This is a genomic window from Rosettibacter sp. KY25, assembly GCF_057554405.1.
This window is the reverse complement of record NZ_BAAJAO010000020.1, coordinates 1-53,512: the sequence shown is the minus strand read 5'-3', so window position 1 is coordinate 53,512 and position 53,512 is coordinate 1. Positions and strand designations below refer to the sequence as shown.

General features: G+C 33.7%; 59 protein-coding genes and 3 tRNA genes. 10 read left to right on the top strand and 52 right to left on the bottom strand.

Features of this window, described 5'->3' with window-relative positions; translation table 11 throughout:
• From AC27L2_RS11450 to AC27L2_RS11425, 6 genes are all read right to left on the bottom strand, one after another.
• On the bottom strand, positions 1-1,553 hold a 1,553-nt coding region (locus AC27L2_RS11450; RefSeq protein ID WP_487211889.1), incomplete at its 3' end, for an endo-1,4-beta-xylanase.
• A 54-nt stretch (positions 1,554-1,607) separates the two neighbouring features.
• Entirely contained in the window at positions 1,608-2,426 is an 819-nt protein-coding gene (locus tag AC27L2_RS11445) for a polysaccharide deacetylase family protein (RefSeq protein WP_487211888.1), read from the bottom strand.
• 149 nt (positions 2,427-2,575) lie between these two features.
• Positions 2,576-6,427, bottom strand: coding sequence for a T9SS type A sorting domain-containing protein (locus AC27L2_RS11440; RefSeq protein ID WP_487211887.1), 3,852 nt, complete (start codon positions 6,425-6,427; stop codon positions 2,576-2,578).
• A 70-nt stretch (positions 6,428-6,497) separates the two neighbouring features.
• A complete protein-coding gene (locus AC27L2_RS11435; protein WP_487211886.1) occupies positions 6,498-8,306 on the bottom strand; it encodes a T9SS type A sorting domain-containing protein in 1,809 nt (602 codons plus the stop codon).
• 42 nt (positions 8,307-8,348) lie between these two features.
• The gene (locus tag AC27L2_RS11430) at positions 8,349-11,423 is read right to left on the bottom strand and encodes a TonB-dependent receptor (RefSeq protein WP_487211885.1); all 3,075 of its coding nucleotides are present in this window, start codon (positions 11,421-11,423) and stop codon (positions 8,349-8,351) included.
• Between the two features lie 401 nt (positions 11,424-11,824).
• A complete protein-coding gene (locus AC27L2_RS11425; RefSeq protein ID WP_487211884.1) occupies positions 11,825-14,134 on the bottom strand; it encodes a glycoside hydrolase family 3 N-terminal domain-containing protein in 2,310 nt (769 codons plus the stop codon).
• Positions 14,135-14,474: 340 nt separating this feature from the next.
• Between AC27L2_RS11425 and yihA the strand changes: the two genes are divergently transcribed.
• The 10 genes from yihA (at position 14,475) to fumC (ending at position 22,667) form a co-directional block, all read left to right on the top strand.
• Positions 14,475-15,062 (top strand): ribosome biogenesis GTP-binding protein YihA/YsxC, encoded by a 588-nt coding sequence (gene yihA / locus AC27L2_RS11420; protein WP_487211883.1) that lies wholly within the window; start codon positions 14,475-14,477, stop codon positions 15,060-15,062.
• 68 nt (positions 15,063-15,130) lie between these two features.
• On the top strand, positions 15,131-16,993 hold the full coding sequence (locus tag AC27L2_RS11415) for a sensor domain-containing diguanylate cyclase (RefSeq protein ID WP_487211882.1): 1,863 nt from the start codon (positions 15,131-15,133) through the stop codon (positions 16,991-16,993).
• An 8-nt stretch (positions 16,994-17,001) separates the two neighbouring features.
• The gene (locus AC27L2_RS11410; protein WP_487211881.1) at positions 17,002-18,165 is read left to right on the top strand and encodes a phosphopentomutase; all 1,164 of its coding nucleotides are present in this window, start codon (positions 17,002-17,004) and stop codon (positions 18,163-18,165) included.
• On the top strand, positions 18,158-18,454 hold the full coding sequence (locus AC27L2_RS11405; protein WP_487211880.1) for a hypothetical protein: 297 nt from the start codon (positions 18,158-18,160) through the stop codon (positions 18,452-18,454). The genes AC27L2_RS11410 and AC27L2_RS11405 overlap by 8 nt, the downstream gene beginning before the upstream one ends.
• Complete coding sequence (locus AC27L2_RS11400; protein ID WP_487211879.1) at positions 18,444-18,842, top strand: type II toxin-antitoxin system VapC family toxin; 399 nt, start codon at positions 18,444-18,446, stop codon at positions 18,840-18,842. The genes AC27L2_RS11405 and AC27L2_RS11400 overlap by 11 nt, the downstream gene beginning before the upstream one ends.
• Positions 18,839-19,114, top strand: a complete 276-nt coding sequence (locus tag AC27L2_RS11395; RefSeq protein WP_353677629.1) for a EutN/CcmL family microcompartment protein — start codon at positions 18,839-18,841, stop codon at positions 19,112-19,114. The genes AC27L2_RS11400 and AC27L2_RS11395 overlap by 4 nt, the downstream gene beginning before the upstream one ends.
• 5 nt (positions 19,115-19,119) lie before the next feature.
• Positions 19,120-19,392 carry a EutN/CcmL family microcompartment protein gene (locus AC27L2_RS11390; RefSeq protein WP_487211878.1) on the top strand — a complete coding sequence of 91 codons (273 nt, stop codon included), beginning with the start codon at positions 19,120-19,122 and terminating at the stop codon, positions 19,390-19,392.
• A gap of 10 nt (positions 19,393-19,402) precedes the next feature.
• Positions 19,403-20,257: a sigma-70 family RNA polymerase sigma factor gene (locus AC27L2_RS11385; RefSeq protein ID WP_353677631.1), complete on the top strand. Its 855-nt coding sequence runs from the start codon at positions 19,403-19,405 to the stop codon at positions 20,255-20,257.
• An 11-nt stretch (positions 20,258-20,268) separates the two neighbouring features.
• On the top strand, positions 20,269-20,973 hold the full coding sequence (locus tag AC27L2_RS11380) for a C40 family peptidase (protein WP_487211877.1): 705 nt from the start codon (positions 20,269-20,271) through the stop codon (positions 20,971-20,973).
• A gap of 302 nt (positions 20,974-21,275) precedes the next feature.
• Positions 21,276-22,667, top strand: coding sequence for a class II fumarate hydratase (gene fumC / locus AC27L2_RS11375; protein WP_487211876.1), 1,392 nt, complete (start codon positions 21,276-21,278; stop codon positions 22,665-22,667).
• 61 nt (positions 22,668-22,728) lie between these two features.
• Here fumC and rplQ read toward each other — a convergent pair whose 3' ends face one another.
• The 46 genes from rplQ to AC27L2_RS11145 all read right to left on the bottom strand — a co-directional run bounded on the left by rplQ (position 22,729) and on the right by AC27L2_RS11145 (position 53,409).
• Complete coding sequence (gene rplQ / locus AC27L2_RS11370) at positions 22,729-23,184, bottom strand: 50S ribosomal protein L17 (protein WP_487211875.1); 456 nt, start codon at positions 23,182-23,184, stop codon at positions 22,729-22,731.
• Positions 23,185-23,193: 9 nt separating this feature from the next.
• Entirely contained in the window at positions 23,194-24,192 is a 999-nt protein-coding gene (locus tag AC27L2_RS11365; RefSeq protein ID WP_487211874.1) for a DNA-directed RNA polymerase subunit alpha, read from the bottom strand.
• Between the two features lie 31 nt (positions 24,193-24,223).
• Positions 24,224-24,850 carry a 30S ribosomal protein S4 gene (gene rpsD, locus AC27L2_RS11360; protein ID WP_487211873.1) on the bottom strand — a complete coding sequence of 209 codons (627 nt, stop codon included), beginning with the start codon at positions 24,848-24,850 and terminating at the stop codon, positions 24,224-24,226.
• A gap of 15 nt (positions 24,851-24,865) precedes the next feature.
• On the bottom strand, positions 24,866-25,252 hold the full coding sequence (gene rpsK, locus AC27L2_RS11355; protein WP_487211872.1) for a 30S ribosomal protein S11: 387 nt from the start codon (positions 25,250-25,252) through the stop codon (positions 24,866-24,868).
• A 20-nt stretch (positions 25,253-25,272) separates the two neighbouring features.
• Positions 25,273-25,656, bottom strand: a complete 384-nt coding sequence (rpsM, locus tag AC27L2_RS11350) for a 30S ribosomal protein S13 (protein WP_487211871.1) — start codon at positions 25,654-25,656, stop codon at positions 25,273-25,275.
• A gap of 17 nt (positions 25,657-25,673) precedes the next feature.
• Positions 25,674-25,787, bottom strand: a complete 114-nt coding sequence (gene rpmJ / locus AC27L2_RS11345) for a 50S ribosomal protein L36 (RefSeq protein WP_353677639.1) — start codon at positions 25,785-25,787, stop codon at positions 25,674-25,676.
• A gap of 10 nt (positions 25,788-25,797) precedes the next feature.
• Complete coding sequence (gene infA / locus AC27L2_RS11340; RefSeq protein ID WP_353677640.1) at positions 25,798-26,016, bottom strand: translation initiation factor IF-1; 219 nt, start codon at positions 26,014-26,016, stop codon at positions 25,798-25,800.
• A 10-nt stretch (positions 26,017-26,026) separates the two neighbouring features.
• Positions 26,027-26,788, bottom strand: coding sequence for a type I methionyl aminopeptidase (gene map, locus AC27L2_RS11335; protein WP_487211870.1), 762 nt, complete (start codon positions 26,786-26,788; stop codon positions 26,027-26,029).
• A 20-nt stretch (positions 26,789-26,808) separates the two neighbouring features.
• A complete protein-coding gene (gene secY, locus AC27L2_RS11330; RefSeq protein WP_487211869.1) occupies positions 26,809-28,146 on the bottom strand; it encodes a preprotein translocase subunit SecY in 1,338 nt (445 codons plus the stop codon).
• The gene (rplO, locus tag AC27L2_RS11325; protein WP_487211868.1) at positions 28,146-28,610 is read right to left on the bottom strand and encodes a 50S ribosomal protein L15; all 465 of its coding nucleotides are present in this window, start codon (positions 28,608-28,610) and stop codon (positions 28,146-28,148) included. Before rplO ends, secY begins: the two co-directional genes overlap by 1 nt.
• An 8-nt stretch (positions 28,611-28,618) precedes the next feature.
• Positions 28,619-28,807, bottom strand: a complete 189-nt coding sequence (gene rpmD / locus AC27L2_RS11320) for a 50S ribosomal protein L30 (RefSeq protein WP_353677644.1) — start codon at positions 28,805-28,807, stop codon at positions 28,619-28,621.
• A gap of 13 nt (positions 28,808-28,820) precedes the next feature.
• Complete coding sequence (gene rpsE / locus AC27L2_RS11315) at positions 28,821-29,333, bottom strand: 30S ribosomal protein S5 (RefSeq protein WP_487211867.1); 513 nt, start codon at positions 29,331-29,333, stop codon at positions 28,821-28,823.
• A 43-nt stretch (positions 29,334-29,376) separates the two neighbouring features.
• Positions 29,377-29,447, bottom strand: a tRNA-Gln gene (locus AC27L2_RS11310).
• A gap of 28 nt (positions 29,448-29,475) precedes the next feature.
• Positions 29,476-29,841: a 50S ribosomal protein L18 gene (gene rplR, locus AC27L2_RS11305; RefSeq protein ID WP_487211866.1), complete on the bottom strand. Its 366-nt coding sequence runs from the start codon at positions 29,839-29,841 to the stop codon at positions 29,476-29,478.
• Between the two features lie 21 nt (positions 29,842-29,862).
• A complete protein-coding gene (gene rplF / locus AC27L2_RS11300) occupies positions 29,863-30,399 on the bottom strand; it encodes a 50S ribosomal protein L6 (RefSeq protein ID WP_487211865.1) in 537 nt (178 codons plus the stop codon).
• Positions 30,400-30,417: 18 nt separating this feature from the next.
• On the bottom strand, positions 30,418-30,813 hold the full coding sequence (gene rpsH, locus AC27L2_RS11295) for a 30S ribosomal protein S8 (RefSeq protein WP_487211864.1): 396 nt from the start codon (positions 30,811-30,813) through the stop codon (positions 30,418-30,420).
• A 17-nt stretch (positions 30,814-30,830) separates the two neighbouring features.
• The gene (rpsN, locus tag AC27L2_RS11290; RefSeq protein WP_353677649.1) at positions 30,831-31,100 is read right to left on the bottom strand and encodes a 30S ribosomal protein S14; all 270 of its coding nucleotides are present in this window, start codon (positions 31,098-31,100) and stop codon (positions 30,831-30,833) included.
• A gap of 9 nt (positions 31,101-31,109) precedes the next feature.
• The gene (rplE, locus tag AC27L2_RS11285) at positions 31,110-31,751 is read right to left on the bottom strand and encodes a 50S ribosomal protein L5 (RefSeq protein WP_487211863.1); all 642 of its coding nucleotides are present in this window, start codon (positions 31,749-31,751) and stop codon (positions 31,110-31,112) included.
• Positions 31,752-31,772: 21 nt separating this feature from the next.
• Positions 31,773-32,099: a 50S ribosomal protein L24 gene (gene rplX, locus AC27L2_RS11280; protein ID WP_487211862.1), complete on the bottom strand. Its 327-nt coding sequence runs from the start codon at positions 32,097-32,099 to the stop codon at positions 31,773-31,775.
• A 12-nt stretch (positions 32,100-32,111) separates the two neighbouring features.
• The gene (gene rplN / locus AC27L2_RS11275) at positions 32,112-32,480 is read right to left on the bottom strand and encodes a 50S ribosomal protein L14 (RefSeq protein WP_487211861.1); all 369 of its coding nucleotides are present in this window, start codon (positions 32,478-32,480) and stop codon (positions 32,112-32,114) included.
• Positions 32,481-32,505: 25 nt separating this feature from the next.
• On the bottom strand, positions 32,506-32,763 hold the full coding sequence (rpsQ, locus tag AC27L2_RS11270) for a 30S ribosomal protein S17 (protein ID WP_487211860.1): 258 nt from the start codon (positions 32,761-32,763) through the stop codon (positions 32,506-32,508).
• A gap of 17 nt (positions 32,764-32,780) precedes the next feature.
• Complete coding sequence (gene rpmC, locus AC27L2_RS11265) at positions 32,781-32,999, bottom strand: 50S ribosomal protein L29 (protein ID WP_487211859.1); 219 nt, start codon at positions 32,997-32,999, stop codon at positions 32,781-32,783.
• Positions 33,000-33,013: 14 nt separating this feature from the next.
• A complete protein-coding gene (gene rplP, locus AC27L2_RS11260) occupies positions 33,014-33,433 on the bottom strand; it encodes a 50S ribosomal protein L16 (protein ID WP_487211858.1) in 420 nt (139 codons plus the stop codon).
• An 18-nt stretch (positions 33,434-33,451) separates the two neighbouring features.
• Entirely contained in the window at positions 33,452-34,093 is a 642-nt protein-coding gene (gene rpsC, locus AC27L2_RS11255) for a 30S ribosomal protein S3 (protein WP_487211857.1), read from the bottom strand.
• 12 nt (positions 34,094-34,105) lie between these two features.
• A complete protein-coding gene (gene rplV / locus AC27L2_RS11250) occupies positions 34,106-34,450 on the bottom strand; it encodes a 50S ribosomal protein L22 (protein ID WP_487211856.1) in 345 nt (114 codons plus the stop codon).
• A gap of 22 nt (positions 34,451-34,472) precedes the next feature.
• Entirely contained in the window at positions 34,473-34,760 is a 288-nt protein-coding gene (rpsS, locus tag AC27L2_RS11245) for a 30S ribosomal protein S19 (protein WP_353677658.1), read from the bottom strand.
• 12 nt (positions 34,761-34,772) lie between these two features.
• Positions 34,773-35,597 carry a 50S ribosomal protein L2 gene (gene rplB, locus AC27L2_RS11240; RefSeq protein ID WP_487211855.1) on the bottom strand — a complete coding sequence of 275 codons (825 nt, stop codon included), beginning with the start codon at positions 35,595-35,597 and terminating at the stop codon, positions 34,773-34,775.
• A 21-nt stretch (positions 35,598-35,618) separates the two neighbouring features.
• A complete protein-coding gene (gene rplW / locus AC27L2_RS11235; RefSeq protein WP_487211854.1) occupies positions 35,619-35,915 on the bottom strand; it encodes a 50S ribosomal protein L23 in 297 nt (98 codons plus the stop codon).
• A gap of 12 nt (positions 35,916-35,927) precedes the next feature.
• Positions 35,928-36,554, bottom strand: a complete 627-nt coding sequence (gene rplD / locus AC27L2_RS11230) for a 50S ribosomal protein L4 (RefSeq protein WP_487211853.1) — start codon at positions 36,552-36,554, stop codon at positions 35,928-35,930.
• 13 nt (positions 36,555-36,567) lie between these two features.
• Complete coding sequence (gene rplC / locus AC27L2_RS11225) at positions 36,568-37,188, bottom strand: 50S ribosomal protein L3 (protein WP_487211852.1); 621 nt, start codon at positions 37,186-37,188, stop codon at positions 36,568-36,570.
• A gap of 10 nt (positions 37,189-37,198) precedes the next feature.
• Positions 37,199-37,507 carry a 30S ribosomal protein S10 gene (gene rpsJ, locus AC27L2_RS11220; protein ID WP_014854898.1) on the bottom strand — a complete coding sequence of 103 codons (309 nt, stop codon included), beginning with the start codon at positions 37,505-37,507 and terminating at the stop codon, positions 37,199-37,201.
• A gap of 66 nt (positions 37,508-37,573) precedes the next feature.
• A complete protein-coding gene (gene tuf / locus AC27L2_RS11215) occupies positions 37,574-38,779 on the bottom strand; it encodes an elongation factor Tu (RefSeq protein WP_487211851.1) in 1,206 nt (401 codons plus the stop codon).
• A 49-nt stretch (positions 38,780-38,828) separates the two neighbouring features.
• Entirely contained in the window at positions 38,829-40,931 is a 2,103-nt protein-coding gene (gene fusA / locus AC27L2_RS11210) for an elongation factor G (protein ID WP_487211850.1), read from the bottom strand.
• 23 nt (positions 40,932-40,954) lie between these two features.
• Positions 40,955-41,422: a 30S ribosomal protein S7 gene (rpsG, locus tag AC27L2_RS11205; protein WP_487211849.1), complete on the bottom strand. Its 468-nt coding sequence runs from the start codon at positions 41,420-41,422 to the stop codon at positions 40,955-40,957.
• A gap of 3 nt (positions 41,423-41,425) precedes the next feature.
• Positions 41,426-41,803, bottom strand: coding sequence for a 30S ribosomal protein S12 (gene rpsL / locus AC27L2_RS11200; RefSeq protein ID WP_353677666.1), 378 nt, complete (start codon positions 41,801-41,803; stop codon positions 41,426-41,428).
• 102 nt (positions 41,804-41,905) lie between these two features.
• Entirely contained in the window at positions 41,906-46,150 is a 4,245-nt protein-coding gene (gene rpoC, locus AC27L2_RS11195; protein WP_487211848.1) for a DNA-directed RNA polymerase subunit beta', read from the bottom strand.
• A gap of 45 nt (positions 46,151-46,195) precedes the next feature.
• The gene (gene rpoB, locus AC27L2_RS11190; protein WP_487211891.1) at positions 46,196-49,912 is read right to left on the bottom strand and encodes a DNA-directed RNA polymerase subunit beta; all 3,717 of its coding nucleotides are present in this window, start codon (positions 49,910-49,912) and stop codon (positions 46,196-46,198) included.
• 179 nt (positions 49,913-50,091) lie between these two features.
• Positions 50,092-50,472 (bottom strand): 50S ribosomal protein L7/L12, encoded by a 381-nt coding sequence (rplL, locus tag AC27L2_RS11185; RefSeq protein WP_487211847.1) that lies wholly within the window; start codon positions 50,470-50,472, stop codon positions 50,092-50,094.
• A 37-nt stretch (positions 50,473-50,509) separates the two neighbouring features.
• Entirely contained in the window at positions 50,510-51,031 is a 522-nt protein-coding gene (rplJ, locus tag AC27L2_RS11180) for a 50S ribosomal protein L10 (protein WP_487211846.1), read from the bottom strand.
• 128 nt (positions 51,032-51,159) lie between these two features.
• Complete coding sequence (rplA, locus tag AC27L2_RS11175) at positions 51,160-51,861, bottom strand: 50S ribosomal protein L1 (RefSeq protein ID WP_487211890.1); 702 nt, start codon at positions 51,859-51,861, stop codon at positions 51,160-51,162.
• 16 nt (positions 51,862-51,877) lie between these two features.
• Positions 51,878-52,303: a 50S ribosomal protein L11 gene (rplK, locus tag AC27L2_RS11170; protein WP_487211845.1), complete on the bottom strand. Its 426-nt coding sequence runs from the start codon at positions 52,301-52,303 to the stop codon at positions 51,878-51,880.
• A 17-nt stretch (positions 52,304-52,320) separates the two neighbouring features.
• Positions 52,321-52,866, bottom strand: coding sequence for a transcription termination/antitermination protein NusG (gene nusG, locus AC27L2_RS11165; RefSeq protein WP_487211844.1), 546 nt, complete (start codon positions 52,864-52,866; stop codon positions 52,321-52,323).
• Positions 52,867-53,049 (bottom strand): preprotein translocase subunit SecE, encoded by a 183-nt coding sequence (gene secE, locus AC27L2_RS11160; RefSeq protein WP_487211843.1) that lies wholly within the window; start codon positions 53,047-53,049, stop codon positions 52,867-52,869.
• A 20-nt stretch (positions 53,050-53,069) separates the two neighbouring features.
• Positions 53,070-53,142, bottom strand: a tRNA-Trp gene (locus AC27L2_RS11155).
• A gap of 2 nt (positions 53,143-53,144) precedes the next feature.
• Entirely contained in the window at positions 53,145-53,312 is a 168-nt protein-coding gene (gene rpmG / locus AC27L2_RS11150; RefSeq protein ID WP_353677674.1) for a 50S ribosomal protein L33, read from the bottom strand.
• A gap of 21 nt (positions 53,313-53,333) precedes the next feature.
• Positions 53,334-53,409 (bottom strand) — tRNA-Gly (locus AC27L2_RS11145).
• Positions 53,410-53,512: the final 103 nt, after the last annotated feature.

Here is a 53,512-nt window from a genome sequence, read left to right as displayed (position 1 = left end):
TTTCCAAGCATATCAAATACTTTTATTGTTACAAAATTTCTCTCTGGCAATTGATAGCTTATTACTGTTGTTGGATTAAATGGATTGGGATAATTCTGATTTAATGAAAAATCTTTTTGAAGATTTTTTTCGAACTTAACATCAGTAGAGATTTTTACAAGATTTTGAATTGCATACTCTAAATTAGTTCTTGCTTTTTGAAGAGTATCTGCTGCTGAAGTAGTATAAGAATAATTTTGTTTCATTGCATTTTTAGCATAATTAAGCGCAGAACTAAAATTAAGCCATGAATCTGGAGTATATTCATTTTCTTTTAATGAATCAGAATAAGTAATTAAAGAATCTAATTTATTGTAATTAATTCCTACAGAAACAACTGAATAAAATGCAGGCTTACATTGATTATTGATATCCCACAACGAAGAAGATTGATTTGTTTTGAAAGTATACTGGTCATTCAATCCATCTTTCGAAACACTGATAATTTTACCTCTCCCAGAAAAATAACTTCTTTCAACAAAACACTTAAACAATTGTGCATATTGGTTTGCCTGCTGCTGCAATATAAAAGAAGAAGGATTTGCACTTCCAGCAGTTACATCAAGTTCTGTAACAGCCATTTCATTACAAATCGGATAAAATTTATTATAAGATGCAATCCATTGAGATGCGGTTGGAGAAGTTAATGCATCGTGTTCCTGCATACCAATTCCATCTAAATATCCAGCTTCAAATATTGGTTTGCATATTCTTACAATTCCATCTGCTTTTGAAGGGAGATGAGTATTATAATCATTATAATAAAGTTTAATTTGAGTTTCTCCATATTCAACTGTGTATTTGCGAGTAAATTCAAATGCTTTCATTATGTAACTATTATCACCAAATGTTAAATACCATTCGCTGTCTGTTGTTCTATCAGTGCCGTTATCATTTACAGCTTCGTTGACAACATCAATTGCAGATAGTAACCCTGGCCAACCTTCATGAATTAATCTTATAACTTCTTTAATATAATTTTCCATTCGTTGAGTCATCTTTTCTTTACTTAAGCGAGGTCCATTTGCAGTATAACCTGAGCGAAAAAACTCTACTGGAGTTTGACTATGCCAAACTAATGTATGCCCTCGAAATGTAAAGCCTTGTCTTTTTGCCCAATTAAGTTGTGCAATTAAATCGGCATTAAATCTTACAACTGGATGAGTATCTGCATAATCTTTGTCAGACGCATTATTGTAAGCAGATGCACTTGCAGCAATATCCACAGTATATTGAGGTTTCATATTGTTCCCGGGCGACATACTGTTCATATGATATTTAATTAAATATCCCCCATTTTTAGAAACTACACTTGATTGACCGGGAACTACAGGGTCAGTAGGTAAACCTATATGTCTGTAAGAAAGCAAACAACCAATGTAAAAATCTTTGGCAAATACATCCTTCAATGCTGGAACATTTGTTTGAATTGTATCTGACTGTGCAAAATCTTTTTTACTAAAAATCATTACGATGATAAAAATAGTTGAGATAATTTTTTTGAAATAATTCATTTCATCACTCCCTTAGATGTAAAATTTTTTAATTAATACTGAAGAGAGAATATCTTAATGAGTTTTGCTTTGGTGTTGTTTTATAAACTCGGCAACATTTTTTAATGTAGCTACCCAGATGCCTTTTTCATTTTCTTTTAAAAATTTTAGTAATTGTCTATGAGCTTCAGAAGAAATGTTGATAGAATGTTCTCCTCCAACTCCATGGAAAAGAAAAACAATTAATGCATTCTCAGCAATTGCTTTTTTAACTAAGTCAATTAAATCTGAACCTGATTGATTATTTACAACAAAACAACCGATGTTGAATAAATCAATCTCATCAATTTTTTGATATAAAAAGTTGACACCTCTTGCAGCGATAAATTCGTTTTTAATAAAATCAACATAAGAAGAATCACCAGCTTTCATATCACCACACGGATATGCAAAAGTTCTGACTTTTTGCCCATCAACAGCTTCAAGTAAAACATTGTTCATCAGAATTTCATCTTCAATTCTTTTCAAAGAATATGTATTCAAATCATATTCTGGTTGAACCCATTCACGGCTTTTCATATTTCCAATACATGGATGGAATAAAGTATGATTGCCAAGTTCGTGGCCCTTACTTGCTGCAACTGCCCAATCTTTTAAGCGTTCTCTAAATCCAGAAGCTAAACCAAAAACATAAAATGTTCCTTTGAAATTCAGAGAGTCAAGCAATGGGATAACATTATCAAGATGAGTATTTAATGCATCATCATAGGTTAAAACAACTGCACACTTTTTGTTATTCCATACATTGTCTTGAGCATTCAAATTATCAATACTCAAGAAGGGAAAAATTATCAAGTAAAGAAAAAATATTTTAAAAAATTTTTCTGTCTTCATAATTAGTCTTCTAATTTTATTTTGATGAAAAAATAAGAAGCTTTATTAGGGATTAAAGAAACAGCAACACCTCAATAAGATATTTTCAATAAAACAACAGCCTGCCCATTAAGTAATGGACAGGCTGTTTTTACTTAAGCACAATAATTTTACTTCATTAGGACTAACTTCTTAACGCTTACGAAATCACCAGCCTTCAGTGAGTAGAAGTAAACACCTGAAGAAAGATTTGAAGCGTCGAAGTTAACCTTATAATATCCAGCCTGAAGATTATCATTTACTAATTCAGCAACAACTCTGCCCAGCACATCATAAACAGTGAGTTTTACATTTTCACTCTTTGGCAGACCAAATTCAATTGTTGTTGTTGGGTTAAATGGATTGGGGTAATTCTGATTGAGAACATAATCTGTTGGAATTTCTCCAGCAGCTAATTCTCTTACAGATACAATTGAATCTGGTACAACAATCGGTGAACCCATATCAACTTGAACATCATAAAGATTAAGTTTTACTGCATTTGCAAGATTGCTGAGTGCAAAATTAATGCTGTTGATTTTCTTAACGCTGTTCTTACTATCGTAAACAATTCCACCAAAATTATATGAACCACCTTCTTTCCTAATCAAGAAACGAACTTCAGTTTTACCAGATTCTTTGGGTTGAATTGAAAATGCGAAATCATACATTCCTGCTGTAGCAACAGCATTCTTTGGTTTTTGACGAATATCAGAAATTACATAATTATCTGCACCAAGAGTTTCGAGCCATGTATTATTGACAACCACTCCAACTGTACCAGAGCTGTTTCCATCGCCCCAGTAAGTTAACTGATTATTACCACTGTGCGGAATGAAAAGATAACCAGTATTACCTGATTCTGAACCGCTCCATTCATAGCCATTTTCTGTTTGATTTAGTCTACCAGGATTTGGATTGTAAGTTAATCCAATTCTTAATGAAGACCATCCTTCGAAGCCTCCACCAACTAATTCCATTTTACCAGTAACAATCAAAGCTTTCTTGGTTGTTAAGTCTATAGGATCAAAGAATCCGCCTCTAATTGCAGACCATCCAAATGATTTTCTATTACCAGAAATTGTAGCGTTACCAATAACATCGCCAGGGGTTAATTTCCAGCCGCCCGTTTTTGCACCTATGAATCCCCAGCTTTCAACATAATACGCCTGCCATGGAGCCTCTGGAATTACAATTGGATCTCCCATATCAACCATAACATCTTCAAGATACATTCCTGTTATTGGATTACTTGAGTTCAATGAGAAGCAAACACCATTAAATGTTGGAGCTATTGTTGTTGTATCTATTAATGTTCCACCCCACCAGTAGCTATTATCTTCTTTAATCATATAAAATCTTAATTCTTTTGTGCCATCGGCTTTTGGTTGAACAGAAATTGCAAAATTATATGTACCTTTACTGAATGTTGCACCTGATGGTTTTTGATATACAGGTCCTAATGATAAATTATTTCCAAAGGTACTAATCCAGTTACCATTTCTAACAACACCAACATGGCCAGCACCACCTGCGGCCCAGCTTGGAAGTTCATTAGCATTGCTTTGAGGTGTCAACAAATATCCTCTTGCATAATTTTCTCTGCCAGTCCATGCAGCATCTGGTGTTCCTTTATTTGAAAGTGTTTTAGCACTATCATGGTAAAAGATACCATATCTCAAAGCGCTCCAAGTACTTGGGTCTGCTCCTTCAAATCTAATTTTTCCTGTTACTATAACTGCTTTTTTAAGGGTAGCTGTAACTGGTTCAGGAAATCCACCACGAATAGTAGACCAAACACCGCCTGTAGTGATGCCTGAACTACCTGCTTTTGCTTTTATTCCTGCATTACCTACAACATCACCTGGAACAAATTCAGCTGAGGAACTAAATCTTACTAATTTACCCCAATCTTCTACATAAAAAGCTTGCCATGGTGCTTCTGGAACTTCAATAGGAGCACCAAGATCAACCATTACGTCTTCCAGATACATTCCTTTCAAAGGATTATTTTCTGCGCCATTGCCACCATTTAATCCAAAGCATACACCATTAAATGTTGCTGGTATCCAAGTTGTGTCGATAAAAGTTCCACCCCACCAATAGCTGTTATCTTCTTTAATTACATAGAATCTTAATTCCTTTGTGCCATTGGCTTTTGGTTGAACAGAAATTGCAAAATTATAAGTACCAGCCCCAAAAATAGCACCAGTTGGTTTTTGATAAACCACACCTAATGAGAGGTTGTTGCCAAAAGTACTAATCCAATTACCATTTCTTACTACTCCAACCATACCAGCACCACCTGCAGCCCAGCTTGGTAATTCATTTGCCCCACTATGCGGGATTAATAAGTATCCTTTTGCATAATTTTCTTTTCCAGACCATGCAGCATTAGGAGAATTTGCATCATTTAATACACCTGCACTATCATGCTGGAATAAACCCATTCTTAGACCACTCCATGTACTTGGACCAGCACCTTCAAATCTAATTTTCCCTTTAACGATAATTGCTTTTGAAACTGTTGCAGTTACTGGTTCTTTAAATGCACCTCTAATTACTGTCCATCCTTGATTGCTTGGAATTTGACCACCATCTTTTCCTTTAACACCTGCATTACCAACAACATCACCAGGCACAAATTCAGCGGTTGGACTAAATCTTACAAGTTTACCCCAATCCTCTACATAATAAGCCTGCCATGGAGCTTCTGGAACTTCAATTGGACTACCAAGATCAACTCTTACATTATAAAGCATAAATGCTTTCATCTTTGTTGTTATACCATCTCCTACACCAAAGCAAATCCCATTAAATTTAGTTGTAACTTGTTGAGTGTCGATAACAGTTCCACCAAACCAGTATTTTTTATCTACATGATACATATACCAACGAATTTCATTTGTGCCATTAGGCAATGGCTGAACAGAGATTGCAAAATCATACTTACCTGCAGCAATTTCTGCTAAAGCTGGTTTTTGTGTTATGATTGCAATAGGTCCGCCATTGTTACTCCATGTGCTATTCCAACCTCCACCACCATTGATTGTCCATATTGTTCCTGCACCACCAGCACCATTTGCTATATCAGTTCCTGCTGAACGAGGGGTAAATTCATAACCATAGTGAACACCGGTTCCAGTCCATCTTGCTGAATCAGTATATTGTTTAATTAATTGACCTTCATCAGTCCAATAAGTTAATGCATAACGAAGAGGTACATAACTTGCACCTGGACCATCTCCAACATATTCAAATTGACCAGTTACAACAATTGCTTTTTCAGTTGTAGCTTCGATTGTTTTTCCGAATCCACCGCGAATTGTAGCCCATTTTGGGGGTGGTCCATCAGCACCCATACCAGCAGTTCCAGGAGGAGTATCTTGTCTATTGAGAATTGGCCAGCCGTCACCTCTTGAAGGGGTTGAACCCCACAATGTTACGTATGTTGGATCTGGCATTCTTGTAACTATAATTTTATCAATCCAGATTGTTGTGTTATCATTATAAGCACTACCAAAATGCAATTTTACTTGATTATCTGGGACATTAATTGTAGCTGTCATAGAATAAGTAAATGTCTGAGGAGTAGTTGTTACATCGGCAGTGTCATTGAGATATTTTGTATATGGAGAGCCTTTAATTTCAAAAAGTGCATTAATTTTTGCATTTTTGCTTGCAACTGCCATAAATGATAAAGTATACTTATAACCTGCAACGAGAGGTAAATCTGCAACGCGTTGAACTCTCCACATTTCAACGCCGCCTTTTGTAATGGTAAGTTTGTAGGAATTGGTTCCAGAAAGTTTTCCTGTATTGTCAATTGCAACAGTAACACTGGTAGTAGCATTATCAATCCAGCCAGTGTTCCACTTACCATCTCCATTGTCGAATTCATCAGAAAGAACTACTTCCTGTGCAAGTAGTCCTGATGAAATCCAGAAAGTTGCTAAGATTAATAGTTTTAGTTTTTTTAACATATTTTTTCTCCTCCTGATTTTTTAGAGAAATTTTATTTTATTAAATGAAGAACAACTACTTGTATCATCATTATTTTATCAATACAAGTTTCTTTGTAATAGATACATTTTCAGTTTCTAATCTATACATGTAAACACCGCTCGATAAATTAGAAGCATCGAATGTAGCTAAATAATTTCCTGCATTTTGATTGCCTTCAAAAATTGTAGCAACTTCCTGTCCTAAAAGATTATATACTTTTAATGTAACATAACCAGCTTTTGGAATTGAATATTTTATATTAGTAACAGGGTTAAATGGATTTGGATAATTTTGTTCGAGAACATAATTATTTGGTAACACGCCTGGTAATTCTTTTACACTGCTTGGATTTGGAGAACCATACTTTAACCAGTTATTTATTGTTTCCCATTCTTTAGCACGCTGATTTGCTTTCCATTGTTCATATTTTTCTGGGAACCAATTCAAATCACCAAGTGGATAACCTCCCATTGCAGCTGTTAATAATTCTGGGTCTGTATATGCTAAATTTTCTGGCAAGGGCCAAATTTGTTTAAATCCAGCTTCAGGTTCATAAGACCAATCTATATCTGCATTATTCCACCATTTATACATGATGAATTGTTTTGCAGCATCTAAATTTGTTGCTGGCACAATAAATTTGGGGTCTTTACTATAAATAGTGTTCCAGTCGACGTTAATTGTTTTGAAAACTTTATTTCCATTAGCATCAACTGAATCAATAAATCTAATTTCATTTCTCCCAAGCATCGGGGCAGGATTAAATAATAACAACTGTTCTCGGTTACGGATTCTTTCTTTGCTCCAGTCACTGCTTTTGTACCAATCGAGCATCCAATCTTGATATGCATAATTAATATTGCCTATAAATATTTTTCTGTCGAAATCAGTAAAATCAACCTTGAAGCCAAATGAATCAACAGGAGTAATACCGTTAATCAAACCACCTCCTGGGGAATTACATTTACCTGCAAGGAAATCATTATATGTCATATTATTTGGACATACATCATAAGCACGATATCCATACATATATGGATTTATAAATAGTGAATTTGTTATTACTGCATTTCGAATCCATCCTGCTGACTGGAATACCCATTCAATGGTATTTAATACAGTGCAGTGATTAATGTAAACATTGTCACTATATTCATTACCTTCTTGCATTACAAGACGGCTTAAGTTTGTGAAAGTACAATTCTCAAAGAATAAAGTATCATAATGCCATCCTGAGCTTTGATATGGGAAAGAAACTGCTCTTCCATAATATCTGAAATGGTTATCGGAATTATTTCTCCAATAGCAATTTGTAAATTTACCAACAAAGTGATTAGCCTTTACACAAATTGCTCCTGCAGCTTCTGCTCCAATTCCTGCATAATCAAATAAACAGCCATCAAATTCACCTCTTTCAGGGTCTTGGTCATCAGTCTGATTTTCAAAAGTAATTGAGGTCATTACTTTATTGCCTAAAAAATCTGCATGGCGGAACCATATATTTTTTGCTTTAATATCACCATAACTCTGAATTATATACTGTCTATCAATTTGTTCTTCAGTCCAAACAATTTGGGGTGGTGCAGTTTCTTGTGTTTTGCCTGGTTTAGGTGCATATAATTCAAGATTCTGTCCATGGTCAAGGTAAATACTTCGGCTCAATACATATACTTCGTAAGGTTTTAATTTGAATACTGTATTATTAATCTTGCCCTTTGCTATCGCTTCCTGAATTGCATCGTTGAGAGTTCCATATTTACCTGTTTCATAAAATCCAGGAACTACTACAGTATCCTTTTGAGCTAATAGTAAATTGCTCAAAAATACTACTAACAAAATCATTATTAATTTTTTCATACTTCACTCCTTTTTTAATGGATGATTTAATTTATGATTTATTTAATATCTTAATCTAATTCCAAGATTTGCAACTAAGCCATAATTTTGAATATTTCTAAATCCTCCTGTCGATTTTTGAACTGATTGAGTGTTAGCATTATTCAAATTGCTAAAGTCCATATACAGCTCTGTATTGTAGAATGGAAGCTTTTGTCGTACTGAAAGGTCAACTCTAAAATAATCTTTTGCATAAGAATCATTTTCTGGGTATCTGCCGCCATTAACCGTAGCAATTTCATCATTATATACAAATGACAATCTAATAGCGAATCCTTTATAATCAAATCCAATAAATGAATTAAGAACATGATTGGGTTGGTCAATTAATCTGCCTACAGCTGAGCTGTCAATTAAAACTGGGATTCTGTCGCGTCCAACAATTTTTACTTTTACATCATAGAATGGATATCTTGTTTGAGAATAAATTCTTGAATAATTAATTCCAAATACAAGACCACTAAATGGATATGGCAAATACCAGAATGTATGCTGGAAGTCAAGTTCAATCCCCTTTACAATGGCTTTATAAGGATTGTTTAATGGACGATATACAGTTGCGTTAGACTTCTTGGTAGTAGGATTTATTACAGGAGTAACAACAAGAGAACCATTTCGAATAATTTGATATCTTCTTAATGAATCAATGCCTGCACCTTCTGCAGCGTCTAACTGGTAAGTAGCATTATAAACAAAATCTGTAATTGTTTTATAAAAACCACCAATAGTTAAAAGTCCAATTTCATTGCTATGAAATGTAAAGTTAAGGTCATGATTATAAGCTCTTGCTGGTTTTAACTCGGGATTTCCGGTATAAATTTGATTATTCTGTGTAATCGTGAACTTAGGGCTTATCAAATGGTAATCAGGTCTTGAAAGTGATTGAGTATAAGCATAACGAACATCGAGCCATTTTAATGGAGAATATTTCATCTGTCCCATTGGAAGGAAATATTCATTGCCGCCATAAGCAGTAGTATCATACATAATTTGTGCTTGAGCATTTCTCATATCTCTTGCATTGTAAGCAAAATATTCTGTCTTTAGTTTTTCATATCGAACACCTGCAATAATCATAAAGTCAAGGAAATTAATTTTTGACATGATATAAGAAGCATAATATTTTTCTTTATAATTATAATCATTTGTCAATTTCTGATAAGGTCCATTATACCATCCGCCTTTATCACCAGAACTATATTCTTTATTTGAAGCATCAAATTCTGGTTTGCCCATAATGTAATCAAGTATATTTTTTAGAACTCCTAAATCTGCTGCATAATAAATTGAACCGTATTTATTATCCAAGAATGGATCAAAGAGTTTGGTATCTGAACTAATAAATGAACTACCAACTAATTCACCTCTTGTATTTGTAGAAATTCCAAATTGATTTTTAATAGTTCTCATTAAATTTGTTTGAATATCATTATCAGTTGAATTAGCATTACCGTTAAATCCTAAGTATGGAGATTCTTGGTCGGTGCTGTTTGTTTGATTATAAATATAACCACCGAGTTTAAAGGAGCCCGTTACAATATTGTAGAAATTAAATGGGAATTCAAAATCTCCCTTGTAAGAATATTTTTTCTCTTTATAGTAATTGCTAAAAAGATTACCACTTCTTAAAACAACTTCGCTTGCACCTTTATAACTTGTAAGAAGATAAGTTAAGTCTTCTGGTTTTTTATTATCTCTTTTAACCCCGGCTTGCAAAGCATCTGTTTGATTGAATGAAAAAACTGGGGATTTATCTAAGTTATTTGCTGCAGATGTATAGCTTGCAGATAAATCAATTGTAACAAAATCTAAATCATAATCTAATTTGATTGAGTTCATCTGCTGATTGATAATATTTTCTCCTGACCTTAACTGCCATTCCATTCTGCCGTTATCATAGTTAATTGTTTGTCTGTGTTCAGTAAAATCGGACCTTAATTGGGCAAACATATTAACAAGTTTAATTGAACCATGTGGTATATCATAATCAAGAATTAAATTGCCACCATAACGTTGTCTTGTTTCAAGATGCCTATTGAATGAGACTGAAGATACTTTAACTGGTCGATATCCTGTCAACGGGTCAATTTGAGCCTCTTCGGCAGCAATGCTATAACCAGCATCCATGTTGTCAGAATTTCTGTCATAAGATTCAAGGTTAATTAATGCATATACCCCTAATTTATCATTCAAAAATCTTGTACTGGCAGATGCTACACCTCTGTAATTTCCATAATACTTGCTCTTTGCAGTATAACCCTGCTGCCATAATAAATTCCAGTGAAAACCTGATGGAGCTTCTCTTAATTCCATATTAACAGTTCCACCAATTGAATTAGCATTCATATCTGGAGTTAAAGATTTATAAACTGCAATCATTCTAATCATGTAAGGGGAAATCATGCTGAGGTCTACGCTTCTGTCATTATTCAATCCACCGGTAGCAACATAGGGGTCAGAAGTAAGTCCAATTGATGAGCTTCCTGTTGCTGAAAGTTTAACTCCTTCTACTTCAACTGAATTATACTTTGGTGATAAACCACGAATAACAATTTTATTGTCTTCGCCTGAACTTTTAGTTGTAGAAATTCCGGGCAAACGGCTTAATGCAGCTGCAGCATTAAAATCTGGAAGTTCTTGTATTCTTGCTTCAGAAACAACATTTGCAATTTTATCAGAAGTTAACTGTTGATTAATTGCTGCTAATTGTCCCTGCGCCTGTGCTGTGATTATAATATCCTGCCCTTCAATTGTCGTGAGTTTCAAATAAAAATTTTGTAACAGTGTTTTATTTGCCTGTATTTCTACATCTATAGTTTGAGATTCATAACCTATATATGAAACAGTAATAGTGTGTTTTCCAACAGGAATATTTCGAATGATGTATTCTCCATCTAAATTACATGCTGCACCAAGTGATGTTCCTTTGATTAAGACATTAGCTCCTGGCAGTGGTTCTTTTGTATCCTTATCATAAACAAATCCTCTAATTGAACCACGGTTTTGTGCAATTATCGATTGACCAAATATTAATAATATCATCATGCATATTTTTAAAAAAGTATACTTACGAAGCATATAGCCTCCTTCTTAAATTATGTTTTTTTATTTGATATTGATTTAACTCAGAATCAGTTTGCAGCAAATAAAGTTGTAGTAGTAAAAGGAAATAATTTGGGGATGTGTTGAAATAATAAAGACTTTTAGAAAAATATTGGAAAGTTAAATACTTACACAGAACATCCTTTTGCAATAATATGTAGCGATTTGAAATAACTTTTAATAAGTTGCTAAGTAATAAGAAGTCGCTAAGGAGTTTTAATCTAACAACTTGATTAAAAGCTATACACTTATTCTTGCAGCCAAATAAGTGCTTATTATATGTTATAAATTTTTTCATGCTAAGGTCCTTATTTTTATCCTTACCCATAATTGGGAAGGTATCAAGGACTATTAATAATTTATATTATTTTTTTTCTTTATTCCACAGTTAAAATTGTCCTTAGCAAGTCTTCATCTCTTGATGAATTACCAACCATTATTTCAAAATCACCTGGTTCAACTGTGTATTGCATATCAATATTTGTAAATGATAGCATTTCTGGTGTTATGTCAAATATTACAGTTCTTGATTCACCTGGCTGCAGCTTAATTTTTTTGAATCCTTTTAATTCTTTTACAGGTCTTGTTACAGAACTAAATAAATCTCTTATATAAAGTTGAACAACTTCTTCACCAGTCACATCTCCAACATTCTGAACAACAACAGATAATTGAGTAGTTTCACCAAGTTTAATTTTTTCCTTAGCAAGTCTTTGATTAATAAATTTGAATTTAGTATAGCTTAATCCAAAGCCAAACGGGAATAAAGGAGTTACATCGTCAAATAAATATCCCCTTCTGGCTGATGGCTTATAATTATAGTAACATGGAATATGTCCTGCAGACCTTGGAATTGAAATTGGGAGTTTACCGCTTGGATTATAATCGCCGAATAAAACATCTGCAACTGCCTTGCCTGTTTCCTGTCCCAGATACCAGCATTCAAGAATTGCATGAGCATTTTCTTTAATAAAATTAATTGAATTTGGTCTTCCATTAAATAAAAGTACAATTACAGGTTTCCCCAATTTCAACATTTCTTCTACTAATTTATTTTGTCTTCCAACAAGGTCAATATTGGGTCTATCACCAAGGTGTGTTTTGCTCCATGCTTCGCGTGATGTTTGTTCATTTCCTCCAATAGCAAGAACAATTACCTCTGATTTCTTTGCTACTTCTACTGCTTCTTTAATTAGCAATTCATCATCTTCAGGGGTAGGCAATACCACTTCATCTTCATTCCAAGAACCGCCTATTGTAATTTTACAGCCTTCGCTATATAAAACTTCAATTTTATTATTTGCTTTTTCTTTTATTCCTTGATAAACAGATGTATAAAATCTTGGAGTTCCATGATATCCACCGAGTAAAACTCTATCTGCATTTGGTCCAATAACAGCAATGCTTTTAACATTTTTTAATGGAAGAATATTATTTTCATTTTTTAGTAAAACAATTGTTTCTCTTGCAGCCTGTAAAGCTAATTCTCTATCTTTGATTAATTTTTCTTCGAATTGATTACTGCCTGTCTGTATATATGGATTATCAAATAAACCAAGCTGGAATTTATATCTTAGCATTGGTTCAATTAATTCATCAATATCAGATTCCTGAATAATTCCATTTTGAACTAAATCAATAAGATTCAAATAACAATCTGGATTTGGGAATTCAATGTTAACTCCTGCTTCAACTGCTAATTTGGCCGCTTCTGCTTTATCTTTTGCTACTGAATGACTTAATGCTTCTTCTCTAACATTTAATTCTTTTATAGCATAGTAATCTGAAACAACATAGCCTTTAAAATTCCATTCATCTCTCAAAACTTTTCTTAATAACCATTTATTTGCATGAGAAGGAACCCCATCAATTTCATTATATGAAGCCATTACACTAACTGCATTAGCTTTTTTAATTACTTCTTTGAATGGATATAAAAATACATCACGCAAAAGTCTTTCAGAAAAATTTGCTGGTGCACAATTAATGCCTGATTCAGGTTGACCGTGTGCAGCAAAATGTTTTAACGTTGCAATAACTTTATTTTGTTCATTAAATTTTCCATCACCTTGTAAACCTTTAACAGCAGCAATCCCCATTTGTGCAACTAGATATGGGTCTTCACCAAAAGTTTCTTCAACACGTCCCCATCTTGGGTCTCTTGCAACATCTAAAACTGGCGTTAATGCTTGATGAACACCTCTTGTTCTTGCATCTTCAGCAATTGCTGAAAATATTTTTTCTACCAATTTTGTATTGAAAGTCGAAGCTAAACCAATTGGCACAGGATAACTTGTAGCTTCTTTTGCAGCAAGTCCATGAAGACATTCTTCATGAAAAATAACAGGAATACCTAATCGAGTTTCTTCTACAAAAAATTTTTGAAGCGTATTTGCCATTTCCACCATTTCAGTTGGAGTTAAACCACCATTGGTATCACTCAATCTTGCTATTTGTCCAATTCCATTGCTAAGATGTTTTCTTATTTTTTCTATACTAAAATTTCCATTCTCATCATAAAAAATCGTTTTTTTATCTTCCCAAATGCATAACATCTGAGCAATTTTTTCTTCCAGGGTCATTCTTTTAATTAAATCGGCAGTTCTTTTTTCTGGCGAAAGCTTTGGGTTCTTATAATCAACCAATACTTCTGATTCTGTTTGTTCATTTTTCGGAATTTGTTCCATTATAATACCCCTTTATTTACATATATTATTTTCAAGAATTGATAAGCAACAAAACAACTAAATGTTAAAAAAGGCTTGTCAAACAAATCTGCAAGTAATTATTCTATAAATTATGAATAATTCTATTAACAGTTCAAAATTAATTTTACCGTTTCAATAATACAAGAAATAATTTTTTGTGTCAATAATATTTTATGCTGAATTTTAGAAATCCAGAGCAGAAATTAAATTTTGAATTCATTAAAAGGCTCAATTGCACTGAAATTCTTTTCATAACAGGGCAAAATTTTACGATGACTTTATTATTTTTTCATTCACATTAAATTGAATTTCCCAAATTATGTTGAGAAAAATTGAATTCATAAAATCCGTATATAAACTTGATGATTTACCAAAAAGAGAACTTCCCACAGTAATTTTATGCGGGAGGTCGAATGTTGGCAAATCTTCATTTATTAACTCAATTTTTTCCCCTTTAAAAGTTGCAAAAACAAGTTCTACACCTGGGAAGACAAGATCATTAAATTATTATCTTGTTGAAGATAAATTTTACATTGTTGATTTACCGGGTTTTGGATATGCAAAAGTTTCTCGACATGAAAGAATAGAATGGCAGAGAATAATTGAATCATACATCGAGATGAATAAAAACATAATGCTTGCTTTTCATTTTATTGACAGCCGATACGAGCCTATGCCTCTTGACTTTATGTTAAATGAATATTTGAGAAGCAGAAATATTCCTTACTATGTTATATTCAATAAAATTGATAAGCTAAAACAGTCAGAAATTTCTCTTCTGAAAAAAAATATTAACCAATTCTTTCCTGAATTAATTTTAGGCACAAATGCATTTTTATACTCATCATTAAAGAATACAGGCAAGAAAGAAATCATAAAACTGCTTTCAAAATTGATGCTTTCATGAAAAATTCACAAAACTTTATTATTATTGAATAAAATTTTGAATTAATTATTTGAATTAAATGGTGAAAGATGGGATTATCTGATAAATATAGAAAAAGGTTGTTAATTTTTATTTTCATTCCCATCTTAATAATCATTCCATTCTTAACTGATGATTCTCTTCTAAAAATTATTTCTGGTGTCATTCTTTTAATTTATGTTGGCTTTATAATTTTTCTTCGAGATACAAAACCAGAAACTACAGAATATGAAAAACACGATGAAGGCACTTCAGGGATTAATGAATCAAAAATTTCTTATGAACCTGATGAAGGAGAAGAGTTTAAGATTATTTCACCTGTAAAGAACATCGAAGTTATTACAGCTGAAAATTTTACTCCATCTTTAACAAGAACAAGCAAAGATTTTTTCAAACCGCCGGATTTTAAGGAAAACTTCGATAAAATTGTTCGTGAAGAACTTCCAAAAGATGTAAGTCAAGATGAACAATTTGGCTTTGTGCTCGAAAAAATATTGAGTGTTGTAAAAGATGCATTCATGGCACACACAGCTGCTTTCTTCTGGTATAACAAAAATAGAAAAAGACTTACACTCGAAAGATACATTTCAAGTTCATCTCAAATAACAAAACAAAAATTTGATTTAGAAGATGATATACTTGGCAAAATTGTTCAAAAAGAAGAACCAGAAATTTTAACCGATATTTCTCCAAATGCCGAAGCTGATGTAATTCGATATTACAGCACTCCGCAGGGAATAAAAAGTTTTGTTGGGGTTCCTTTATTTTATGGAAAAAATTTAACAGGCATTTTAGTTCTTGATTCAAAAGTAAATGATGCTTTTGGAATAGAACAAATTTATTCTCTTGGGAAAATTGTCAGAATTATTTCTGTAATCATAAGTTTATTTGAAGAAAAATTCTCCGAAACTCAAGCAGAACAAAGACTCAAAGCATTAATTGGAATTCTCAGCACCGATAAAAAATTCGATAATGAAACTGATATTTATGCAGCACTTGATAATTCAATGAGAGATTTACTGGATTGGGATGTTTTTACATTTGTAGCTTATAATCCTGTTGAACAAAAATTCAAGATAGCAAAAATCATTAATAAAACTTCTCTTAAATATGCCGGTGAAAATCTTGAAGTGGAATTAAACGGAACACTTGTAGGAAAAGCAATTTTAAGTTTTACTCCAGTAAAAATTGATGACACATCAAGCATAGAAATTCCTCGCTTTTCGAAAAATGAAGATGTCAGTTTTGATGGTTCTTTCCTTGCAATTCCACTTGTTTATGATGAGCAAAATTATGGAGTTCTTTGCTTCGAAAGCCTTAAAAAAAATATCTACACAAACAACGAAGTAACATTCATCAAAAATGCTACAAAATTTTTTGCATTCATTCTTCATTCTTATTCTACAATAAATATTCTGAAAAATCTTTTGACATATGACATAGAAACAAAAGCATTGAATTATGATGCATTTATTGAACGATTAACAATTGACCTTGTAAGAAGCAAAGAATTAAATTTACCAGGTGGTTTAGCTTTAATCAAAATTGATGACTTTCTTGAACAGGAATCATTATTTGATGGCAATCCTTTCCCGAAAGTCTTGAAAGCAATCTCGCAGATGATAAAAGATGAAATGACCCCAATGAACATTTGGGGCAGATTGGACGAAAGAATTTTTGCTGTTTATTTTTTCAATACAACACCAAAAGATGTTTTCCTGTGGGCAGAAAAATTAAGAATAAAAATTGCACGGAAGCCAATAGCTGTTGTTTCTCGTCAAACTACTTTTACAGTTTCAATTGGAGTTGCAGCAACTACCAATAAAACTGATGTTAAAGAAATTCTTTATAATGCAGAACTAGCACTTAAAAAAGCTCTCGAAAAGGGAGGCAATACAGTAAAAAGCATTTAAGAGATTGCGTGAATAATTTTATTGTAATCATACTTGATGGACTTGGCATCGGGGAATTACCTGATGCTTCTAAATACAACGACGAAGGGAGCAATACTTTATCAAATATGGCAGAGTTTGTTGGTGGACTAAATCTGCCTAATCTCGAAAAACTTGGTCTTGGCAACATCGAGCCCATTAAAGGAATTTCACCACAATTAAATCCTCTTGCATCATTTGGAAAAATGGCAGAAGTCTCTGCTGGCAAAGATTCAACTACAGGACATTGGGAAATTGCAGGATTAAAAATTGAAAAATCTTTCCCACTTTATCCAAATGGATTTCCAGAAGAAATTATTGATAAATTTCTGAAAGAAACAAAATTACAAGGAATTCTTGGAAATATTCCTGCTTCAGGCACAGAAATCATAATGAAGCTTGGAGATGAACATGTTAAAACAAAATTCCCAATAGTTTACACTTCTGCAGATTCTGTTTTTCAAATTGCAGCTCACGAAGAAGTAATTCCACTTAACAAATTATACGAAATTTGTGAAATTGCAAGAACAAAAGTTTTAACAGGTGATAATGCAGTTGCAAGAGTAATTGCAAGACCATTTGTTGGCACATCAAATAATTATCAAAGAACTACAAACAGAAAAGATTTTTCATTAGACCCTTTTGACAAGACAATCTTAGATTATCTTTACAATGAAGGAATTCAAACAATAGCAATTGGCAAAATCAATGACCTTTTTAATTACCGCGGAATAAAAGTTCAGATTAAAACAAAATCAAATTCTGAAGGAATTCAGAACATTATTTTAACTTCTGCTTCAGTATCGAATTCATTCATATTTACAAATCTTGTAGACTTTGACGTTTATTATGGACATAGAAACGACCCTTATGGTTTTGCAAATGCATTAGCAGAATTTGATAATCGTCTCCCTGAAATATTGAACAATTTAGATGAAACTGATGCATTAATAATTACTGCAGACCATGGCAACGACCCAACTACTCCAAGCACAGACCACAGCCGTGAATATGTTCCAGTTCTATTTTATAGAAAAAATAAAAAAGGAAAAAACTTAGGAATAAGAAAAACATTTTCTGATGTTGCTCAAACAGTTGCACATTTCTTCAAAGTAAATAATTGTCTTTATGGAAGGAGTTTTTTGAATGAATGAAGAAAATTTATCAAAGCTGCTTTCATTTGAAACGAAAATTAAAAGTGATGGTTCTGTAGATTTGCCAGCAGAAGAATTAAAAAATCTATTCAACAATGGATTCCGTGAAGTTAAAATTGATATTTATGGAGAAACAATTAAAGCAGTTGAAAATTCTGGATTAGACATTAATTTATTTAACCAAATAAAATTTACACAGAAATTACCAGACAATGTTGTTTTGAACTTTCTGAAATCAAAAGGAAGTTTAGTTAATTCGAACATTCAATCAAGAATAAATGAAAAGTGAAAAACATTTTTTAATTGAAACAGACGTTCTGCTCGAACATTTGCAGCATAATGATAAAAATACTTTATCAGACCTTGAAATTGCAATGACAAGTGGAATTTGCTTTACAACTGTTATTAATTCTGCAGAATTATATTTTGCTGCAGCAAACAATGATGAAAAAGAAGCAGTTGATAATTTGATGAAAGCATTAAAAGTTCTTGGATTAAATGCCAGATACAGTTTGAACATTTCAGAATTTTTTAATAAAGTTGCAACCGTTCGTGACGCTTTATTCTGTACAATTGCTAAAATTAATGATATGATAATTCTTACCAATAATATAGAGAGATATAAAAAAATTAATTTAAAAATTATTCAACCAAAAAATTTAAGAGGGAGTAATTGATACTTGGCAAAGTGATTGGTACAGTTTGGTCAACTAAAAAAGATGAAAATCTTGTTGGAGCTAAATTTCTAATTGTCCGTCAATTAAATCTTGATTATACACCAAAAGAATCTACTGTAATAGCTGTCGATTCAGTGGGGGCAGGTGTTGGAGAAGTTGTACTCGTTGCACAGGGCAGTTCGGCTCGTCAAACTACTTTTACAAAAAATAAACCTGTTGATGCTGTAATTATGGCAATTGTTGACAAATTAGATATTGCAATTAAAGAGTAATCAAAATGTATCTCGGAAAAGTTATCGGAACAATTTGGGCAACACGCAAATATGAATCCGTCACAGGCTACAAAATGCAATTGGTACAACCGCTTAATGGTGAACTTCAAAAAGTTTCTTCTCCAATCATCGCATTAGATACAATTGGTGCAGGACCTGGAGAAACAGTTTACTATGTAACAGCAAGCGAAGCTGTTATTCCCCTTGATGTAGACATGGCTCCAGTCGATGCATCAATTGTTGGAATAGTAGATTCAATTCATGTAGAAAAAATATAGGAGAATTGCCGTGAAGATAACAAAACAATTTACTAATCGTGAAAGTCTATCTTTAGACAAATATCTTCAAGAAATTGGCAAAGTTGACCTCTTAACTCCCGATGATGAAATTGAACTTGCAATAAGAATAAAACAGGGAGACGAAAAAGCTCTCGAAAAACTTGTAAAAGCCAATCTGCGTTTTGTAGTTTCAGTAGCAAAACAATATCAAAATCAGGGATTATCGCTTGGTGATTTAATTAATGAAGGAAATCTTGGTTTAATTAAAGCTGCAAAAAGATTTGATGAAACTCGCGGTTTTAAATTTATTTCCTATGCCGTCTGGTGGATTAGACAATCAATACTTCAAGCTCTTGCAGAACAATCAAGAATTGTTCGGCTTCCATTAAATAGAGTTGGTGCACTAAATAAAATTGGTAAAGCCTACAGCAATCTCGAACAAGAATTTGAACGCGAACCAAGTGCACAGGAATTAGCTCAAGAACTTGATATGGATGTAAGTGAAATTAATGATGCTCTCAGAGTTTCGGGCAGACATGTTTCAATGGACGCACCTTTTGCTCAAGGAGAAGATAACCGTCTTCTTGATGTTCTGTCGAACGAAGAAGTGCCTTCTCCAGATTATAGATTAATGAATGAATCTCTCAAAAAGGAAATTGAAAGAGCTCTTTCTACTTTAACCGACAGAGAAGCCGAAGTAATTAAACTTTATTTTGGATTAAATGGAGAACATTCGCTTACACTCGAAGAGATTGGAGAAAAATTTAATCTTACAAGGGAAAGAGTTCGACAGATAAAAGAAAAAGCAATTAGAAGATTGCGTCATACATCAAGAAGCAAAAATTTAAGAGCTTATCTGGGATAATTATTTTTATCATGTTCATTAGATTAATTAAATCATTTTTAATCGGGATACTATTTTTAATTTTATTTGAAGGATGTGCACCTTCATCAAGCGCACAAAGATATAATCAATCAAAGTATAAAAAAGAACAACAAAAAAAATCTGTTCGATTCGCATCTAAGGATACACTAAAAAAACAAATTGAAAAACCAAAAATTTCTTCAGCTAATAATCAGGATTATTCTGATTCAACTCAAGATGAATTTGATGAAATGCCTGTAGAAGAAAATCCAATAGATAAAGAAAAATTTGTGGCTAATTATAAAAATTATATTAATCCCGATGTCCCCTTAACATTTAGAGAAAGAATATTACTTGAAGTAATAAAATATCTTGATGCTCCATATAAATACGGCGGCAACTCAAATGATGGTATTGATTGCTCGGGTTTTACAAGACAAATATTTTTGAATTCATTTTCCATAGAACTTCCTCGTTCTGCAAGAGAACAGTTTGAAGTAGGAGAAAAAGTTGATAAAGATGATTTAGAATTTGGTGACTTAGTTTTTTTCAATACAAGCAGAAGGTCAAAGCCAGGTCATGTCGGAATTTATATTGGTGATAATCAATTTGTCCACTCAAGTCGTAAGCTTGGAGTTACAATTTCTTCCTTAAATGAAAAATATTATGCAAAAAGATATTACGGGGCAAGAAGAATAGAAATACCTTCAGAGTAATTCATCACAAAATTGCAAGATTGCAAGATTAAAAGATTGCAGAATTACAAGATTGAAAGTTTGCCCTCTAAAATTAGGCAGCCATTTATTAATTATGAGTTGATTCAATAAAAAATTATTTGTCACCTTTAGAATGAAGCAACAAAAATCTTATTCATTTCGATTTAGATAAAAAAATTTATTGCTGATTTATAATTCACTTCTTCCATTTTCATATCAAATGTCATCATCAATTTCATAATTGAAAATCAAAGTTCAATAACATAATTTGACTTTGAAAATAATAATAACTTGGAGTTAAAATGGAATACAGAATTGAAACAGATAGTATGGGTGAAGTTAAAGTACCCGCCGATAAGTATTATGGTGCTCAAACTGCACGTTCACTTATGAATTTCAAAATTGGAGGTGAACGTTTTCCATTTGAATTGATAAGAGCACTTGCAATTGTTAAAAAAGCAGCAGCAATTACAAACAACGAACTTGGTTTATTACCTGATGAAAAAAGAGAATTAATTGTCAAGGCAGCAGAAGAAGTAATTGAAGGAAAACTTAATGAACATTTCCCGCTTGTAGTATGGCAAACAGGAAGCGGCACACAAACAAACATGAATGTTAACGAAGTTATTTCAAATCGTGCAATTGAAATGGCAGGCGGTGTGCTTGGAAGCAAAAAACCAATTCATCCTAATGATGATGTAAACAAAGCTCAATCAACAAATGATGCTTTCCCAACTGCAATTCATATTGCAGCTGTTGAAGAAATTCATCGCAGATTAATTCCAATGGTTACAAGACTTCGCGATGCACTTGAAGCTAAATCTCAAGAATTCAAAGATATTATTAAAATTGGCAGAACACATTTAATGGATGCAACGCCATTAACATTAGGTCAGGAATTTTCCGGTTATGCTCAGCAATTAACAAATGGTTTAGCAAGAATTAACGATGCATTAAAAAGACTTTATGAAATTCCACTTGGCGGAACTGCTGTGGGAACAGGATTAAATACACATCCAGATTACGCCGTTAAAGTTGCAGAAAAAATTTCTGAAATTACAGGTAAACCATTTAAAACAGCTCCCAACAAATTTGAAGCTATGGCAGGCAAAGATGCATTAGTTGAAATGAGCGGAGTATTAAAAACCTTAGCAGCTTCTCTTATGAAAATTGCAAATGATATTCGTTGGCTTGGCTCTGGACCAAGATGCGGAATTGGAGAAATTTCACTCCCTGAAAATGAACCAGGCAGTTCAATTATGCCAGGCAAAGTTAATCCAACACAGTCAGAAGCTATGACAATGGTTTGTGCTCAAGTTTTTGGAAACGATGTTACAATTAATATTGCAGGTGCAAGTGGAAATTTTGAATTGAATGTTTTTATGCCTGTCATTGCCTATAATATTCTGCAATCCATTAGATTGCTTGCAGATGCATGCGAAAGCTTTACAGATAATTGTGTTGTTGGAATTGTTCCAAATGAGAATAATATTAAAAAACATCTGGAAAATTCCTTAATGCTTGTTACTGCTTTAAATCCTGTAATCGGCTATGACAATGCAGCTAAAGTAGCTAAGAAAGCTCATAAAGAAAATAAAACATTGAAAGAAGCTGCAATTGAACTTGGACTATTAACAGCAGAACAATTCGATGAAGTTGTAAGACCTGAAAAAATGATTGGACCAAAGAAGTAAATTTAAAAAAGTAGAGACTTGCAAATGCAAGTCTCTACATAAAATAATTAGTTAAATTTCATTAAGCAGTTTTTTCTTCAGCAACTTCTTTCTTTTCTTCAGCTGCTGGAGTTTCTTTTTCAGCTTTTTCTTTCTTTTCTGGTTTTGGTTTTACCAATCCACTATAATCAACCAGTTCAATTATAGCTAACTCTGCACCATCGCCTTTTCTTTGACCTAACTTAACAATTCTTGTATAACCACCCGGTCTATCGCCAATCTTTGGAATAATTTCTGTGAAAAGTTCTTTGACAACACTTTTGTCTTTAATCTCAGCTGCAACATATCTTCTTGAAGCAACCGAATCAACTTTTGCCTTTGTGATCAAAGGTTCAACAAAAGTGCGAAGTTCTTTTGCTTTTGCAACTGTTGTTTTAATCTTTTTATGTTTCAATAAAGAAGTTGCAAGATTTCTGAGTGTTGCAAGTCTATGCTCAGAAGTTCTTTTTAATTTTCTTCCTTTAACTCTGTGTCTCATTATTCAACCTTAGCTGTTTTTTTCTGGTTTATCTACAAGGTATTTATCGACATCCATTCCAAAGTGGAGTCCAAAACTTTCTACAATTTCTTTAAGTTCTGCTAAAGATTTTCTGCCAAAGTTTCTGAACTTGAGCATTTCATTCTCATCTCTTCTAACTAAATCTGCAATAGTTTTAATGTTTGCAGATTTTAAGCAGTTATGTGAGCGAACACTTAATTCAAGGTCTTCAACATTTGTTAAAAGAATCTTTCTGATTCTTTCAGTTTCGGCATCAACTTTAGTTTCAATTTTTTCTTCTTCTGGTTCAACATCAAAGTTGATGAATAACTGAATATGGTCTCTTAATATTTTTCCAGAAGTTGATAAAGCTTCTTCTGGTGTAATAGAACCATCGGTGGTAATTTCTAAAGTTAATTTTTCATAATCATTTCTTTCACCGATACGAACATTTTCAACATCATATCGAACATTAACAATTGGAGTGTAGATGGAATCAATTGGAATAGTTCCAATTGTCATGTCAGGTGTTTTTTGTTCTTCAGCAGGAACATAACCTTTACCAACACCAAAACGAAGTTCCATGTTTAACTTAGCATCTGCATTAAGTTTTGCTATATGAAGGTCAGGATTAAGAATCTGCACATCAGGGCAAGCATTCTGAATATCTGCAGCTTTAAAATCTGCTGCTCCTGTAATAGAGACCTGACATGATGTTGTCTTTTTATCGAGAAGTTTGAGTCTTACTTTTTTGAGATTAAGAATTATTTCTGTAACATCTTCCAGAACACCTGGAATAGTAGAGAATTCATGAAGGACACCTTCAATTTTGACTGCAGTTATAGCTGCGCCAGGAAGAGAGGATAGTAATACCCTTCTTAACGAATTACCTAATGTTACTCCAAATCCTCGTTCTAATGGTTGAATAATAAATCTTCCAAATGTAGCACTTTTTGAGGATTCGTCTTGAACAACGCCATCGGGCATTTTAATAAACGGATAGCTCATGTAAATTATCCTCTATATTAAATTTATAAAATTACTTGGAATACAATTCTACAATCAATTGTTCATTAGCATTAAGCGGAATTTCTTCTCTTTCAGGAATATTCATAAATGTTCCTGATAGAGTTGCTTTGTCTATAGACAACCAACTGTAGAGATTATCTTTGGTTCTTCTTAAAGAATTATGAATTACATCGAGTTTCTTACTCTTTTCTCTTACTGCAACAACATCACCAGGTGAAAGCAAGTATGATGGAATATTTACAATTTTGTTGTTGACAGTAAAATGTCTGTGCAAAATTAATTGACGAGCAGCTTTTCTTGATGGAGCAAAACCGAGACGATAAACAACATTATCAAGTCTTCTTTCAAGCAATTTAATTAAGTTAGCACCAGTAACGCCTTTTTGTCTCATTGCTCTATCGAAGTAAATGCGGAATTGAGCTTCCTGTAATCCATAAATTCTTTTTACTTTTTGTTTTTCTCTTAACTGAACACCGTATTCAGAGAATTTTGCACGGCGTGTTAAACCGTGTTGTCCTGGTGCATAATTTCTTTTTTCAAGAGGACACTTTTCGGTGTAACACTTAGTACCTTTTAAGAATAATTTTTGTCTTTCTCTTCTGCATAATTTGCAACTTGGGCCAGTATATCTTGCCATCTAAATTTTCTCCTGTTATACTCTTCTACGTTTTGGTGGTCTACAACCATTATGTGGAATTGGAGTATTATCTTTAATTGATAATATTTCCAATCCAGCTGTATTTAATGCTCTGATAGCTGCTTCTCTGCCTGCGCCTGGACCTTTGATAATAACATCAACTTTTCTTAGTCCAAGGTCGTAAGCTTCTTTAGCAGCTGCTTCAGCAGTAACCTGAGCTGCAAATGGTGTATTTTTTCTTGAGCCTTTAAAGCCATTTTTGCCTGCTGAAGACCATGATATTGTATTTCCATAAATATCCGTAATAGTAACAATCACGTTGTTGAATGATGCTTTAATATGAGCAACTCCAACTGCATCAACGTGAACTTTTTTCTTTGCTTTTTTAACTGCCTTAGCCAATTTAACTCCTCAATTATTTATTACTTCTTAGCTGGCGCTTTCTTCTTTCCAGCTACAGTTTTACGTTTACCTTTTCTTGTTCTTGCATTAGTTCTTGTTCTTTGACCTCTTACAGGTAATCCCCTTCTATGACGCAAGCCGCGGTAACATCCTATATCCATAAGTCTCTTAATATTCTGCTGAACCTCACTTCTTAATGCACCTTCAACTTTATATTCAGCAGTCATTATGGAACGGATTCTTGCAATTTCTTCTTCTGTAAGTTCTCCAATTCTTTTATCAGGATTAACCTCGGCTTTTTGGAGAATGTCCATTGCACTCTTTCTACCAATGCCGTAGATATAGGTTAATCCTATAAATGCTTTTTTTTGTTTTGGTAAGTCAATACCTGCTATACGAGCCAATCTTTATCCTCCTAATTTTAACCTTGTCTTTGTTTATGTTTTGGATTTTTGCAAATAACTCTTACAACTCCTTTGCGTTTTATAATCTTACAATGTTCACACATTTTTTTTACAGATGCTCTTACTTTCATAAATTCCTCATTATTTATATCTATATGTGATTCTTCCTTTATTCAAATCGTATGGCGAAAGCTCAACTGCTACTTTATCTCCAACTAATATTTTTATGAAATGCATTCTCATCTTTCCAGAAATATGAGCAAGGATTTCATGCCCATTTTCAAGTCGAACTTTAAAATGAGCATTTGGTAATGTTTCTGTAACAATTCCATCAACTTTTATTGGTCCTTGCTTTGCCATACTTTATTATTTAACATATTGTTAAAATTTCTGGTTTACCATCAATTACTGCAATTGTATGTTCAAAATGAGCAGATGGCAAACCATCCATTGTTTTTACAGTCCAGCCATCTTCATCTACAAAAACTTTATAAGAACCCATATTAATCATAGGCTCAATTGCTAAGGTCATTCCATTTTTAATTAAAGCTCCAGTTCCTCTTTTCCCATAATTTGGGATTTGAGGGTCTTCGTGTAAATGTTTTCCAACTCCGTGTCCACATAAATCTCTTACCACAGAGAATCCAAAAGATTCAACATAAGTTTGTATTGCATTACCAATGTCACCTATTCTATTTCCTACAACAGCCTGTTCAATTCCAAGATAAAGAGATTTTTCTGTTACTTCCATCAGTTTTTGTTTTTCATCAGAAATTTTACCTATTGCAATACTAATTGCTGCATCTCCAAAGTAATTATTTTTTTCTACTCCAACATCAACTGACAGAAGTTCACCTTCTTTTAGAACACGGTTGCCTGGAATTCCATGGACAACCTCATCATCAATTGAAGAACAAATTGAGCCCGGGTAATCAAAAGAGCCTGCTTGTGAATATCCTTTGAAAGCTGCTCTTGCATTATTGCTAAGAATATAATCTTCTGCAATTTTATCGAGCTCAAGTGTCGTTATACCAGGTTTGGCATAACGCTTCATTAATTGTAAAACTTCTGTAACAATTCGACAGCTTTCTCTAATGTAATCAATTTCTTTTTTTGTCTTTATGAATATCACAATAAGCTGTCGTTAACTAATTAAAATCTTCTGCCTCTAATTTTACCGGATTTCATAAATCCGTCGTAATGACGCATAAGTAAATGAGATTCAATTTGCTGTAAAGTATCAAGAGCAACACCAACAACAATCAATAAACTTGTTCCGCCAAAAAATGAAGCAAAACTTCCCGATACACCAATCTTTGAAACAAATGCTGGCAGTATAGCAATAATTGCCAAGAATATTGAACCCGGTAAAGTAATTTTTGTCAATATATTATCTATAAATTCAGCGGTTTGTTTTCCTGGTCTTATTCCAGGTATGAAACCGCCTTGTTTTTTCATTGTCTCTGCAACATCCTGAGGATTAAATGCAATTGCAGTATAGAAGTATGTAAAGAAAATTATCATCAATGCATAAATGAAAGAATATGTAAAAGATTGATAAGTAAAATAACCTGCAATTGATGCAATAAATTCATTGTTCGGGAAAAATGAGAACAATGTACTCGGAATAAACATAATCGATTGAGCAAAAATTATTGGCATTACTCCAGCAGTATTAACTCTTAGCGGAATATATTGAGTAACGCCGCCATAAACTTTTCTTCCAACAACTCTTTTAGCATATTGAACTGGAATTCTTCTTGTGCCTTGAGTAACAAGAACAACCCCAGCAATAACGAGAACCATAAATGCTAAGATTACAACTTCAATTACTAAATTTCTTTGTCCTGCTGCAAGTAATCGATATTCATCAAGTACAGCAAATGGGAAACGGTCAATAATTCCAATAAAAATTATAAGTGAAATTCCATTACCAATTCCTTTTTCTGTAATTTGTTCTCCCATCCACATTATAAATATTGTACCTGCAACAAGAAAAACAATTGTTGAAAGAGACCAGCCAATACCTCTAATTTCTTCAGGAACTATTGGTGCATTGTTATAACGAATATTTAACAGGTGTATTGTAACACCCCATGCTTGAAAAGCAGATATTATAACAGTGCCATAACGAGTCCATTGGGTAATCTTCTTTCTTCCTTCTTCGCCTTCTCTTTGCAGCTTTTGGATGTAAGGGATTACAGCACCTGCTAATTGTAATATAATGGAAGCGGAAATATAAGGCATAATCCCAAGAGCAAATAAAGCTGCATTTCTAAAAGCACCTCCAACGAATAAATCATACAAACCAAAAAGATTATTAGATGTAGAATTGGTCATTGCCGAATTAAGAAGATGTGAATCTATTCCCGGCAATGTAACATGTGCACCAATTCTCACAATTATGAGCAAGGCAAGTGTATAAAGAATTCTTTGCCTCAGCTCGTGAATTTTAAATATGTTCCGAAAAGTTTCTTGAAAAGTTGCCATTAAGCTTTAATCTCTTTAATAGTTCCACCAAGTGATACAATTTTTTCTTTTGCAGAAGCACTAAATGCATGTGCTTCGATATTTATTTTTGATTTTAATTCTCCATTGCCAAGAATTTTATAAGGTGCAGCTGCTTTCGAAATCAAACCATTTTTGTAAAGCGTAACTGCATTAATAACATCATTTTCAATTTTTTTGTTATCAATTAATTTTTGAATACTCCCAATATTTACAACTTGATATTCAATTTTAAATGGATTACGAAAACCTCTCTTTGGCAATCTTCTTTGAAGTGGCATTTGACCGCCTTCAAACCAGATTTTGAATTTAGCACCTGAACGAGAACGCTGACCATTCATACCGCGAGTTGCAGTTCCACCATGTCCGCTGCCTTCGCCACGACCAATTCTTTTTTCTCTTTTGTGTGAACCTTTTGCCGGTTTCAAGTTACTTAGAATATCCATTTAATCACCTATTCTTCTATTTCTTCTACTTTTACTAAATGAGATACTTTTCTTATCATTCCTCTAATTTGAGGAGTATCGTTATGAATTACTTGATAATTAGGTCTTCCTAAACCAAGAGCTTTAATTGTAAGTTTTTGTGGTTTAGGACGGTCAATTATACTTTTTGTTTGTATTATTTTTAATTTCTTAGCCATTATTAAAACCTCATTATGAACTGAATAACTCGCTAATTTTCATTCCGCGCTTATAAGCCATTGTTCTTGCATCAATTAAATTAAGCAGAGCTTTCAAAGTTGCTTTAACTTGATTATGCGGATTTGAAGAGCCAAGTGATTTTGTAAGAACATCCTGAACACCAGCTGCTTCCAGCACAGCACGAACGCCACCGCCTGCAATTAAACCTGTACCAGGAGATGCAGGTTTTAATAACACTTTACCTGCTCCGAACTTTCCAATGATTTCATGTGGTATAGTTCCATTAATTACAGGAACTTTGTAAACATTTTTCTTTGCATCGTCGATTCCTTTAGCAATAGCATCTGTAACTTCATTAGCTTTTCCAAGTCCAACTCCAACATGTCCATTGCCATCGCCAACAACAACAATAGCATTAAAGCTGAATCGACGACCACCTTTAACAACTTTTGCAACTCTGTTAATATGGACTATTTTTTCTTTTAAGTTTTCTAAACCAGTAACTTTTTTGTGCTTGAAATTCACTTTAACTCCTATGTTTCATCAATTTCAAAATTTTTCTTTAGAGCTGCCGGAGGAGGATTCGAACCTCCACATACGGCTCCAAAGGCCGCTGTCCTGCCATTAGACGATCCGGCAAGAAACTAATTTCTTGCAATTGGCAGGATTAAAACTTCAACCCGCCTTCTCGTGCTCCTTCTGCAATTGCTTTTACTTTACCATGATATGGATAACCACTTCTATCAAATACAACTGTGGTTATTCCTTTTTCTAATGCTTTTTGAGCTAATAATTTTCCAACTAATCTTGCTTTTGGAATTTTACCACTTAAATTTTTTACTTCGTCTGCAATTTCTTTTGAAAGTGTCGATGCAAATGCAAGTGTATGACCTTTATCATCATCAATCAATTGAGCATAAATATGCTTCAAGCTTTTGTAAACACAGAGTCTTGGCTTTAATGCAGTGCCATGAATTTTTTTTCTAATCCTGATTTTTTTTCTTAATCTTCTTTTATAGTCTTTCAAAAACATTGTCACATTCTCCTAAGTGGATTATTTACCAGCTGTCTTACCAGCTTTTCTGATAATTACTTCATTAGTGTATCTAATACCTTTACCTTTGTAAGGTTCAGGTTTTCTGAATGACCTAATTTTTGCAGCAACCAACCCAACCAATTCTTTATCAATTCCGAAAATTTTAATTTGGTTAGGTGCAGGAACTTCAATTTTAATTCCTTCTGGTGGAATAAAATAAATTGGGTGAGAATAACCAATTGTAATTAAAATATTGTTCCCTTTTAATTCTGCTTTGTAACCAACACCGACAATATCAAGTGTTTTCGTATAACCTTCGGTTACACCTTTGACCATGTTGTTAATTAAAGCTCTTGTTAATCCATGAAGAGCTCTGTTTTCTTTTGAATCGTCTGGTCTTTTTACAATAATTTCATCTTTTGTTACTTCAACGGTGATATTGGGATGTATTTTCATTTCCAATTCACCGAGTTTACCTTTAACCTTAATAGTATTATCGGTTTTGGTTACAGTTACATCTTTAATTGGTATTGGTTTTCTTCCTATACGTGACACTTTTTAACCTCTCAATTTTTACCAAACATGGCAGATAACTTCTCCGCCGATAGATTCTTTTCTTGCTTGTTTATCAGTTAATAAACCTTTAGAAGTAGAAATAATTGCAATTCCAAGTCCATTTAGAACACGAGGAATATGGTCTTTATCAACATACAAATGCAAACCTGGTGTACTAATTCTTTTCAATCCAGTTATTGACGAAACACCATTAACATACTTAAGATGAATTCTCAGTATATTCTGCTTATTGTCTTCAATTACATTGTAATCTTTAATAAACTTATTATTTTTTAATATTTCAGCAATTGCTACCTTCATTTTTGATGAAGGTACATCAACATATTTTTTCCTTGCTTTTACAGCATTTCTAATTCTTGTTAAAAAATCTGCAATCGGGTCTGTTACTGGCATTTAATATTCTCCTTCTATTACCAACTTGATTTTTTTAAGCCCGGGATTTCTCCGCGTAAAGCCATTTCTCTAAGCACCAATCTCGAAACTCCAAATTTTCTATAATAACCTCTCGGTCTTCCAGTAATCATACATCTATTATGAAGCCGAGTTGGTGATGAATTACGGGGCAAAAGCTGTAATGCTTCATAATCCCCTTTTTCTTTCAATTCTTTTCTTTTAGCAGCATATTTTTCGTATAACTTTGCTCTTTTGATTTCCCGAGCTATTAAACTTTTTCTTGCCATAATTACCCTTTAATTAGTTTCTTTTTTTCTGAATGGCATTCCAAATGCACTTAGTAATTCATAAGCTTCTTTGTCAGTTTTAGCAGTAGTAACAAATGTAATATCCATACCAAGGATTTTATTTACTTTATCAACATTAATTTCTGGAAATATAATTTGTTCTTTTATTCCAAGAGTATAATTTCCTCTTCCATCAAATGATTTATCGGGTACTCCTCTAAAGTCGCGAACTCTTGGAAGTGCTATAGTAATTAATCTATCAAGGAACTCATACATTCTTTCTCTTCTTAATGTAACTTTAGCACCAATTTTCATTCCTTCGCGCAGCTTAAAGTTCGATATAGATTTTTTAGCAGTTCTGATAGATGGTTTTTGTCCAGTTATAGTTTCCAAATCTTTAACAGCTTCTTCGAGAATTTTTGGGTCTTGAACTGCTTGACCTACACCCATATTTATAACAATTTTTTCTAATCTTGGCACCTGCATTACATTTTTATAACCAAATTGTTCCTTAAGTTTTGGAACAATTTCTTTGAAATATTTTACTTTCAGTCTTGCAGGTACTTTTTCTTCAACTGTTGTAACAGTTGTTTCTTCTGCTGCTTTAGTTTTCTTTTCTTTTTGTTGAACTTGTTCTTTTTGTTTTCCCATTGCTATTATAAACCCTTAATTTTATACGAGCATTTCGCCGCTTACTTTACTAATTCTAACGCTTTTCTTTTTACCTGTTTTTTCATCTATTATAATTTTAGAACCTATACGAGTAGGTTCATTAGTTTTTGGATCAAGAATCATAACATTAGAAACATGAATCGGAGCTTCTTTTTCAATTATTCCGCCTTGTGGATTTTTCTGATTCGGCTTTGTATGACGTTTACGAATATTAACGCCTTCAACAATAATTCTATTTTTATCAGGAAATACTTTTAAAACTTTTCCTGTTTTACCTTTATAGTTGCCGGCTATTACAATTACTGTATCGTTCTTCTTAATTTTCATTTTATCTATTCCTTATAAAACTTCTGGAGCTAAAGAAATAATTTTCATAAATTTTTTATCACGCAGTTCTCTTGCAACTGGGCCGAATATACGAGTACCTCTTGGTTCGCCTTGATTATTAAGAAGTACAGCTGCATTCTCATCAAATCTGATATAAGAACCGTCGCTTCTTCGAACTTCTTTTTTTGTTCTAACAACAACTGCTCTTGTTACTTCACCTTTTTTAACAGAGCCGCCAGGTATAGCAGATTTAACACTGACAACAATAACGTCGCCTACAGTAGCATATCGTCTATTACTTCCACCAAGGACACGAATGCAACGAACTTTTTTGGCTCCCGAATTATCTGCTACAACTAAATTAGTTTCTTCTTGTATCATGATTATCAGCTCCTCATCAAACTTTTTATTTAACTTTTTCGATTATTTCAACTAAACGCCATCTTTTTCTTTTGCTCAAAGGACGTGTTTCCATAATTTTTACAACATCACCAATGCTGCATTCATTATTTTCATCATGTGCCATTAACTTAGTTGTTCTTTTATAATATTTCTTATAAAGCGGATGAGCTACACGTCTTTCAATGGCAACAACAATGCTTTTATTCATTTTATTACTGATTACAGTTCCAATCCTTACTTTTCTTCTGTTTCTTGTCTGCATGGAAGAACAATTGCTCCTTATTTATTTTCCTTTGAGTTTTTTGCTTGTTGCATTTCCCGTTCTTTTAGAACGGTTTTCATTCTTGCAATATCTTTTTTAGTAAGACGCAATTTAGCTGTATTGGTCAAATTTTTTAGTTCATGTTGAAATCTTAAGTCCACAAGATTTTTTTGTTCTTCAAGAATTCTCTTTTTAATTTCTTCAGTGGACATTTCTCTTATTTGATAAATCTTCATAGCGTCTAATCCTTTTAAGCTTCTAAATCAATTCTTTGAACAATTTTTGTTTTAATTGGCAATTTATGAGCAGCAAGAGTAAGAGCTTCGTGAGCAGTAGCTTTATCAATTCCACCGACTTCAAAAAGGATTCTTCCTGGTTTTACAACAGCAACCCAAAATTCTGGAGCACCTTTTCCTTTACCCATTCTTGTTTCAAGAGGTTTTTTAGAAACTGGTTTATCAGGAAAAATTCTAATCCAAACTTTGCCATCTCTTTTCATTTTACGAGAAAGAGCTACACGGCATGCTTCTATTTGTCTGCTTGTAATCCAAGCAGGTTCAAGAGCTTTCAATCCAAAGTCACCAAAATTTACAATATGACCTCGAGTTGCTTTTCCTTTTCTTCTTCCTCTTTGTGCTTTACGATATTTTACTCTTTTTGGCATTAACATGAGAAAAACTCCTGAAGATTATTCCGTTGAACGTTTACCTAAAATTTCTCCACGGCATATCCAAACTTTTACACCGATGGAACCATAAATTGTTTGAGCAGTAGCTTGTGCATAATCAATATCTGCTCTGATTGTATGAAGTGGTATTCTTCCTTCTTTATATTGTTCAGTTCTTGCCATTTCAGCACCGCCTAATCTGCCAGAGCACATTACTCTAATTCCTTCTGCACCCATTCTCATAGCTGCTGTGATTGCACTTTTCATTGCTCTTCTAAAAGAAATTCTTCCTTCAATTTGCTTTGCAATATTTTCTGCAACCAGGTAAGCATCGAGTTCCGGTCTTTTAATTTCAGTTATCTGAACTTTTACATCTTTGTTTGTAATCTTTTTCAATTCTTCTTCAATTTGAGCAATTTCTTTCCCGCTTTTACCAATAACAACACCTGGGCGGGAAGTATGAATTGTCACAATTACATTTTTAGAAGTTCTGTCAATTTTAATTGCAGATACACCTGCATTCTGTAATCTTTTTCTGATATAAAGCCTAAGCTTATAATCCTCAATTAATTTTGGCGCATAGCTTTTATTTTCGAACCAGTTCGATTCCCAGCCTCTTATAATTCCAACTCTGAAACCAATTGGATTTGTCTTTTGACCCAAAACTTCCTCCGATTACTTTTTAGTTGCTACTACAATTGTTAAATGATTAGAACGTTTTCTTATTCTATATGCTCTCCCCATTGGAGCGGGAGTAATTCTTTTTAATGTAGGTCCTTGATTTACATAAACTTCTTTAACATATAAATCCGAAATTTCATGTTTAACATTTTCATCTTTGTTCATCAAATTTGCAACAGCTGATCTTAAAACTTTTTCTGCTGACTTAGAAGCATGCTTAGGCGAAAAGTGAAGAATTTCAATTGCCTGATCTACAGATTTACCACGAATCATATCAATAACCAAGCGCATTTTTCTTGGCGATGAACCGATATATTTATGTGTCGCTTTTGCTTCCATTATTGTCTACCTCAATTTTCCATTATTTAACTTTAGATGCTTTTTCAGCTTTTGTTCCTGGATGACCTCTAAAAATTCTTGTCGGTGCAAATTCACCAAGTTTATGTCCAACCATATTTTCTGTTATATAAACTGGTATCATCTTATTCCCATTATGAACAGCTATTGTATGTCCAACAAATTCAGGTGAAATAGTACTTGCACGAGACCATGTTTTGATTATTTTTTTCTGATTTGTCTCGTTAAGTTTACGAATTTTTCTTAGCAACTTAACATCAATGTAAGGACCTTTTTTAACTGATCTTGGCATAAGCTACTCTAATTATTTTCTTCTTTTAATAATGTATTTATTAGAAGGTTTATTTTTCTTTCTTGTTTTTAATCCTTTAGATTTTTGACCCCACGGAGAAACAGGATGACCACCACCTGAAGTTTTTCCTTCTCCACCACCCATTGGATGGTCTACTGGGTTCATTGCAACACCTCTTGTATGAGGTCTAATTCCAAGCCATCTACTTCTTCCTGCTTTTCCAAGACTAATATTTTCATGGTCTGCATTTCCAACAACACCATAAGTTGCCATACATTCTACACTAACCATTCTAACTTCGCCAGATGGTAATTTCAGCTGAGCATATTTTCCTTCTTTTGCTAAAAGTTGTAACGATGTTCCAGCAGCTCTACCTAATTGACCACCTTTTTTAGGTTTTAATTCAACATTATGAACAAAGCTACCAACAGGTATTTCTTTTAATGGCAATGCATTACCAATCTTAATTTCAGAACCTGGACCCGACATTAAAACTTCGCCTACCTTCAATCCATCTGGAGCCAATATATATCTTTTTTCACCATCTGCATAATGGAGCAATGCAATTCTTGCAGAACGATTTGGATCATATTCAATTGAAAAAACTTTTGCTGGAATTCCAAATTTATCTCTCTTGAAATCAATAATTCTGTATTGACGTTTATGTCCACCACCTCTATGACGAGCAGTGACTCTTCCTAAATTATTTCTTCCACCAGATTTTTTTAATGGTGCAAGAAGAGATTTTTCTGGTGTAGTTTTAGTAATCTCCTCAAAAGTGGAGATACTCATGAATCTCGTACCAGGTGTTATCGGTTTTAATTTTCTAATTCCCATTGAATCTCCAATTCAATCGATTTATACTTGACCAAAGATGTCGATTGTTTGACCTTCTTTCAAAGTTACAATAGCTTTTTTGAATTTTGGCGTTCTGCCTGTAAAACGACCTCTTCTTGTAAATTGTGTTTTAGTTTTTCCTTTATATCTAATTGTATTTACAGAAACAACATCAACATTAAATTTTTCTTTAACTGCCTTTGCAATTTCAATCTTATTAGCATCAACGCTCACAATAAAGCCATATTTATTAGGATGCTTCTCGCTAATTTTTGTCATTTTCTCAGTAATCAAAGGTCTAATTAAAATTGTTTTCATTTTCCTACCTGATTAATTAAAAGTACTTTCAAGAAGAGTAAGTGCACTTTTTTGTAAAATCAAAATTTGATTATTCAACAATTCATAGGCAGAAGCTTTATTAGCTTCGAGTATATTTACTCTTTCAATATTTCTACCGGATTTATAAACATTTTCAAGAGTTCCATTTGTCAAGAGCAATGTTTTCTTCCCATTCAAATTCAATGCTTTAAGAATATTCACAAAATCTTTTGTTTTTGGTTTTTCGAAATCAAAATCTTCTACTACAATAATTTGATTATTCTTAGCTTTATAAGACAAAGCAGATTTACGAGCAAGTGCATTAACTTTTTTATTCAACTTTTGTCTGTAATCTCTTGGTTTAGGGCCAAAAATAGTTCCACCGCCTATCCAGAGAGGAGAACGAATCGAACCAGCTCTTGCACCACCCCTACCTTTTTGACGCCAAGGTTTTTTACCACCACCGCGAACTTCACTTCTTTCTTTTGTTTTATGCGTACCTTGTCTTTGATTAGCAAGGTAAGCTTTAACAGCTAAATAGAGTGCATGGTCATTAGGTTCAATTTCAAAAATATCTTTTGAAAGTTCGACCTGTTCGCCTGTTTTTGTTCCGTCTATTTTATAAACATCTAATTTCATTTTCTATCAACAATTATTTATTAATTGCAACTATTGAATTAATTGAGCCTGGAACAGCTCCTTTTACCATTATAATATTTTTTTCAGGAATAACTTTTACAACTTTCAAATTTCTGATGGTAACATTATCGTAACCCATTCTTCCAGCCATTCTCTGACCCTTAAACACACGAGATGGGAAAGAGCTTGCACCAATTGAACCCGGCGCACGAACTCTATCACTCTGACCGTGTGTAGTTGAACCTACGCCACCAAATCCATGTCTTTTAACAACACCTTGAAAACCTTTACCTTTACTTCTTCCTGAAACTTTTACTTTATCACCTTCCTTAAAAATATCTACTTTAATTTCATCACCAACTTTATAATTTTCTATCTCAAAGTTTCTAAATTCTTTAAGAACTCTTGGTGGTTTTAAACCAAGTTTTTGAAACACAGCTAACTGTGGTTTATTTACATGTTTTTCTTTTCTTTCGCCGAAGCCTAATTGAAGTGATTCGTAACCGTCTTTTTCTTTTGTCTTAACTGCATAGACAATACATGGACCAGCTTCCAAAACGGTTACTGGAATAATTTTTCCATCTTCGGCAAAAATATTTGTCATTCCCAATTTTTTAGCTAACAAACCTGGCATTTTATTTTTCCTATAACTTTATCTCAATATCAACGCCGGCAGGTATTTCTAACTTGCTCAGCGCATCTACAGTTTTATTGTTTGAATTATGAATATCAATAATTCTCTTATGAGCCCTAATCTCAAATTGTTCACGTGATTTTTTGTCTACGTGCGGTGATCTTAAAACTGTAAACACAGTTCTTTTTGTCGGCAAAGGAATTGGACCTGAAACAACCGCACCTGTACTTTTAACAGTCTTGATAATTTTTTCAGTTGACTTATCAATCAAAATATGATCGTATGATTTCAGCTTAATTCTAATTTTTTGACCGGGCACTTTTTATAATCTCCTTTTTCAAACAAAAATAAAGGGAAAGAATTTATCTTTCCCTTAAATTAATTTTTATTCAATAATTTTAGTTACAACTCCAGCTCCTACAGTTCTACCACCTTCACGGATAGCAAAACGTAAGCCTTCTTCCATAGCGATTTCTGAAATCAATTCAACTTTCAATCTTACATTATCACCTGGCATAACCATTTCAGTTCCTTCTGGTAATGTAGCAACACCAGTTACATCAGTAGTTCTGAAATAGAACTGTGGACGATATCCATTAAAGAATGGTGTATGACGACCACCTTCTTCCTTAGAGAGAATGTAAACTTCACCTTCAAAAATTCTATGAGGTGTAATTGAACCTGGCTTTGCAACAACCATTCCTCTTTCAATTTCTTTTTTATCAATACCTCTTAAGAGCAATCCAGCATTATCACCAGCAATTGCTGCATCCAATTCTTTGCGGAACATTTCAATACCAGTAACAACGGTTTTCTTATGCTGACCAAGACCGATTAGTTCAACTTCTTCATTTAATTTAATTGTACCTCTTTCAACTCTACCTGTAGCAACTGTTCCACGACCAGTAATTGAGAAAACGTCTTCTACTGGCATTAAGAATGGTTTATCTATATCTCTTTGTGGAATTGGTACATAGCTATCTACTGCATCCATTAACTCCCAGATACATTTATATCTTTCGTCAGTTACAGGTGCACCAGCCAAACCAGCTTCCATAGCTTTAAGAGCAGAACCACGAATAACTGGAATCTCGTTTCCTGGGAATTCATATTTTGATAATAATTCTCTTACTTCCATTTCTACAAGGTCAATTAACTCAGGGTCATCAACCATATCAACTTTATTTAAGAATACTACGATTCTTGGCACACCAACCTGACGAGCTAAAAGAATATGTTCTCTTGTTTGAGGCATTGGACCATCGGTTGCAGCAACAACAAGAATTGCACCGTCCATTTGAGCCGCACCAGTAATCATGTTCTTAACATAGTCTGCGTGTCCTGGACAGTCAACGTGAGCATAATGTCTTTTTTCTGTAGAATATTCTACGTGTGCAGTAGCAATCGTAATACCTCTTTCTCTTTCCTCTGGGGCGTTGTCGATACTGTCGAATGTTCTAACCTGTGATAATCCTTTTTGAGCTAATGCCATGGTGATGGCAGCTGTAAGAGTAGTTTTACCATGGTCTACGTGTCCAATAGTACCTATATTAACATGAGGTTTACTACGATCAAATTTTTCTTTTGCCATCGAGTTACTCTCCTTGTTATTTATTTTCTAATTAATTTGTTTTTTATAATTAAAATTGTTCAACCGATGATTTTTTCAACTGCGATTTTTCTGTAATTTCTTCTGCAACTGATTTAGGTACTTCTGCATAATGAGAAAATTGCATTGTAAAAATTGCACGACCTTGAGTCATTGACCTTAAAGTAGTTGCATATCCAAACATTTGAGCAAGTGGAACCTGAGCTTTAATTACCTGTGCATCTTTTCGCATTGTAAATCCTTCAATCTTTCCTCTTCTTGAATTCAAGTCTCCCATTACATCCCCAAGATATTCTTCAGGAGTAATTACCTCAACATTCATTATTGGCTCAAGTAAAATTGGATCAGCTTTTAGTGCACCTTGCTTAAATGCAATTGAAGCAGCTACTTTAAATGAGATTTCATCAGAGTCAACTTCATGATAAGAACCATCAAATAATTTAACCTTAACATCTACAACAGGATAACCAGCAAGCACTCCATTTCTCATCGCATCCTGAATACCATTAATAATTGGGTTTATATATTCTTTAGGAACAACACCACCAACTATTGCATTTTCAAATTCAAAACCTTTTCCTGGTTCATTGGGTGATAATTCAAGCCATACATGACCATATTTACCACGACCGCCTGTCTGCTTAATAAATTTACCTTCAGCTTGTACTGTTTTTGTAATTGTCTCTCTATATGCTACCTGAGGTTTACCAACATTTGCTTCAACCTTAAATTCTCGTTTCATTCTGTCGACAAGAATTTCAAGATGAAGTTCACCCATTCCACTGATTAAGGTTTGTCCCGTTTCTTCGTCAACAAAAACTTTGAATGTTGGATCCTCATCAGACAATTTAGAAAGAGCATCCGATAATCTATCCTGATCAGCTTTAGTTTTTGGTTCAATTGCAATCTGAATAACTGGTTCAGGAAATGCCATTCTTTCAAGAATAATTGGGTCGTCTTCAGTACATAATGTATCACCTGTTCTTGTAAATTTCAAGCCAACAAGCGCTGCAATATCGCCTGCTCTAACTTCTTCCATATCTTCTCTATGATTAGCATGCATCTGAAGAACTCTTCCCACTCTCTCTTTTTTATCTGCTACAGAATTATATACATAAGAACCTGCTTTCAAAGTACCAGTGTAAACTCGAATAAATGTTAACTTACCTACATAAGGGTCTGTCATAATCTTAAATGCAAGAGCAGTAAATTTCTCATTAGGATCAATTCTTCTTTCCACATGGTCTTTTTTATGAACATGATGAGCAACTAAGTTACCCAAATCTAAAGGCGAGGGCAAGAAATCAACGACAGCATCAAGAAGCATCTGAACGCCTTTATTCTTAAATGATGATCCACAAAGTACAGGAACAATTTTTAATTGAATCGTAGCTTGTCTTAAAACTTTCTTTATTTCTTCAACAGAAATTTCTTTTCCTTCAAGATATTTTTCAAGAAGTGTATCATCAATTTCTGATACAGCTTCCAGCATTTGAGTTCTATATTTTTGTGCTAATGGCATTAAATCAGCAGGAATATCAACATCTTCGTATGTAGTTCCCAAAGTTTCTTCATGATACATACGAGCTTTCATTGTCATTAAATCAATAATTCCACTGAATAAATCACCATCGCCAACAGGTAAAGCAATAGGTACTGCATTTGCACCAAGTCTATCTTTCATCATCTGAACTGCATTATAATAATCCGCACCTATTCTATCCATCTTATTAACAAATGCAATTCTCGGCACACCATATTTATCAGCTTGTCTCCATACAGTTTCCGACTGAGGTTCTACACCGCCAACTGCACAGAATAATGCAATTGCCCCATCCAGTACTCTCAAAGAACGCTCAACTTCAACAGTAAAATCAACATGTCCAGGAGTATCTATAATATTAATTTGATGGTCTTTCCACATTGTTGTGGTTGCAGCACTTGTAATTGTAATACCTCTTTCTTTCTCCTGCTCCATCCAATCCATTGTAGCTGCACCATCATGAACCTCACCCATACGATGAACTTTGCCGGTATAATAAAGAATTCGCTCGGTAGTGGTTGTTTTACCGGCATCAATATGAGCCATAATACCAATATTTCTAACTCTACTTATGTCAACTCTATTAGACATTTATATAACTTACTCCTTTCTCATTACCACTTAAAATGAGCAAAAGCTTTATTGGCTTCAGCCATTCTATGTGTATCATCTTTTTTCTTAATTGCGTTTCCTTCGTTATTAGCAGCTGCTATTAATTCTGCAGCTAATTTCAATGCCATGGATTTATCTTTTCTTTCACGAGCATAAGTTCTAAGCCATCTTAATGCCAGCGCAGTTCTTCTTTCTGGGCGCACTTCCATAGGAACCTGATATGTAGCACCACCAACTCTACGGCTTCTTACTTCAACCATAGGAGAAACATTTTGAACTGCCTTCTTAAAAATTTCCAAAGCCGGTTTCTTTGTTCTTTGTTCTATGATATCAAAGCTTTCATAAACTATCTTTCTGGCAATGGTTTTCTTGCCATCCCACATTAAATAGTTAATAAATTTAGCAACCAAAACATCATTATACTTTGGATCCGGCTTAATAAATCTTTTTTCTGCTCTTTTCTTTCTCATAAACTATTTTGCTTTTGGTTTTTTAGTTCCGTATTTAGATCTACCTTTCTTTCTGTCTTCAACTCCGCTTGCGTCGAGAGTTCCTCTAATAATATGATAACGAACACCTGGCAAATCTTTCACTCTTCCACCTCTAATCAAAACAATTGAGTGTTCCTGCAAATTATGTCCTTCACCAGGAATATATGCGGTAACTTCAATTCCGTTAGTTAATCTAACTCTCGCAACTTTTCTAAGAGCTGAATTAGGTTTTTTAGGAGTAGTAGTATAAACTCTTGTACAAACACCACGTTTCTGAGGATTACCTTCCAGAGCTGGTGCCTTATTCTTAGCTTTTACTACTTCTCTTCCTTTTCTTACCAACTGATTAATTGTTGGCACTAATATTCCTCCAAATTTTTTCTTTTAAGTAAAAATTCAGACTCAAAATTTATTGATTCTTAATCCAATTGTCAAGAAAATCAATTTATATTTTTAAGTTTTTTAAGCAGATTCTTTTTCTTCAACTCCTTCATTTGGAATTGCTGCTTGAGCTTCTACTTCTTCAGCTGTTAAAATAATATTCTTATATTTCTTTAGACCAGTACCTGCAGGAATTAAATGACCCATAACTACATTTTCTTTAAGTCCTACAAGATAATCTGTTCTTGCTTCTGTAGCTGCATTTGTAAGAACTTTAGTTGTTTCCTGGAACGATGCAGCTGAGATAAAGCTTTCTGTAGACAATGCAGCATGAGTAATACCTAATAGTATATTCTCGAATGTTGCTGGTTCTGCATCTCTTACTTTCATTGGCTTTTTGCCTTTACGTGTCAAATCTGCATTAATTTCTCTGTATTTTGAACGAGGTATTAATTGACCGGCTTTGAATTTTGATTGACCCGGGTCAATTATATAAACCATATTTTTGATGCGTTCATTTTCTTCGAGCAATTTATTTCTATCAACAAGGTCTTCTTCGATGAAATTAGTATCACCAGCAGAAATTACTTTTAGCTTCTGCAGCATCTGACGAACAATTATTTCAATATGCTTATCATTTATTTTAACACCTTGTAAGCGATAAACATCCTGTATTTCATTTACAAGATACTCTTGAACTGCATTTGGACCTTTAATCTTAAGAATATCATGCGGATTAATTGGCCCATCTGTAATTTTTTCACCTGCTGGAATTTCATCTCCTTCCTGAACGAGAATATGTTTACCATAAGGAACAGTGTATACTTTTTGAATTGAACCATCAAGTGATTCAACAATTATATCTCGCGCACCTTTTTTACGAGGTCCAAACTTTACTCTACCTTCAATTTCAGAAACAATTGCAGGGTCATGTGGACTTCTTGCTTCAAACAATTCTGTTACTCTTGGCAAACCGCCAGTAATATCTCGTGTTTTTGCAGTAGCTTTAGAAATCTTTGCCAAAACTGTTCCAGGTTGAATTACCTCACCTTCTTCTACTGATAGATAAGCGCGTGTCGGGATATTAAATAATTTTTCATTTCCACTATCATCTTTTATTAATATGCTCGGAGTAAGATTTTTATCTTTAGATTCAATAACTACTTTCTGAACATGGCCTGTTTGTTCGTCTGCAACTTGCTGATAAGTAACATTATCAACCAAGTCAACAAAGCTAACTTTTCCGCCAATATCAGAAACAATAACAGAGTTATATGGGTCATGATTATAAAGCGGTTGACCTTTTTTAACTTTTTGTCCATCTTCAACCATTAACTCTGCACCATAAGGTATTTCATATTTCTTAATCTGTCTATCGTCATCGTCAAAAATTCCAATTGAACCTCTTCTGCCAATAACAACTTTAACTTTTCCGAAAACATCATTCTTTTCTACGTAAGAAATTCTATCAAATCTTACAGTACCTTCCACATTAGTTTCAACTTGCGATTGACTTGCAATACGAGATGATGTACCACCAAAGTGGAATGTTCTAAGAGTTAATTGAGTACCTGGCTCACCAATTGATTGAGCAGCAATAATTCCAACTGCTTCGCCAATTTCTACTAATTGACCTGTGGTTAAATTTCTACCATAACATTTTGCACAAACACCATGTTTAGCTTCGCAGGTTAAAACTGTTCTGATGTAAACCTGGTCAATGTTAGCTTCATCAATTCTTTCTGCAATTTCTTCTGTGATTAATTGTCCAGCTTCCACAATCAGCTCATCAGTTCTTGGGTCATAAACATCTTCTTGAGCAACACGACCGATAATTCTTTCTGCGAGTGGCTCTCTTTCTAATTCAACATCTTTGAGAGCTGTTACATAAACACCACGGATAGTTCCGCAGTCTTCTTCTGTTACAATAACATCCTGAGCAACATCACATAATCTTCTTGTTAAATAACCTGCATCAGCTGTTTTCAAAGCTGTATCAGCAAGACCTTTACGAGCACCGTGTGTAGAAATAAAATATTCAAGAACTGAAAGGCCTTCTTTAAAGTTTGCCACAATTGGGTTTTCAATAATTTCACCAGATTGACCAGTTAAGCTCTTTTGTGGTTTTTGCATCAGTCCACGCATACCAGCAAGCTGACGAACCTGTTCTTGAGAACCTCTAGCACCAGAGTCAACCATCATATGAAGTGAATTAAATCCATTCTGGTCGTTCTTCAATCTTTCCATTAATGATTTTGCAACATTATTAGTTGTAAAAGTCCATACGTCTATAATCTTATTATATCTTTCAGCATCAGTTATCAAACCTTGTTCATGCTCATTCAAAATGCTGTTAACTTTTTTATTTGCTTCTTCAATTAATTTTACTTTTTCGTCAGGAATAACCATATCGCTAAAGCTTATTGAGATACCAGCTGCAGTAGCATATCTATATCCTAAATCTTTAACATCATCAAGGAATTTGGCAGTTACTTCGTTGCCAAGTTTCATAAACATTTTATAAATCAGTCCACTGAATGTTTTCTTGACGAGTAATTCATTAATGAATCCCATTTCTTTAGGAACAATTTGATTGAATATTACTCGTCCAACAGTAGTCTCTAATAATTTATCTTCATATTTAACTTTGATACGAGCATGCAAATCAACAGCTTTGGAATTATATGCAATAATCACTTCTTCCATACTGCTGAAAATTTTGCCTTCGCCTTTAGCACCTGGTCGAACTTTTGTAAGATAATAGCAGCCTAAAACTATATCTTGAGTTGGAATTACAATAGGCATACCATTTTGTGGCGAAAGAATATTATGAGAGCTAAGCATTAATATCGATGCTTCAAGCTGAGCTTCATAAGAAAGAGGAACATGGACTGCCATTTGGTCACCGTCAAAGTCTGCATTGAATGCAGTACATACCATCGGATGCAATTGAATTGCTTTGCTGTCAATTAATTTTGGTTGAAATGCTTGAATACCAAGTCGATGCAAAGTAGGTGCTCTGTTAAGCAGAACTGGATGACCATCAATTAATTTTTCAAGAATTTCCCAGATGATTGGATCTTTTCTATCTACAGCTTTACGAGCACTCTTAACAGTTTTATAATGTCCTCTTTCAATCAGTTTTCTAATAATAAATGGTTTGAACAATTCTACTGCCATGTCTTTTGGTAATCCGCATTCATGAAGTTTAAGTTCAGGACCAACAACAATTACGGAACGGCCTGAATAATCGACACGTTTACCAAGCAGGTTTTGACGGAATCTTCCCTGTTTTCCTTTGAGCATATCACTCAAAGATTTAAGAGGACGGTTGCCATCACTTCTTACTGCACTTGCACGGCGTGAATTATCAAAAAGTGCATCGACAGCTTCTTGAAGCATTCTTTTTTCATTTCGAAGAATAACTTCAGGTGCTTTTATTTCAATTAATCTTTTGAGACGATTATTTCTAATTATTACTCTTCGGTATAAATCATTTAAATCACTTGTTGCAAAACGACCGCCTTCAAGAGGAACAAGTGGTCTAAGTTCAGGTGGAATTACTGGAATTACACTTAATACCATCCACTCAGGTTTATTCTGAACTTTCCCTTCTTTTTCTCTAAAAGCTTCTAATACACGAAGACGTTTTAACAAATCACTTCGTTTTTGTTGAGATGTTTCATTAGCAAGCTGTGCTTTTAATTCCTGAAATGTTTTTTCAATATCAGTATTTTTTAGAAGTTCTTTTATTGCTTCGCCGCCAATTTTAGCAACAAATTTTTTGGGGTCGTTGTCATCAAGTGCATCATTATCATGAGGCAACGATTGAACAATTTCATAATATTGCTCTTCTGAAATCAAATCTTTTTTATTCAAACCAGTTGGACCAGGATTAATAACCACATAAGATTCATAATAAATTATTCTTTCGAGTTCTTTAGTGGTCATTCCAATAATATTACCGATTTTTGAAGGAAGTGCTTTGAAGAACCAGATATGAACAACAGGCACTGCAAGAGCAATATGACCCATTCTTTCGCGACGAACGCTCTTTAGTGTAATTTCAACACCACATCTATCGCAAACAATGCCCTTGTAACGAATACCTTTATATTTGCCGCAAGCACATTCCCAATCTTTTACTGGTCCAAATATTTTTTCGCAAAACAATCCATCTTTTTCTGGTCTGAATGATCTATAATTGATTGTTTCTGGTTTAGTAACTTCGCCATGCGATCTATTAAGAATATCATCGGGACTTGCAAGGCTGATAGTTATCTTTTCTATTGTTTTTGCTTTTGTATCTTGTGTTTTAGATCGCATAATTATTCTCCTTAAATTTTTATCCGCTTAAGCGGTTTCTTACGGTTAATTAATTTTAATCTCAAGGCCTAAACCTTGAAGTTCTTTAATCATTACGTTAAAGGCTTCTGGAACATTTGGTTCCGGAATATTTTCGCCTTTAACAATTGCCTCATAAGTCTTAGCTCTTCCTGCAACATCGTCACTTTTAACCGTTAAGATTTCCTGTAATGTATGAGCTGCACCATAACCTTCGAGAGCCCAAACTTCCATTTCACCAAATCTTTGTCCACCAAACTGAGCTTTTCCACCAAGTGGTTGTTGTGTAATTAATGAGTATGGTCCAATTGAACGAGCATGAATTTTGTCGTCGACCATATGACCAAGTTTCATCATGTAGATATATCCACATGTAACTTTTTGATGGAATCTTTCACCTGTTCTTCCATCATAAAGCCATGTTTTGCTGCCTTCATCAAGTTCAGCTTTCTTTAACCATTCTTCAACATCTTTAACACCTGCACCATCAAAAATTGGGGTTTCAAATTTTACTCCTAATTTCTTTCCAACCCAGCCCAGAGCTGTTTCATAAAGTTGGCCAAGATTCATACGAGAAGGAACTCCAAGTGGATTTAATACAATATCAACAGGTGTTCCGTCTTCATGATATGGCATATCTTCAACTGGAACAACTTTAGCAACTACGCCTTTGTTACCATGTCGTCCTGCCATTTTATCGCCAACCTGAATTTTTCTTTTCTTAGCAACATAAACTTTAGCAAGCTGGGTAATTCCAGGAGGCAGTTCATCACCTGATTGAATTTTTAGTTTTTCTCTCTTATAATTTTCTTCAATTTCAGCTACAATTTTGAAATAGTTAGAATATAATTTTCTAATTAATTCATTTGTATTTTTTCTTTCGAACCAATCTTTTGTATAATCAAGTTTTGTTACATCATCGATATCAGCAAAAGTTGATTCTTTAATTACAGTTCCACTTCTCAAAACCACAGTTCCATCAAGGTCACGAATACCAGTTGTAGTTTTTCCTAAAGTTATCTTTGTTAATTTTTCAACAAGTTTTTTATAATAATTTTCTTGTTGTTTTTTATATGTATTTTCTAATTCATCTAATTGTTTTTTCTCGAGTTTCTTTGCTTCAGCATCTTTTTTCTTTCTGCTAAATAATCGAGTTTTTATTACAACACCTTTTAATCCTGGAGGTGCTTTCAATGATGCATCTTTTACATCACCAGCTTTATCTCCAAAGATTGCTTTGAGCAATTTTTCTTCAGGTGTTGGATCTGATTCACCTTTTGGTGTAATCTTTCCAATTAATATATCGCCTTCTTTTACTTCTGCACCTTCACGAACAATTCCATTTTCATCCAAATCTTTAGTTGCTTCTTCGCTTACATTTGGAATATCTCTTGTTAATTCTTCTTCACCTCGTTTTGTTTCTCTTACTTGTAATTCAAATTCTTCAATATGAATTGATGTAAAGATATCTTCAGATACTAATCTTTCGCTGATAACAATCGCATCTTCAAAGTTATATCCGTTCCATGGCATGAATGCAACCGAGATATTTCTTCCAAGTGCAAGTTCACCTTTATCCATAGATGGGCCATCAGCAAGAACATCACCTTTTTTAACTTTCTGACCTGTAAATACAACCGGGCGCTGTGTAAAACATGTTTCCTGATTTGTGCCTGCAAATTTTGTTAAGTTATATTCAACTCTTCTTTCATCATCAAAGCTTACAAGTGCTTCTTCTGAATCGAGATTAACATCGTATCTTACAATAATTTTTCTTGCATCTGCATATTCAACAACGCCATCATCTTCTGCCAAAATAAGAAGTCGTGAATCTCTTGCCACTTTATATTCCATTCCTGTTCCAACAATTGGTGCTTCAGGAACTAAAAGAGGAACAGCTTGACGCTGCATGTTAGAACCCATCAGAGCACGGTTTGCATCATCATGTTCGAGGAATGGAATTAACGCTGCTGCTGCACTTACAATCTGTGCAGGTGCAACATCCATGTAATCAACTTCAGAAGGAGGAACAATTGGGAATTCTCCTTTATGACGACATTTTACTCTATCAAGAACAAATCTTCCCTGTTCATCAAGTGGAGCATTTGCTTGAGCAATTATGTATTCATCTTCTTGATCAGCACTTAAATATTCAATTGTATTTGTTACTCTTCCGTCTTTTACTTTTCTATATGGTGTTTCTAAGAATCCATATTGATTAACGCGTGCATAAATTGTAAGTGAAGATATAAGACCAATGTTTGGACCTTCTGGGGTTTCGATTGGACAAAGTCTTCCATAATGTGAATGATGAACGTCGCGCACTTCGAATCCAGCTCTTTCACGAGTTAATCCACCTGGACCTAATGCTGAAATTCTTCTTTTGTGGGTTAACTCTGAAAGTGGATTGGTTTGATCCATAAATTGCGAGAGCTGATTTGTACCAAAGAATGCATTAATTACACTGCTTATGGTTCTTGCATTTACTAAATCCTGCGGCTGCATATTTTCGTTATCACGCATATTCATTCTTTCTTTAATTGTGCGCGCCATTCTTGCAAGACCAACATTATATTGCTGCATCAACTGCTCGCCTACAGTTCTTACTCTTCTATTACCAAGGTGGTCAATATCATCAACGCTCACATTGCCATTTTTAAGCATGATGATATTTTTCATAATAGCAATAATATCTTCAACAGTAAGAACATGAATATTTTCGTCAACATTCAGACCTAATTTATCATTCATTCTAAAACGTCCAACTTCACCAAGGTCGTATCGTTTATCATTGAAGAATAATTTATCGAGCAATGCTATTGCAGTTTCTAAATCCGGAGCTTCTCCTGAACGAAGCTGACGATAAATTGCATAGAGTGCTTCTTCTTTAGTTTTAGATGTATCTTTTTTAAGAGTATTTATGATTAAATCCTGCTCGTAGGATGTTTCTGCACTGATTAATTGTATTTTTTGAAGAGATGATTTTTTAATATTATCTATAATTTCTTCTGTAAGTTGTCCATCTTTTGAAACATAAATTTCGCCTGTTTGCAAATCAATTACATCATTAGCTGCAATTCTTCCTGAATGTTTTTCTGCATCTAAATGTTTAACTGGAACTTCCTCGATTAAATCAAATAAGTTAAGAATTTGTTCATCAGTTTCGTAGCCTAATGCTCTAAGTAATGTTGTAGATGGAAACTTTTTTCTGCGGTCGATATAAACATATAAAACATTATTTATATCGGTTGCAAATTCTACCCATGAACCTTTAAATGGAATTATTCTTGCAGAATAAATTGGTGTTCCATTTGGATGAAATGTTTGAGCAAAAGCAACTCCAGGCGAACGATGCAATTGACTTACAATTACTCTTTCTGCGCCATTAATTATAAAAGTTCCCCTTTCTGTCATATAAGGAAGATTACCAAGATAAACTTCTTGTTCAACTGTATTGATGTATTCGCCTGTTTCATCATCTTTTGTTGAAAGGCGCAATTTTGCTTTTAATGGTGCTGAATAAGTTAAACCTCTTTCTTCACATTCTGCAATTGAAAAACGAGGTTTTTCGATGTAATATTCAATAAAATCGAGGCGATAAAATTCTTTATTGTCAAGAATTGGGAAGTTCTGATTAAATACAGCCTGCAATCCTTTGTTTTCTCGCTGTGAAGGCGGCACTTTTGCTTGCAGGAATTCTTCAAATGATTCAAGCTGAATATTCAATAAATCTGGCACCTTCATCGCATTAGTAATCTTCGCAAACGAAATTCTACCCGTACTTTTATTAATTTTTTGTTTTTCCAAAGCCTAACCTCCAATGATTTTATTAAATTCTTTCATTTTTATAATGAAAGAAAGTGGTAAAACGGAATTTCCATTTTACCACTTCAGATTTTTCAAATAATTATTGAAAAAGATTTTTACTTAATTGTTACAGTAGCGCCAGCTTCTTCTAATTCTTTCTTTATCTTTTCTGCTTCTTCTTTAGATACACCTTCTTTAACCGGTTTTGGTGCACCGTCAACTAAATCTTTTGCTTCTTTTAATCCAAGTCCTGTATGTGCACGAACAACTTTAATTACATTGATTTTAGTTGCACCAGCATTTTCGAGAATAACATCAAATTCAGTTTTCTCTTCTGTAGGTGCAGCTGCAGCACCAGCAGCTGGAGCGCCAGCCATTACAACAGGAGCTGCTGCAGTAACTCCAAATTCATCTTCTAAGGCTTTCTTTAATTCTGCTGCTTCTACTAAAGTAAGAGCTTTAATTTTTTCTACAATTTCTGCAACTTTTTCTGACATTTTATTTCTCCTATTAATTAATTTTTCCTAAAAAATTTTAAGCTGCTTTTTTCTTTGAGATTTCATCAATAACACTTACTAAATCTCTCATAACAGCATTAATTGCTCCAACAATACCAGACGACGGCGAAGCAATACTTCCAATTATTCCGGCAATAATTTCTTCCTTCGTTGGCATCGAAGCAATTGCATCTAACTGGTCAGAACCGTAATATGTTGATTCAAGATAGCATCCCTTGAAAGCAAATTTGCCGGTTTCATCAAAATATTTTTTAATGATTTTTGCAGGTGCAACAAAATTATCTTTTGCAAATGCTACACCTGTCATCCCAGTAAGATGGTCATATAATTTATCATACCCTCCAATTTCTTCGAGGGCTTTTCTTAATAAAGTATTTTTAAAGACTTTGTAAGTAACTCCTTCTTTTTTGAAGTTTGCACGGAGTTTATTGATATCAGCAACGTTTACACCTTTATAGTCAACAAGAAACATTGCTGAAGAATCTTTTACAAGTTCTTTAATCTGTTCAAGTACTTCTACTTTTTTAGCTTTTTTCATTATTCTCCCGTATCAGTTATTAGAACAACTGTTCGGCTTTGAAGCATTTTGAGTCTAAGGCTAATTTTATAGCCATAGACTTTTAACCTTGAAATAGCTGAGCTAAATCAAGGCAGAGTGCGTAATTTTTATTTAGTAGCCAGGGCTGCTTCGTCTTTAGTTATTTTTAATCCTGGTCCCATTGTAGAAGAAAGGTAAATACTTTTAATGTATTGACCTTTAGCCGAAGCTGGTTTTAGTTTAACAATTGTCTGTAAAAATGTTCTTACATTTTCTGCTAATTGTTCAACAGTGAAATTTAATTTACCCAAAGATGCATGAACAATTCCAGCTTTTTCTACACGGAATTCTATTTTACCAGCTTTTACTTCTTTGACTGCTTTTGCAACATCTTGAGTAACTGTGCCGCTCTTAGGATTTGGCATTAATCCTTTAGGACCAAGAACACGACCAAGTTTTCCAACTTCTCCCATTGTATCAGGAGTTGCAATAATCACATCAACATCTGCCCAGCCATTTTTAATTTTTTCGAGATATTCTTCAAAACCTGCATACTCTGCACCTGCTTTCAATGCCTCTTCTGCTAAAGAACCTTTAGCAATTACAAGAACTCTAACCTGCTTACCTGTACCATGAGGTAAAGAAACAGTACCTCTTACCATCTGGTCAGCATGGCGAGGGTCAACACCAAGACGAACAGCACAATCAAGCGATTCTGTAAACTTTACTTTTGAATTATCTTTAAGAACTTTAATCGCTTCTTCAATTGTATATTCTTTTTTGGTATCTACATTCTTTCTTATAGCTTGAACTCTTTTTGATACTTTCATTTTATTATACCATTTTTTATTCTTCAACTGTAATTCCCATACTGCGAGCTGTGCCAGCAATCATACTCATTGCATGTTCAATATCATGAGCATTTAAATCTGGCATTTTTAATTGTGCTATTTCTCTAAGCTGCTCTTTTGTAATTTTTCCAACCTTAGTTTTATTTGGTTCGGGAGAACCTTTTTCAATTTTTAGAGCTTTCTTTAATAAAACAGCAGCAGGTGGTGTTTTTGTGATAAATGTAAATGATTTATCAGAATAAACAGTAATAACAACAGGAATAATTAATCCTTGTTTATCTGCAGTTCTTGCATTAAATTGTTTACAGAACTCCATGATATTAACACCTTTTTGACCTAAAGCAGGTCCAACTGGAGGTGAAGGATTAGCCTGTCCACCTGGTATCTGAAGTTTAATATAACCTTCTATTTTCTTTGCCATAATTTTAACCTAATAATTTATTTCTCTAATTCAGCTTGTACAAAATCAATTTCGACAGGTGTTTTTCTTCCAAAAATCGAAACCATAACCTTGATTTTCATTTTTTCTTCATTAACTTCTTCTACAACACCAGAGAAGTTATTGAATGGTCCATCAATAATTTTAACAAAATCACCTGCACGAAATACAGTTTCTGTTCTTTCTGCTTCTTCACCCTGAGAAATTCTTCCAACAATTCTTTTAACTTCATCAGGGAGTAATGGTAATGGATTTTTAGGATTACCCAAAAATCCCATTACAGAAGGAGTATTTAGGATAAAATCCTTTACTTTCAAATCCAAGTCTGCACAAATTAAAATATACCCTGGGAAAAAGTTTTTCTTCTTTGTTTTCTTTTTCCCATCTTTAATCTCGAGTACTTTTTCGGTCGGAACTAAAACTTCAAAAATTCGAGAGCGTAATTCTTCATTATCTTTTAGCTCATTTTCGATTAATGTCTTTACTTTGTTTTCATGTCCCGAAAAAGTACGAACTACATACCATTTACCGTTTCCAGATTCCAATTAAAAAATCCCTTTAAATATTTGACTAATACTCATATCTATAACATAAGTAAACAAAGCAAGAATAAGACAAACAACAATAACAATTGTAGTTGATTCTTTTAGTTCGTCTTTAGAAGGCCAGGTAACCTTCTTCATTTCTTTGACGACATCGTTTACAAAATTGATAATTTTTTCTTTCATAGAATTATTTTTTTTGATTGCACGTCAGGAGGGACTTGAACCCCCAGCCTGCGGTTTTGGAGACCGCTGCTCTGCCAATTGAGCTACTGACGTGTTTATTTAGTTTCCTTAAAAATTACATGCTTTCTTACTATTGGATCATACTTTTTGTATTCTACACGACCGGGATGATTTCTTTTATTTTTTGTTGTAGTGTAGCGATAACCAGTTCCAGCAGAACTCTCCAGAGTAATAATCTGTCTTACATTTTTAGATTTTGCCATTATAAATCCTCTTAACTAAATTGGAGCGGGAGACGGGACTCGAACCCGCGACCAACAGCTTGGAAGGCTGTGACTCTGCCAACTGAGTTACTCCCGCTTATTTTTTTTTAGAATATCAAAATTAGAATGAACAAATTATTCGGGAAAAGTGACTCTGCTCCGCCAGAGGCGGACAAGCAACTGAGTTACTCCCGCTTATT

Coding starts and splice junctions, on each gene's coding strand:
- AC27L2_RS11445 (WP_487211888.1), bottom strand. CDS start 2,426: ATGAAGACAGAAAAATTTTTTAAAATATTTTTTCTTTACTTGATAATT.
- AC27L2_RS11440 (WP_487211887.1), bottom strand. CDS start 6,427: ATGTTAAAAAAACTAAAACTATTAATCTTAGCAACTTTCTGGATTTCA.
- AC27L2_RS11435 (WP_487211886.1), bottom strand. CDS start 8,306: ATGAAAAAATTAATAATGATTTTGTTAGTAGTATTTTTGAGCAATTTA.
- AC27L2_RS11430 (WP_487211885.1), bottom strand. CDS start 11,423: ATGCTTCGTAAGTATACTTTTTTAAAAATATGCATGATGATATTATTA.
- AC27L2_RS11425 (WP_487211884.1), bottom strand. CDS start 14,134: ATGGAACAAATTCCGAAAAATGAACAAACAGAATCAGAAGTATTGGTT.
- yihA (WP_487211883.1), top strand. CDS start 14,475: ATGTTGAGAAAAATTGAATTCATAAAATCCGTATATAAACTTGATGAT.
- AC27L2_RS11415 (WP_487211882.1), top strand. CDS start 15,131: ATGGGATTATCTGATAAATATAGAAAAAGGTTGTTAATTTTTATTTTC.
- AC27L2_RS11405 (WP_487211880.1), top strand. CDS start 18,158: ATGAATGAAGAAAATTTATCAAAGCTGCTTTCATTTGAAACGAAAATT.
- AC27L2_RS11400 (WP_487211879.1), top strand. CDS start 18,444: ATGAAAAGTGAAAAACATTTTTTAATTGAAACAGACGTTCTGCTCGAA.
- AC27L2_RS11390 (WP_487211878.1), top strand. CDS start 19,120: ATGTATCTCGGAAAAGTTATCGGAACAATTTGGGCAACACGCAAATAT.
- AC27L2_RS11380 (WP_487211877.1), top strand. CDS start 20,269: ATGTTCATTAGATTAATTAAATCATTTTTAATCGGGATACTATTTTTA.
- fumC (WP_487211876.1), top strand. CDS start 21,276: ATGGAATACAGAATTGAAACAGATAGTATGGGTGAAGTTAAAGTACCC.
- rplQ (WP_487211875.1), bottom strand. CDS start 23,184: ATGAGACACAGAGTTAAAGGAAGAAAATTAAAAAGAACTTCTGAGCAT.
- AC27L2_RS11365 (WP_487211874.1), bottom strand. CDS start 24,192: ATGAGCTATCCGTTTATTAAAATGCCCGATGGCGTTGTTCAAGACGAA.
- rpsD (WP_487211873.1), bottom strand. CDS start 24,850: ATGGCAAGATATACTGGCCCAAGTTGCAAATTATGCAGAAGAGAAAGA.
- rpmJ (WP_353677639.1), bottom strand. CDS start 25,787: ATGAAAGTAAGAGCATCTGTAAAAAAAATGTGTGAACATTGTAAGATT.
- infA (WP_353677640.1), bottom strand. CDS start 26,016: ATGGCAAAGCAAGGACCAATAAAAGTTGATGGAATTGTTACAGAAACA.
- secY (WP_487211869.1), bottom strand. CDS start 28,146: ATGGCAACTTTTCAAGAAACTTTTCGGAACATATTTAAAATTCACGAG.
- rplO (WP_487211868.1), bottom strand. CDS start 28,610: ATGGATATTCTAAGTAACTTGAAACCGGCAAAAGGTTCACACAAAAGA.
- rpmD (WP_353677644.1), bottom strand. CDS start 28,807: ATGGCTAAGAAATTAAAAATAATACAAACAAAAAGTATAATTGACCGT.
- rplR (WP_487211866.1), bottom strand. CDS start 29,841: ATGTTTTTGAAAGACTATAAAAGAAGATTAAGAAAAAAAATCAGGATT.
- rpsH (WP_487211864.1), bottom strand. CDS start 30,813: ATGCCAGTAACAGACCCGATTGCAGATTTTTTAACAAGAATTAGAAAT.
- rpsN (WP_353677649.1), bottom strand. CDS start 31,100: ATGGCAAGAAAAAGTTTAATAGCTCGGGAAATCAAAAGAGCAAAGTTA.
- rplE (WP_487211863.1), bottom strand. CDS start 31,751: ATGGGAAAACAAAAAGAACAAGTTCAACAAAAAGAAAAGAAAACTAAA.
- rplX (WP_487211862.1), bottom strand. CDS start 32,099: ATGAAAATTAAGAAGAACGATACAGTAATTGTAATAGCCGGCAACTAT.
- rplN (WP_487211861.1), bottom strand. CDS start 32,480: ATGATACAAGAAGAAACTAATTTAGTTGTAGCAGATAATTCGGGAGCC.
- rpsQ (WP_487211860.1), bottom strand. CDS start 32,763: ATGCAGACAAGAAACAGAAGAAAAGTAAGGATTGGAACTGTAATCAGT.
- rpmC (WP_487211859.1), bottom strand. CDS start 32,999: ATGAAGATTTATCAAATAAGAGAAATGTCCACTGAAGAAATTAAAAAG.
- rplP (WP_487211858.1), bottom strand. CDS start 33,433: ATGTTAATGCCAAAAAGAGTAAAATATCGTAAAGCACAAAGAGGAAGA.
- rplV (WP_487211856.1), bottom strand. CDS start 34,450: ATGGAAGCAAAAGCGACACATAAATATATCGGTTCATCGCCAAGAAAA.
- rpsS (WP_353677658.1), bottom strand. CDS start 34,760: ATGCCAAGATCAGTTAAAAAAGGTCCTTACATTGATGTTAAGTTGCTA.
- rplB (WP_487211855.1), bottom strand. CDS start 35,597: ATGGGAATTAGAAAATTAAAACCGATAACACCTGGTACGAGATTCATG.
- rplW (WP_487211854.1), bottom strand. CDS start 35,915: ATGAAAACAATTTTAATTAGACCTTTGATTACTGAGAAAATGACAAAA.
- rplD (WP_487211853.1), bottom strand. CDS start 36,554: ATGAAATTAGATGTTTATAAAATAGACGGAACAAAAACAGGCGAACAG.
- rplC (WP_487211852.1), bottom strand. CDS start 37,188: ATGCCAGGTTTGTTAGCTAAAAAATTGGGAATGACAAATATTTTTGCC.
- tuf (WP_487211851.1), bottom strand. CDS start 38,779: ATGGCAAAAGAAAAATTTGATCGTAGTAAACCTCATGTTAATATAGGT.
- fusA (WP_487211850.1), bottom strand. CDS start 40,931: ATGTCTAATAGAGTTGACATAAGTAGAGTTAGAAATATTGGTATTATG.
- rpsG (WP_487211849.1), bottom strand. CDS start 41,422: ATGAGAAAGAAAAGAGCAGAAAAAAGATTTATTAAGCCGGATCCAAAG.
- rpoC (WP_487211848.1), bottom strand. CDS start 46,150: ATGCGATCTAAAACACAAGATACAAAAGCAAAAACAATAGAAAAGATA.
- rpoB (WP_487211891.1), bottom strand. CDS start 49,912: ATGAAGGTGCCAGATTTATTGAATATTCAGCTTGAATCATTTGAAGAA.
- rplL (WP_487211847.1), bottom strand. CDS start 50,472: ATGTCAGAAAAAGTTGCAGAAATTGTAGAAAAAATTAAAGCTCTTACT.
- rplJ (WP_487211846.1), bottom strand. CDS start 51,031: ATGAAAAAAGCTAAAAAAGTAGAAGTACTTGAACAGATTAAAGAACTT.
- rplA (WP_487211890.1), bottom strand. CDS start 51,861: ATGAAAGTATCAAAAAGAGTTCAAGCTATAAGAAAGAATGTAGATACC.
- rplK (WP_487211845.1), bottom strand. CDS start 52,303: ATGGCAAAGAAAATAGAAGGTTATATTAAACTTCAGATACCAGGTGGA.
- secE (WP_487211843.1), bottom strand. CDS start 53,049: ATGAAAGAAAAAATTATCAATTTTGTAAACGATGTCGTCAAAGAAATG.
- rpmG (WP_353677674.1), bottom strand. CDS start 53,312: ATGGCAAAATCTAAAAATGTAAGACAGATTATTACTCTGGAGAGTTCT.